Source organism: Kurthia sp. FSL E2-0154, assembly GCF_038003625.1.
Lineage (GTDB): Bacteria > Bacillota > Bacilli > Bacillales_A > Planococcaceae > Kurthia > Kurthia gibsonii.
The window spans coordinates 980412-1038082 of the sequence record NZ_JBBOPO010000001.1; the positions used below are offsets into that span (position 1 = coordinate 980412).

57 protein-coding genes, 2 riboswitches and 1 other annotated feature (2 of these 60 cut by a window edge) are annotated in these 57671 nt (G+C 38.3%); of the genes, 48 read left to right on the top strand and 9 right to left on the bottom strand.

Features of this window, described 5'->3' with window-relative positions; genetic code table 11:
* Both MHB75_RS04705 and MHB75_RS04710 read left to right on the top strand, forming a co-directional pair.
* Positions 1-1046, top strand: partial view of a DHA2 family efflux MFS transporter permease subunit gene (locus tag MHB75_RS04705; protein WP_340996165.1) — the 3' portion only. Its footprint begins 394 nt before the window's first position; 1046 of the gene's 1440 nt are visible here — the last part of the coding sequence; its start codon lies off the left edge, out of view; the stop codon is at positions 1044-1046.
* Between the two features lie 70 nt (positions 1047-1116).
* The gene (locus MHB75_RS04710; protein ID WP_141273571.1) at positions 1117-1521 is read left to right on the top strand and encodes a hypothetical protein; all 405 of its coding nucleotides are present in this window, start codon (positions 1117-1119) and stop codon (positions 1519-1521) included.
* A 486-nt stretch (positions 1522-2007) separates the two neighbouring features.
* Here MHB75_RS04710 and MHB75_RS04715 read toward each other — a convergent pair whose 3' ends face one another.
* On the bottom strand, positions 2008-2562 hold the full coding sequence (locus tag MHB75_RS04715; RefSeq protein ID WP_141273569.1) for a cysteine hydrolase family protein: 555 nt from the start codon (positions 2560-2562) through the stop codon (positions 2008-2010).
* A gap of 402 nt (positions 2563-2964) precedes the next feature.
* Here MHB75_RS04715 and MHB75_RS04720 point away from each other — a divergent pair, with 402 nt between their 5' ends.
* The 24 genes from MHB75_RS04720 to MHB75_RS04830 all read left to right on the top strand — a co-directional run bounded on the left by MHB75_RS04720 (position 2965) and on the right by MHB75_RS04830 (position 25284).
* On the top strand, positions 2965-4134 hold the full coding sequence (locus MHB75_RS04720; protein ID WP_340996167.1) for an alanine racemase: 1170 nt from the start codon (positions 2965-2967) through the stop codon (positions 4132-4134).
* Positions 4135-4244: 110 nt separating this feature from the next.
* On the top strand, positions 4245-4922 hold the full coding sequence (locus tag MHB75_RS04725) for an FAD-binding protein (protein WP_340996168.1): 678 nt from the start codon (positions 4245-4247) through the stop codon (positions 4920-4922).
* Complete coding sequence (locus MHB75_RS04730; RefSeq protein ID WP_170214723.1) at positions 4870-5439, top strand: D-arabinono-1,4-lactone oxidase; 570 nt, start codon at positions 4870-4872, stop codon at positions 5437-5439. Before MHB75_RS04725 ends, MHB75_RS04730 begins: the two co-directional genes overlap by 53 nt.
* Before the next feature lie 256 nt (positions 5440-5695).
* Entirely contained in the window at positions 5696-6571 is an 876-nt protein-coding gene (gene ilvE, locus MHB75_RS04735; RefSeq protein ID WP_141273595.1) for a branched-chain-amino-acid transaminase, read from the top strand.
* Between the two features lie 33 nt (positions 6572-6604).
* Positions 6605-8272 carry a dihydroxy-acid dehydratase gene (gene ilvD / locus MHB75_RS04740; protein ID WP_340996169.1) on the top strand — a complete coding sequence of 556 codons (1668 nt, stop codon included), beginning with the start codon at positions 6605-6607 and terminating at the stop codon, positions 8270-8272.
* 21 nt (positions 8273-8293) lie between these two features.
* Positions 8294-8542, top strand: a binding site (T-box leader).
* A 152-nt stretch (positions 8543-8694) separates the two neighbouring features.
* Positions 8695-10383 carry a biosynthetic-type acetolactate synthase large subunit gene (gene ilvB, locus MHB75_RS04745; protein WP_340998559.1) on the top strand — a complete coding sequence of 563 codons (1689 nt, stop codon included), beginning with the start codon at positions 8695-8697 and terminating at the stop codon, positions 10381-10383.
* Positions 10380-10892, top strand: coding sequence for an acetolactate synthase small subunit (ilvN, locus tag MHB75_RS04750; RefSeq protein ID WP_141273556.1), 513 nt, complete (start codon positions 10380-10382; stop codon positions 10890-10892). The genes ilvB and ilvN overlap by 4 nt, the downstream gene beginning before the upstream one ends.
* Positions 10893-10922: 30 nt before the next feature.
* On the top strand, positions 10923-11939 hold the full coding sequence (gene ilvC / locus MHB75_RS04755) for a ketol-acid reductoisomerase (protein ID WP_141273553.1): 1017 nt from the start codon (positions 10923-10925) through the stop codon (positions 11937-11939).
* An 89-nt stretch (positions 11940-12028) separates the two neighbouring features.
* Complete coding sequence (leuB, locus tag MHB75_RS04760) at positions 12029-13117, top strand: 3-isopropylmalate dehydrogenase (protein WP_340996171.1); 1089 nt, start codon at positions 12029-12031, stop codon at positions 13115-13117.
* Positions 13118-13136: 19 nt separating this feature from the next.
* Complete coding sequence (gene leuC, locus MHB75_RS04765; RefSeq protein ID WP_340996175.1) at positions 13137-14546, top strand: 3-isopropylmalate dehydratase large subunit; 1410 nt, start codon at positions 13137-13139, stop codon at positions 14544-14546.
* A 12-nt stretch (positions 14547-14558) separates the two neighbouring features.
* Positions 14559-15149, top strand: a complete 591-nt coding sequence (leuD, locus tag MHB75_RS04770) for a 3-isopropylmalate dehydratase small subunit (RefSeq protein WP_340996177.1) — start codon at positions 14559-14561, stop codon at positions 15147-15149.
* Positions 15150-15290: 141 nt separating this feature from the next.
* The gene (locus MHB75_RS04775; RefSeq protein ID WP_340996178.1) at positions 15291-15797 is read left to right on the top strand and encodes an RNA polymerase sigma factor; all 507 of its coding nucleotides are present in this window, start codon (positions 15291-15293) and stop codon (positions 15795-15797) included.
* Positions 15784-17067 (top strand): TIGR04104 family putative zinc finger protein, encoded by a 1284-nt coding sequence (locus MHB75_RS04780; RefSeq protein ID WP_340996179.1) that lies wholly within the window; start codon positions 15784-15786, stop codon positions 17065-17067. Before MHB75_RS04775 ends, MHB75_RS04780 begins: the two co-directional genes overlap by 14 nt.
* Before the next feature lie 62 nt (positions 17068-17129).
* A riboswitch (TPP riboswitch) is annotated at positions 17130-17238 on the top strand.
* Positions 17239-17303: 65 nt separating this feature from the next.
* Positions 17304-17411: riboswitch (TPP riboswitch) on the top strand.
* Positions 17412-17432: 21 nt separating this feature from the next.
* Positions 17433-18209 (top strand): ABC transporter ATP-binding protein, encoded by a 777-nt coding sequence (locus MHB75_RS04785; RefSeq protein ID WP_419720644.1) that lies wholly within the window; start codon positions 17433-17435, stop codon positions 18207-18209.
* Entirely contained in the window at positions 18206-18946 is a 741-nt protein-coding gene (locus tag MHB75_RS04790; protein ID WP_068453590.1) for an ABC transporter permease, read from the top strand. Before MHB75_RS04785 ends, MHB75_RS04790 begins: the two co-directional genes overlap by 4 nt.
* Positions 18946-19941 carry an ABC transporter substrate-binding protein gene (locus MHB75_RS04795; protein ID WP_068453588.1) on the top strand — a complete coding sequence of 332 codons (996 nt, stop codon included), beginning with the start codon at positions 18946-18948 and terminating at the stop codon, positions 19939-19941. Before MHB75_RS04790 ends, MHB75_RS04795 begins: the two co-directional genes overlap by 1 nt.
* Complete coding sequence (locus MHB75_RS04800; RefSeq protein WP_141273537.1) at positions 19942-20520, top strand: thiamine phosphate synthase; 579 nt, start codon at positions 19942-19944, stop codon at positions 20518-20520. It abuts the gene before it with no gap.
* Positions 20507-21586 carry a glycine oxidase ThiO gene (gene thiO, locus MHB75_RS04805; protein ID WP_340996181.1) on the top strand — a complete coding sequence of 360 codons (1080 nt, stop codon included), beginning with the start codon at positions 20507-20509 and terminating at the stop codon, positions 21584-21586. The genes MHB75_RS04800 and thiO overlap by 14 nt, the downstream gene beginning before the upstream one ends.
* Entirely contained in the window at positions 21571-21771 is a 201-nt protein-coding gene (thiS, locus tag MHB75_RS04810; RefSeq protein ID WP_141273533.1) for a sulfur carrier protein ThiS, read from the top strand. Before thiO ends, thiS begins: the two co-directional genes overlap by 16 nt.
* 1 nt (position 21772) lies before the next feature.
* On the top strand, positions 21773-22543 hold the full coding sequence (locus MHB75_RS04815) for a thiazole synthase (RefSeq protein WP_068453581.1): 771 nt from the start codon (positions 21773-21775) through the stop codon (positions 22541-22543).
* A complete protein-coding gene (locus MHB75_RS04820) occupies positions 22536-23546 on the top strand; it encodes a ThiF family adenylyltransferase (protein WP_340996182.1) in 1011 nt (336 codons plus the stop codon). Before MHB75_RS04815 ends, MHB75_RS04820 begins: the two co-directional genes overlap by 8 nt.
* 44 nt (positions 23547-23590) lie before the next feature.
* Positions 23591-23962 (top strand): GNAT family N-acetyltransferase, encoded by a 372-nt coding sequence (locus MHB75_RS04825; RefSeq protein ID WP_340996184.1) that lies wholly within the window; start codon positions 23591-23593, stop codon positions 23960-23962.
* Positions 23953-24096, top strand: coding sequence for a GNAT family N-acetyltransferase (locus MHB75_RS15080; RefSeq protein ID WP_445667018.1), 144 nt, complete (start codon positions 23953-23955; stop codon positions 24094-24096). The genes MHB75_RS04825 and MHB75_RS15080 overlap by 10 nt, the downstream gene beginning before the upstream one ends.
* Before the next feature lie 270 nt (positions 24097-24366).
* The gene (locus MHB75_RS04830; protein ID WP_231726939.1) at positions 24367-25284 is read left to right on the top strand and encodes a cation diffusion facilitator family transporter; all 918 of its coding nucleotides are present in this window, start codon (positions 24367-24369) and stop codon (positions 25282-25284) included.
* Between the two features lie 48 nt (positions 25285-25332).
* On the opposite strand, the gene MHB75_RS04835 is transcribed toward MHB75_RS04830, so the two are convergent.
* Positions 25333-26253 carry an EamA family transporter gene (locus MHB75_RS04835; protein ID WP_340996187.1) on the bottom strand — a complete coding sequence of 307 codons (921 nt, stop codon included), beginning with the start codon at positions 26251-26253 and terminating at the stop codon, positions 25333-25335.
* Between the two features lie 110 nt (positions 26254-26363).
* Between MHB75_RS04835 and MHB75_RS04840 the strand changes: the two genes are divergently transcribed.
* The 14 genes from MHB75_RS04840 to MHB75_RS04905 all read left to right on the top strand — a co-directional run bounded on the left by MHB75_RS04840 (position 26364) and on the right by MHB75_RS04905 (position 39817).
* On the top strand, positions 26364-27245 hold the full coding sequence (locus tag MHB75_RS04840; RefSeq protein ID WP_340998563.1) for a helix-turn-helix transcriptional regulator: 882 nt from the start codon (positions 26364-26366) through the stop codon (positions 27243-27245).
* A gap of 64 nt (positions 27246-27309) precedes the next feature.
* A complete protein-coding gene (locus MHB75_RS04845) occupies positions 27310-28239 on the top strand; it encodes a cation diffusion facilitator family transporter (RefSeq protein ID WP_340996188.1) in 930 nt (309 codons plus the stop codon).
* Positions 28240-28250: 11 nt separating this feature from the next.
* Positions 28251-28559: an ArsR/SmtB family transcription factor gene (locus tag MHB75_RS04850; RefSeq protein ID WP_141273518.1), complete on the top strand. Its 309-nt coding sequence runs from the start codon at positions 28251-28253 to the stop codon at positions 28557-28559.
* 92 nt (positions 28560-28651) lie between these two features.
* Positions 28652-29488, top strand: a complete 837-nt coding sequence (locus tag MHB75_RS04855; protein WP_340996189.1) for a MerR family transcriptional regulator — start codon at positions 28652-28654, stop codon at positions 29486-29488.
* 72 nt (positions 29489-29560) lie between these two features.
* Positions 29561-30733, top strand: a complete 1173-nt coding sequence (norA, locus tag MHB75_RS04860; protein ID WP_141273514.1) for a multidrug efflux MFS transporter NorA — start codon at positions 29561-29563, stop codon at positions 30731-30733.
* Positions 30734-31193: 460 nt separating this feature from the next.
* A complete protein-coding gene (locus MHB75_RS04865) occupies positions 31194-31913 on the top strand; it encodes a (Fe-S)-binding protein (RefSeq protein WP_087680668.1) in 720 nt (239 codons plus the stop codon).
* Between the two features lie 12 nt (positions 31914-31925).
* The gene (locus MHB75_RS04870) at positions 31926-33359 is read left to right on the top strand and encodes a LutB/LldF family L-lactate oxidation iron-sulfur protein (RefSeq protein ID WP_340996191.1); all 1434 of its coding nucleotides are present in this window, start codon (positions 31926-31928) and stop codon (positions 33357-33359) included.
* Complete coding sequence (locus tag MHB75_RS04875) at positions 33360-34079, top strand: LutC/YkgG family protein (RefSeq protein ID WP_340996192.1); 720 nt, start codon at positions 33360-33362, stop codon at positions 34077-34079.
* A gap of 235 nt (positions 34080-34314) precedes the next feature.
* Positions 34315-34593 (top strand): CD3324 family protein, encoded by a 279-nt coding sequence (locus tag MHB75_RS04880; protein ID WP_141273508.1) that lies wholly within the window; start codon positions 34315-34317, stop codon positions 34591-34593.
* Positions 34594-34658: 65 nt separating this feature from the next.
* Entirely contained in the window at positions 34659-35294 is a 636-nt protein-coding gene (locus MHB75_RS04885; protein ID WP_340996194.1) for an elongation factor G-binding protein, read from the top strand.
* Positions 35295-35363: 69 nt separating this feature from the next.
* A complete protein-coding gene (locus MHB75_RS04890; RefSeq protein ID WP_340996196.1) occupies positions 35364-35903 on the top strand; it encodes a hypothetical protein in 540 nt (179 codons plus the stop codon).
* Positions 35904-36044: 141 nt separating this feature from the next.
* Positions 36045-36437 (top strand): thiol-disulfide oxidoreductase DCC family protein, encoded by a 393-nt coding sequence (locus tag MHB75_RS04895; RefSeq protein ID WP_068453553.1) that lies wholly within the window; start codon positions 36045-36047, stop codon positions 36435-36437.
* Positions 36438-36580: 143 nt separating this feature from the next.
* Positions 36581-39286, top strand: a complete 2706-nt coding sequence (acnA, locus tag MHB75_RS04900; protein ID WP_141273502.1) for an aconitate hydratase AcnA — start codon at positions 36581-36583, stop codon at positions 39284-39286.
* Positions 39287-39388: 102 nt separating this feature from the next.
* Positions 39389-39817: an acyl-CoA thioesterase gene (locus tag MHB75_RS04905; RefSeq protein WP_340996197.1), complete on the top strand. Its 429-nt coding sequence runs from the start codon at positions 39389-39391 to the stop codon at positions 39815-39817.
* A 416-nt stretch (positions 39818-40233) separates the two neighbouring features.
* On the opposite strand, the gene MHB75_RS04910 is transcribed toward MHB75_RS04905, so the two are convergent.
* Both MHB75_RS04910 and plsY read right to left on the bottom strand, forming a co-directional pair.
* Positions 40234-40524, bottom strand: a complete 291-nt coding sequence (locus MHB75_RS04910) for a HesB/YadR/YfhF family protein (protein WP_068453547.1) — start codon at positions 40522-40524, stop codon at positions 40234-40236.
* Positions 40525-40547: 23 nt separating this feature from the next.
* Positions 40548-41150, bottom strand: coding sequence for a glycerol-3-phosphate 1-O-acyltransferase PlsY (gene plsY, locus MHB75_RS04915; RefSeq protein ID WP_141273498.1), 603 nt, complete (start codon positions 41148-41150; stop codon positions 40548-40550).
* Positions 41151-41502: 352 nt separating this feature from the next.
* Here plsY and parE point away from each other — a divergent pair, with 352 nt between their 5' ends.
* From parE to MHB75_RS04950, 7 genes are all read left to right on the top strand, one after another.
* Positions 41503-43482, top strand: coding sequence for a DNA topoisomerase IV subunit B (gene parE, locus MHB75_RS04920; protein ID WP_068453543.1), 1980 nt, complete (start codon positions 41503-41505; stop codon positions 43480-43482).
* Entirely contained in the window at positions 43483-45918 is a 2436-nt protein-coding gene (parC, locus tag MHB75_RS04925; RefSeq protein ID WP_340996201.1) for a DNA topoisomerase IV subunit A, read from the top strand.
* Positions 45919-46279: 361 nt separating this feature from the next.
* Positions 46280-47590, top strand: coding sequence for a CAP domain-containing protein (locus MHB75_RS04930; RefSeq protein WP_340996203.1), 1311 nt, complete (start codon positions 46280-46282; stop codon positions 47588-47590).
* Positions 47591-47728: 138 nt separating this feature from the next.
* The gene (locus tag MHB75_RS04935) at positions 47729-48319 is read left to right on the top strand and encodes a hypothetical protein (RefSeq protein WP_340996204.1); all 591 of its coding nucleotides are present in this window, start codon (positions 47729-47731) and stop codon (positions 48317-48319) included.
* A gap of 120 nt (positions 48320-48439) precedes the next feature.
* Positions 48440-48727: an aldo/keto reductase gene (locus MHB75_RS04940; protein ID WP_340996207.1), complete on the top strand. Its 288-nt coding sequence runs from the start codon at positions 48440-48442 to the stop codon at positions 48725-48727.
* 207 nt (positions 48728-48934) lie between these two features.
* Entirely contained in the window at positions 48935-49321 is a 387-nt protein-coding gene (locus MHB75_RS04945) for a VOC family protein (protein WP_340998566.1), read from the top strand.
* Positions 49322-49324: 3 nt separating this feature from the next.
* Positions 49325-49804 carry a GNAT family N-acetyltransferase gene (locus MHB75_RS04950; protein ID WP_340996210.1) on the top strand — a complete coding sequence of 160 codons (480 nt, stop codon included), beginning with the start codon at positions 49325-49327 and terminating at the stop codon, positions 49802-49804.
* Positions 49805-50032: 228 nt separating this feature from the next.
* Here MHB75_RS04950 and MHB75_RS04955 read toward each other — a convergent pair whose 3' ends face one another.
* The 4 genes from MHB75_RS04955 to MHB75_RS04970 all read right to left on the bottom strand — a co-directional run bounded on the left by MHB75_RS04955 (position 50033) and on the right by MHB75_RS04970 (position 53432).
* Positions 50033-51205: an MFS transporter gene (locus MHB75_RS04955; protein WP_340996213.1), complete on the bottom strand. Its 1173-nt coding sequence runs from the start codon at positions 51203-51205 to the stop codon at positions 50033-50035.
* A 194-nt stretch (positions 51206-51399) separates the two neighbouring features.
* Positions 51400-51600, bottom strand: coding sequence for a hypothetical protein (locus tag MHB75_RS04960; RefSeq protein ID WP_141273486.1), 201 nt, complete (start codon positions 51598-51600; stop codon positions 51400-51402).
* A 186-nt stretch (positions 51601-51786) separates the two neighbouring features.
* Positions 51787-52698, bottom strand: a complete 912-nt coding sequence (locus MHB75_RS04965; RefSeq protein ID WP_285216345.1) for a DNA/RNA non-specific endonuclease — start codon at positions 52696-52698, stop codon at positions 51787-51789.
* A gap of 23 nt (positions 52699-52721) precedes the next feature.
* The gene (locus tag MHB75_RS04970) at positions 52722-53432 is read right to left on the bottom strand and encodes a thermonuclease family protein (RefSeq protein WP_340996215.1); all 711 of its coding nucleotides are present in this window, start codon (positions 53430-53432) and stop codon (positions 52722-52724) included.
* Between the two features lie 205 nt (positions 53433-53637).
* On the opposite strand from MHB75_RS04970, the gene MHB75_RS04975 reads away from it, so the two are divergent.
* Complete coding sequence (locus MHB75_RS04975; protein WP_340996217.1) at positions 53638-54714, top strand: iron-containing alcohol dehydrogenase family protein; 1077 nt, start codon at positions 53638-53640, stop codon at positions 54712-54714.
* A gap of 383 nt (positions 54715-55097) precedes the next feature.
* Here MHB75_RS04975 and MHB75_RS04980 read toward each other — a convergent pair whose 3' ends face one another.
* A protein-coding gene (locus tag MHB75_RS04980; protein ID WP_340996218.1) for a S8 family peptidase crosses the window boundary here: on the bottom strand, positions 55098-57671 show its 3' portion. 717 nt of this gene lie beyond the right edge of the window; the window shows 2574 of its 3291 coding nt (coding positions 718-3291); its start codon lies beyond the right edge, outside the window — the gene reads right to left on this strand; its stop codon occupies positions 55098-55100.

Below are 57671 nucleotides of genomic sequence, written 5' to 3' on the forward strand. Positions count from 1 at the left end.
TTTCGATGATTTGGGGTGTCGCAGGTGTTATAGGTCCATTATTAGGTGGCTATTTAGTCGATCAACTATCTTGGCACTATATCTTCCTATTAAATGTACCATTCGGTTTAAGTGCATTATTCTTAATTGCACGTTACTACGATGAAAAAGTGCATAAAAAGAAACACCATATTGACTACTTAGGAGCAGTTATCTTTTCAATTACTGTTGTCACTTTCTTACTATCCATTATTAAAGGAAGTAACACAGGTATTTGGGGTTCAAACGAACAAATTGCGTATTATGCTATTTCACTGATTGGACTATTCCTATTCATTCGTGTCGAGTTACGCGCAAAAGAACCGATTATTCCATTAACACTTTTTAAAAACCGTCGTTTAATGACTGTAAATGGGCTAACATTTATGATGATGTCGATTACAATTAGTGTTTCTGTCTACATTCCAATCTATGGTCAATCCATTTTAGGCAATAGCGCTACACAAGCAGGTTTACTTATTGCGCCGCTTACCGTTATGTGGACAGTTAGCTCTGTATTAGTTGGTACATTAGTCGGACGTTTCTCAAACAAAGTGATTATTCAAGCCGGTACACTGTTACTTGTCATAGGTACAACAATGTTAGCCTTTTTAACAACGGATTCATCGTATGTATATGTGGGTATAAGTACAGCAGTACTCGGTGCAGGAATGGGGTTAATTGCGCCACTGATTATTTTAACGGTTCAAGCAGCAGCAAAACCAGATGAAGTAGGCATTTCAATTGGTTTAAATTCATTTACGAATACCTTTAGTCAATCACTTGGCGCAGCCTTTTTCGGTGTGTTATTTAACATCATGACAAGCCAGCCTTTACGCGATTTAGATAAAGGTGAGATTCAATTGAATGGCTCGTTCGATCATCAATTATTTACAAAAGCTGAAATGAATGACTTACTTCATATTATTACGAGCGGTGTACAAGTGGTTTATATCGGTGCAACTGTCTTTGCACTAATCGCTTTTCTACTAGCGACAATGTTACAAAAAAATAAAGTTCGCCATTAATGGTTTTTATTTAGTAGAACGGTGTTTTTTGGTATAATAAGATTAATCACAGGCGGAAGGGTGAAGGTTCTTGAGAATAGTAGAATTTCACGACTTTGATATATTCAATATTAAATTCGATTTATTAGAAGAAAAAGAATTACTTGAGTTATTAGAAGAAAAACAAGTGGATGTTGACGATGATGATGAGTATCATCTTGTAAAAGACGTTAAAGTGGGTTTCTCAGAAGACTTAGAAGGCGCACAAATTATTGGTCAAATTGATTTAATCGATTTACAATTCCGTCGTCATATTGAAGCAACGATTAGTGGTTATTTCACAATTGACATGGAAGGTCAAATTGATATGGAAGCTGCTTCACAAAAGATGTATGAAGACGGTTGGTATGTATTAAAACAACAATTACGCCCAATCGTAAACTTTTTAACAACGATGGATTCGCGTAAAGCGGTTCATCTACCGTTAGACTTCTAAGAATCAACAAGTATAGAATCAAAAAAAAGGAGCTATATTTCGTTGTTCCTTTTTTTGTTGCGACAAAGTAGATATGGAGAGATGGAAAGTATGAGCTTCAAACATGGTGTGCATCGAATTTCTTGGGTACCGATTATAGCCTGTATAGCTGCTGGTTTATTCATGATAGCACTCTTTTTTATTGTTGGATTTCATATGTCTTTTGAAAAAATGCCCCTTTTCTTAATTGAATGTGGACTAACAGGATTGTTTATTTATTTCGGTGTGTTTTTATAGTATCAGCGATTGAAAAAACAAATGAGACAACATAAACTTCAAAAGATATATGCATTTTATTGGGTTTATTTAGAGAGACCAAGACAACTGCACGACTAAATTATTCAACAGTGATACCATGCACACGACAATAATACAAATCATCAATTAAAATAAATACAGGAGACGACATAATTTTTCATGTCATCTTCTGTATTTTTTATTTTAAAATTAATCATGTTCAATCGTGAAACCAAGACTCGATTGAAAATGTTGCAATGCCCATTCATGTCCTGTCTTATTAAAACTTGCGACACCCTTTGTATAAATAGTGCAATCGTAGCCGAGATTATAAGCGTCGACTGCTGTATGCAAAATGCAAATATCCGTGCAAACTCCAACAAGCGTTAGTTCGCGAATACCTCTTTCATTTAATAAAAGAGCAAGTGGAGTACCTGCAAAAGCACTATAACGCGTTTTATCAATCGAAAAAACATTCGGTTGACTTTTTATTTTTTCGTAAATTGTTTGAATGGAGCCATACAAGAGTCGTCCATCTGTTCCTTCTATATTATGTGGTGGGAATAGAGAAGATTCTGGATGATGTGGATCCTGCTCTTGATGTAAATCATTCAAGAAAAAAATACATTCTCCTTGCGTATGAAAAGTTTGAATCAAGCTCGAAATACATTGTTCAATCAATTGACCAGGAATCCCACACGTTAAAGCGCCATCTGTCGCGACAAAGTCACGTGTGTAATCAATAACAAGTAATGCTTTTTTCATAAAATTAATCCACTCCTTTTCAATCATTATAAGGGAGTAGACAAACGAAGACAAAAGATTGAAAAAAAGTTGTCACAAAATAGACAAAATGTTTTACTTTTTATTTTTCAAGATTTATAATAAGAACAATTCAAAAACAAGGGAGGTTTTTACAATGGAATTTTTAGAAACAAAAAAATTAAATCGTCAGGCTTTACTTTTCTTAGCAATCAATACATTAGTGATTCTCAACTTTGCGATTGATTTCTATGAATTTCATTGATGTATAATATGAACATACACATACACATACACATAATTTACTCCTTTATTTGAAATCTGAACGAATTCGTTTGATTCTCAAATAAAGGAGTATTTTTTTTTCTTGAATGGGTATTTAATGAAATGGAGGTGTTTTTTACATTGAAGAAATATAAAAAAGTTTTTGAAACACTTGAGCGCCCATTTGCGTGGCTCGATTTAGATGCACTGGATGCAAATATTACAACTCTCTCTCTCCAAGCAAAAGAAAAGCACGTCCGTATTGCGACTAAAAGTGTACGGTCAGTGGAAGTACTTCGTTATTTAGAAGAACATGTACCGTATATGTGTGGTTATATGACATATTCAGCAGCAGAAACAGACTATTTAGCACAACAGGGACTCAATCATTTTTTAATTGGCTATCCTGTTTATGAAACAGAAGCTGTTCGAAATTTATGCAAATGGATTAAAAAAGGGAAGGATATCATCTTTATGATTGATGCACTTGCGCAAGCAGGCTGGCTCCACCAAATTGCAAAAGAACAAGAAGTCAAAGTGAATGTGTGTATTGATTTAAATCTATCGATTAAAACACCTATTGTTTATTTTGGCACGCGTCGTTCATCGATTACGACAGTTGATGATGCTTCGTTATTAATCGATCAACTTCAAGCGATGTCCTCACTTGAAATTGTTGGGGTTATGGGGTACGAAGCGCAATTAGCTGGTGTTCAAAATCAGCTGAAAAATAAAGCGAAAGGCTTAATGATCCAACAATTACAGCAACAAACAAAAGAGAAGGTAACGAAGTTAAGGCAACAAATGGTGGCACTCGTAAAGCAAAAAGTAGGAGATTTACAATTTGTAAATGGTGGTGGCACAGGTAGTTTGGCGTTCACAGCGAATAGTAAAGAAGTAACGGAAGTAACAATTGGTTCTGGATTCTATGCACCGTCTATTTTTGATTTTCATAAATCAGTAAAGTTGGAATTGGCTGCTGGCTTCGCATTACGTGTTACGCGAAAGCCGACATCAGATACGATTGTTTGTCATGGTGGGGGTTATATCGCTTCAGGTATTTCAGAACAAAGAGAGCCGACAATTTTAAGTGTAGGTCTCACTTATTATCCAACTGAAGGGGCTGGGGAAGTACAAACACCTTTAAAAGTGAGTACGAAAGAGCATTATGAAATTGGAGATACAGTTTATTTTCGACATGCAAAGGCTGGTGAATTATGCGAACATTTTAAAGCACTTCACCTCGTACGCAGTGAAAAATATAAAGGAGCGTTTAACACATACAGGGGGGATGGACAATGCTTTCTATAAAAAAGATGTGACAAGGACGTTTTGAAAACTGGGCAGGGAATGTAAAAAAAGAAGGCTGCACACCACATGAACCACAGACGATTGAAGAAATATGTACATTCGTTTCACAGGTGTATGAAAAAAAGGGGGTGGTTCGCTCGGTTGGCGCGGCACATTCTTTCAGTCCGGTAGCAAAACCAGAGCAACATCTAGTATCACTTCATCATATGCGTGGTTTATTAGATGTAGATGCGGTAACACAACAAGCGACTTTTTGGGGTGGCACTTACTTACATGAAGTAGGACCGATTTTAGCACGTTATAATTTGGCACTTGAGAATATGGGCGACATTGCAGAGCAAACGATTGCCGGAGCCATCTCAACAGGTACACATGGTACAGGTTTAAAGCTCACCTCGCTTTCTAATCAAGTAGTGAAATGGGGATTTATAGATGGACAGGGGAAGCTACAGGAAGTGACGCGCAGTTCAGATGCACTCTCACAATCCCTCCATCTTTCGCTCGGTCTACTTGGCGTGATTGTCTACGTGACATTCCAAGCTGTTCCACTCTATGCACTGCAATACGTTTCACGTCATGTCGATGTAGCAGATACTTTAAAAAACGCCCATTTAATTACGCAGGCACATCGTCATGCGGAATGGTTCTACTTTCTCGGACAAATGAAAATGCAGTTGAAGACGATGCGACAAGTCGAGCCATCCAATCAAAGCAAACCCTATATTCAGCACCAAATTGATCAAATTTATCGAAAATACATTATTTCAAGCGCTCTCTACGACTTGTAAGTGGTATCCGAAAGCGACGAAATGGGTTAGTGAACTGGCAGCGAATGCTTTTCCAAATGGTTGGAAAAGAGGACTTAGTTATGAAATTTTTCCGTCTAAACGTCAAGTACGATTCGTCGAGATGGAATATGCAGTTACCATTGAACAAATGACAGCTGTTTTAGAAGAAATACATTTTGTACTCAAATCGCATCCGTTTACTGTTCATTTTCCGATTGAGATTCGTGTTGCAAAAGGAGAACGTGGCTTTCTTAGTCCAACGCAAGAACAAGATACAGCCTATTTTGCATTTCATATGTATCAAGGTATGGACGAAGAACCTTACTTTAAGTGGGTGCATACACTCATGAAAAAATATAAAGGGCGCCCGCATTTTGGTAAGATGAATGAACTAGATTATGAGCAGTTACAACAAGCCTATCCACAACTTCTACTCTTTTTAGAAGAACGTCAAAAAGTAGAACCACAAGGTGTTTTTTTAACGCCATATTTCAAGGGATTATTCCAGCTTACGTAGTAGATGCGTCTTATTTGTCTTTTGATTTAGAATTATTAAAGTTTTCTAAAAAATATTGTTTTTTAAGGAATTATGACAATTTCGAGCAGATATAAGGATGAAAACGTATTCAATGAAGATTCATTTTTTAGAATTGTTTAATAATTTAAAATATAGCATTGACGTAACTGGAAAAACGCACTATGATAATAACAATTTAAAAAACGTATTTGAAACGACCAAATAAAATTTTCAAAGGGAAAGCGATGTGAACGAAATGACAGAACAAAAGATATTTTTAGATGGAGAGTTTGTTGCAAAAGAAGATGCAAAAATTTCAGTCTATGATCATGGTCTTCTATATGGAGATGGTATTTTTGAAGGCATTCGCGTTTACAACGGAAATATCTTTCGTTTAAAACAGCATTTAGTTCGTTTATATGAATCAGCAAAATCGATTCTACTCACAATCCCTTACACAATTGAAGAAATGACAGAGATTGTAGTTGAATCTGTTCGCGTAAATGAATTGAAAAGTGCGTATATCCGTTTAGTTGTTACGAGAGGCGTCGGCAACTTAGGGATTGATCCATCAAGTTGTAAAAAAGCGAGTGTCATTGTTATTGTAGAACCACTCGCTCTATTTAAAGAAGAATTATATGAGACGGGCATTAAGATTGTGTCAGCATCAAGTCGTCGTAATCGTTCAGATGTATTGAGTCCAAAAACAAAGTCACTCAACTACTTAAATAATGTACTCGTCAAGATTGAAGCGAATTTAGCAGGCGTTCCAGAAGCGCTCATGATGAATTCAGAAGGATATGTAGCAGAAGGCTCAGCAGATAATATTTTCATCGTGCGAGGCAAAGAGCTGATTACACCTCCTGGCTATGTCGGTGCCTTAGAGGGAATTACACGTAATGCGATTCTTGAAATTGCACGTGAGCAAGGTTATGAGGCGAAGGAAGAAATCTTTACTCGACATGATGTATACGTGGCTGACGAAGTGTTTTTAACAGGAACAGCAGCGGAAGTTATCGCTGTTATTGAAGTGGACGGACGTGTCATTGGTACAGGAAAGCCTGGAAAAGTCACAAACGACCTACTCAAGACGTTCCGAAAAATCGTCGAGCAAGACGGTACAAAAGTATAAACTAACAACTTAAGAAAAATAGGCGGTGTCAGCATGCGTAGTGATATGATCAAATTAGGTGTGGACAGAGCGCCACATCGTAGCTTACTTTATGCTACAGGGATTAAGACAAAAGATTTAGAAAAGCCATTTATCGGTGTATGTAACTCATATATCGACATCATTCCAGGACACAAGCACTTACAAGAGTTCGGTGCGATGGTGAAAAAGGCGATTATTGAAGCTGGTGGTGTACCATTCGAATTCAATACAATCGGTGTAGATGATGGAATTGCGATGGGACATATCGGTATGCGTTATTCATTACCAAGTCGTGAGTTAATTGCAGATTCAGCAGAAACCGTAATTAATGCACACTGGTTTGACGGTGTATTCTATATTCCAAACTGCGATAAAATCACGCCAGGTATGCTTATGGCAGCTGTTCGTACGAATGTACCGTCGATTTTTGTTACAGGCGGTCCAATGGAAGCGGGCGTATCAGCTGAGGGTGAAGCACTGTCACTTACATCTGTATTTGAGGGTGTTGGCGCATACAAATCAGGCAAAATGTCAGCAGAACAATTACTAGATATTGAGGAAAATGCTTGTCCAACATGTGGTTCGTGCTCGGGTATGTTTACTGCAAACTCGATGAACTCGTTGATGGAGATGCTAGGAATGACTGTTCCAGGAAATGCAACGATTGTCGCAACTTCTGAAGAACGTTATGAGCTAATTAAGCAAGCCGCGATTCATTTAGTCGAGATGGTTAAAAAAGACATTAAACCACGCGACATTGTGACAAAAGAAGCGATTGATGATGCGTTTGCATTAGATATGGCAATGGGCGGTTCAACGAATACCGTTTTACATACGCTTGCGATTGCGCATGAAGCAGGAATTGACTACAACATTGAAGATATTAATGAAGTAGCGAAGCGAATTCCTTATTTAGCTAAAATTATGCCAGCTTCAGACGTATCCATGCACGATGTCCATTTAGCAGGTGGTATTTCTGCTATTATTAACGAATTAGTATCCATTCCAGGAGCGATTACAGCCGACCGTATAACGGTTACAGGAAAAACATTGCGCGACAATGTAAAAGATGCTAACATTACAAACACTCAAGTGATTCGCACAAAAGACAATCCGTACAGTAAAGTTGGTGGCTTATCGATTTTATTCGGTAACATTGCACCGAATGGAGCTGTAATCAAAGTAGGAGCTGTTGATCCATCGATTACAACATTCCGTGGAGAAGCGATTGTGTTCAACTCACAAGAAGAAGCACAAGAAAAAATTGATGATGGTACAGTTCAAAAAGGACATGTTGTCGTCATTCGATATGAAGGTCCAAAAGGCGGTCCAGGTATGCCGGAAATGTTAGCTCCAACATCTGCGATTCAAGGTCGCGGACTTGGAAAAGACGTCGCACTTATTACAGACGGACGTTTTTCAGGCGCATCACGCGGTATTTCAATCGGACATATTTCGCCAGAAGCTGCTGAAGGTGGTCCACTAGCTCTTGTACAAAACGGTGATATCATCTCAATTGATTTACCAAACCGTACGATGAATGTGGAACTATCAGAAGAAGAAATGGAAGAGCGTCGTCAAAACTTACCTACATTTGAACCAAAGATTAAAAAAGGTTGGTTAGCACGTTATTCACATCTTGTCACATCTGCTTCTACAGGTGGCGTTATGAAATTCTAAAAATTCAAAATAATTAAATAATATAAAACGTTGATGAGGTTAAAGGTTTTGACCATCTATATTTTCAGAGAGCCGGGTTGCTGTGAGCCGGTAGTATAGCCAAAACTGACATCCCCTCGGAGTGGGTTATTAAACGCTACATTAGTTATTAGATAACCTCGGGCGCATACTTTTGTGCTCGTTAAGTAAAGAGATTGTTCATTCAATCTCAAGAGGCAGATTTTTCTGCAAATAAGGGTGGTACCATGAAAAGCTTTTTTCATCCCTACGTGAAGGTTTTCTTTTGCGTGGATGAAAAAGCTTTTTTCTTTATACATGTGATAATAACAAGGGAGGATCCATAAATGAATGCTCAAACTCAAGTTGAAACAACAAATCAAATCGATACGGGTGTTTCGAAAGAAGTCACACCTCGAACCAAAATGACAGGTGCAGATGTATTTATTGATGCGCTGCATAAGCAACAAGTTGAAATTATCTTCGGTTATCCAGGTGGTGCAGTATTACCGCTTTACGACGCATTATATCGTAACCCATTAAAACATATTTTAGCGCGACATGAGCAAGGTGCGATTCACTCTGCTGAAGGTTATGCACGAGTTACTGGTAAACCAGGAGTAGTTATTGCGACCTCTGGACCAGGTGCTACAAATCTCGTAACAGGTATTACAGATGCGATGATGGATTCACTACCTCTTGTCGTTTTTACCGGGCAAGTTGCTACGACAGTTGTCGGAACTGACGCTTTCCAAGAGGCAGATATTGTAGGGATTACGCAACCGATTACAAAGCATAATTATCAAGTGAAAGATGTTCAAGATTTACCGCGAATTATTAAAGAAGCATTCCATATCGCCAATACAGGTCGTAAAGGTCCAGTATTAGTAGATATTCCAAAAGATATCGCGAATACAGTATTCGATGCAGAACAATTTGATGACGATGCACCGATTCATTTACCAGGCTATCAGCCGACCACACAACCGAACTTCTTACAAATTAAAAAGGCGATTGCGCTATTAGAAGAAGCAGAACAGCCTTTAGTATTAGCAGGTGCAGGTGTTTTAGCTGCTGATGCTTCTTCTGAATTAACTGAATTTATAGAAAAATACAATCTTCCTGTAGTAAATACACTTTTAGGATTAGGTTCAATTGATGGAGAACATCCTCAATTTTTAGGAATGGCAGGAATGCATGGCACTTTTGCTGCAAATATGGCGATTACGGAAAGTGATTTACTCATCAATATCGGCGCAAGATTCGATGACCGCTTAACAGGGGAGTTAGATAAATTTGCTCAAAATGCCAAAATTGTTCATATCGACATCGATCCTGCTGAAATCGGCAAAAATGTTCCGACGGATGTACCGATCGTGGCCGATGCGAAACTAGCACTTCAGGCGTTACTATCAAAAGAAATTCATGTCCAAGATACTTCAAAATGGCAGGAATACTTAGCGCAATGTGTGGAACAATATCCACTTTGGTATGACAAGGAAGCTGCAAACGGAGAAATCCTGCCACAGCAACCACTAGAAATCATCAGTCGAGTAACAGAAGGTAAGGCGATTATTACGACTGATGTTGGTCAACATCAAATGTGGACAGCGCAATACTATAAATTCAAGCAAGATCAGCAATGGGTAACATCCGGTGGACTTGGTACGATGGGATTTGGTTTCCCAGCTGCCATCGGAGCACAATTTGCTTTCCCTGAAAAGAAAGTAGTTTCAGTTGTAGGAGATGCTGGTTTCCAAATGACTTTACAAGAACTTGCATTATTAAAAGAATTTGATTTACCAGTGAAAATTGTTATTTTGAACAATTCATGTTTAGGGATGGTTCGACAATGGCAAGAAACATTTTATGAAGAGCGTTATTCTTCTTCATTAATTCCAGTTCAACCTGATTTCGTGAAATTAGCGGAAGCATATGGTATTAAAGGTTGTCTAATTGATGACCCAGAACAATTAGAATCGCAATTATCAGCAGCAATTTTATCTGATGAAGCCATGTTAATTGATATCCGAGTGAAGCAGTTAGAGCTAGTAACACCAATGGTTGCTCCTGGAAAAGGAATTTCAGAAATGATTGGAGTGACAAAGGGATGAAAAGAGTAATTACCGTGACAGTAATCAATCAAAGTGGTGTACTCAATCGAGTGACAGGTCTCTTGATGAAACGTCAATTCAACATTGAGAGCATTACGGTGGGCCACACCGAACAAGAGGGCATTTCGAAAATGACATTCATCGTCAATGTAGATGATGAGCAGAAAATTGAACAGCTTGTCAAACAAGTTTCAAAACAAATTGATGTCCTAAAAGTGAATGATATTACGGATAAATCAATTGTTATGCGGGAACTAGCAGTCGTTAAAGTTGTTGCTCCACCGAATTTGCGCGCAGAAATTAATGCAATTGTCGAACCGTTTAGAGGAACGATTATCGATATAGGTAAAAGTGTTGTGACGTATCAAATTGTCGGTAATCCTGAAAAAATCGATGCATTTATTGAACTTATGAAAACATATGGTATTAAAGAGTTAACAAGAACGGGTGTTACAGCATTTGTTCGAGAGGCTCAAGTAAAACCTGCACCGCATCTTTCGATTTTATAATAAAACAAACAATATTAGGGGGAATTTACAATGGTAAAAATGTATTATAACCAAGATATCAACGAGGCAATCTTAAAGGACAAAAAAATCGCAGTAATCGGATACGGTTCACAAGGTCATGCACATGCATTAAACCTTAAAGAATCAGGTTTCGACGTACGCGTAGGTATTCGCCCAGGTGGATCAGCAGAGCGCGCTAAAAATGATGGTTTAGTTGTAAAAACAGTTGCAGAAGCAGCGAAAGAAGCAGACGTAATCATGATCTTACTTCCAGATGAGCGTCAAAAAGAAGTATATGAAGCAGAAATCAAAGACGGTTTAGAAGCAGGTAACGCACTTGTATTCGCACATGGTTTCAACGTTCATTATCAACAAATCGTACCACCAGCAGACGTAGATGTATTCTTAATCGCACCAAAAGGTCCAGGACACTTAGTTCGTCGTACGTACCAAAACGGTGCAGGTGTACCAGCATTAATCGGTATTTACCAAGATGCAACAGGTACAGCGAAAGATTTAGCTCTAGCTTGGGCTAAAGGAATTGGTTCAGCTCGCGCAGGCGTTCTTGAAACAACATTCAAAGAAGAAACAGAAACAGACTTATTCGGTGAGCAAGCTGTACTTTGCGGTGGCGCAGTTGAATTAGTAAAAGCTGGTTTCGAAACATTAGTTGAAGCAGGTTACCAACCAGAAATCGCTTACTTCGAATGTTTCCACGAATTAAAATTAATCGTTGATTTAATGTACGAAGGTGGAATCGACAACATGAACTACTCAATCTCTGATACAGCAGAGTGGGGCGAGTATGTTTCAGGTCCACGCGTTGTAACAGCAGCTTCTAAAGCAGCAATGAAAGACGTATTAACAGATATCCAAACAGGTAAATTTGCGAAAGAATGGATTGCTGAAAACGAAAATGATCGTCCACAGTACTCAGTGAAAAAACAAGCAGTACGCAATCACCAAATCGAAGAAGTAGGCGCTAAATTACGTGAAATGATGCCATTCGTTGGACAAAAAGTAAACAAAGAAGTTGTAACAAAATAATAAAATATGGGGTGTGGGAAGTATATGCTTCCCACATAGCACTCCATACTTGTTATTTTCGCACGATTTGATTTAAGGGGGAAATTATAATGGAAAAGAAAATTACAGTGTTACCAGGAGACGGTATTGGCCCAGAAGTAGTAACTGCGGCTGTTGAAGTATTAGGTGCAATCGCGCAAAAGTATGATCATCAATTTCATTTTGCATATGGTGCAATTGGCGGTGTAGCCATTGACCAATATCAAGATCCACTACCACAAAATACGATTTCACTATGTGAAGAAAGCGACGCTATTTTATTAGGCGCAGTTGGTGGACCGAAATGGGATCATAACCCAGCAGATTTACGCCCAGAAAAAGGACTACTCCGCATCCGTAAACACTTCGACTTATTTTCTAATTTACGACCTGTGCAAGCGATTCCGTCGATGCTCAAATCATCTCCTTTAAAAGAAGATATTGTGAAAGATGTTGATCTTCTAATCGTTCGAGAATTAACAGGCGGTTTATATTTTGGAGAACGTCATCGTACCGAGAACGAAGCACTTGATTCATTAACTTATACAAGAGAAGAAATCGAACGAATCGTCGATAATGCTTTTACATTAGCACGATTACGTCGTAAAAAACTAACATCGGTTGATAAAGCCAATGTACTTGATACATCACGTTTATGGCGTGATATCGTAGATGAGAAAAAAGCACAATATCCAGATGTAGAGGTAGAGCATAGTTTAGTTGATTCAACAGCGATGAAGCTAATTACAGCACCTGCAGAATATGATGTCATTGTGACAGAGAATATGTTTGGTGACATCTTAAGTGACGAAGCATCGGTTATTACAGGTTCATTAGGTGTATTACCTTCTGCAAGTATGCGTGCAGATAACTTCGGTTTATACGAGCCAGTACATGGTTCAGCACCTGAAATTGCTGGTAAAGGGATTGCAAACCCAGCAGCAACAATTCTTTCGGCAGCGATGATGTTACAATATTCATTTGGCTTATTAGAAGAAGCAAAAGCAATTGAAGACGCAGTAGCAGCTGTTTACGAAAAAGGATTCTTTACAGGTGATATGGCGCCAAAAGGTGTAGAAACACTCTCTACAAATGACTGGACAGAAAAAGTATTACATGAAATCGAACCAGCTTATGTAAAAGAACAAACATTTATTTAATGATGATGAGGTGAAGAACATGGGAAAAAATATTATTGAAAAAGTATGGGGTCAACATATTGTCTATCAAGAGGACGGAAAGCCGGATTTATTATATATTGATTTACATTTAGTACATGAAGTAACGTCACCACAAGCATTTGAAGGACTTCGTTTACATAATCGTGTATTACGTCGTCCCGATTTAACATTTGCGACAATGGATCACAACGTACCGACGAAGAATTTACCAACGATCAATGACCCAATTGCAAAAAAGCAAATTACAACACTTGCAGATAACTGTAAAGAATTCGGTGTGGAATTAGCTGATATGGGGCATCCAGATCAAGGGATTGTTCACGTTATTGGACCACAACTTGGTTTAACACAACCAGGTAAAACAATCGTATGTGGTGATTCACATACATCGACACATGGTGCATTCGGTGCGATTGCATTCGGGATTGGTACATCAGAAGTAGAACATGTCATGTCCACACAAACACTATGGCAAGCAAAGCCAAAAACATTAGAAATTCGTGTAACAGGCGAACTTGGTTTCGGTGTAACAGCAAAAGATGTCATTTTAGCAATCATCGCAAAATTCGGCATTGATGTTGGTACAGGATACATTGCAGAATTTACAGGTGATGCCATCCATCAATTATCAATGGAAGAACGTATGACGATTTGTAATATGTCGATTGAAGCAGGTGCAAAAGCAGGGTTAATTAGTCCAGATGAAACAACGGTTGAATATTTACGCGGACGTAAATATGCACCACAGGGCGAAGCATTTGAACAGGCTGCAAAAGAATGGTTAGCACTTGCAACAGACGCAGATGCAACGTATGATCGTACAGTCGTTATTGATGGTTCTGAAATTGAGCCATTCGTTACATGGGGAACAAACCCTTCAATGGGTACAGGGATTTCAAAAACAGTTCCATTTGCAAAAGATTTAGCAGATGAATCAGACCGTCAAGCGCTTGAAAAAGCACTAACATACATGGACTTAGAACAAGGAACACCAATCGAAGACATCGCAATTCAACATGTATTCATCGGTTCTTGTACAAACTCTCGTCTACACGATTTACGTGCCGCTGCAGAAGTTATTCAAGGTAAAAAAGTAGCAGATGGTGTACGTGCCATTGTCGTACCAGGTTCTTATTCTGTGAAGCAATTAGCAGAAGCAGAAGGTTTAGACAAAATCTTCTTAGATGCAGGATTTGAGTGGCGTGAATCAGGTTGTTCGATGTGCTTAGCAATGAATGAAGACGTTGTACCTGCAGGTGAGCGTTGTGCTTCTACATCGAATCGTAACTTTGAAGGTCGTCAAGGTGCAGGATCACGTACACACCTTGTAAGTCCACCAATGGCAGCCGCAGCCGCAATCGCAGGCCATTTTGTTGATGTACGAAAAGTAATGAACGTACCTGTATAGGAGGGGAATTGTATGGAACCAATTAATATCGTAAAAAGTATTGTGACACCGTTAAATCGTAAAAATGTCGATACAGATCAGATTATTTCAAAAGAGTTTTTAAAACGTATTGAACGTACAGGTTTTGGCCAATATGTATTCTATCATTGGCGTTTTGATGCAAATGATCAGCCAATCCAAGACTTCGTATTAAATCAGCCAAAATATGATGGCTCATCTATTTTAGTAGCACATGATAACTTCGGGTGTGGTTCATCGCGTGAACACGCACCATGGGCGATTTTAGACTACGGTTTCCGCGTTGTTATTGCACCAAGTTTTGCAGATATTTTCCATAATAACTGCTTCAAGAATGGAATTTTGCCGATTGAGTTACCTGTTGAACAAGTAGAGGTGATTTTAGCAAAAGCAGAGGCAGAACATTTACAAGCCATTGTAAATTTAGAGGAGCAAACTGTAACAGCGGGCGAAGATGTTTATCGTTTTGACATCGATCCTTACTATAAAAAAATGTTAATCAACGGTTGGGATGAAATTTCGTTGACGTTCCAATACGAAGAATACATTTCAAAATTCGAACAACGTAAAGCACAAACTGTATAAATTACGATAAGCTATCTATGGATGTTAGGGATTCCCAATCATTCAATAGATAGCTTTTTTATTTTTAAAAATATTTTCAAAAAAATGAAACCTTTTATAAAAAGTATGCGACGATAGAGGTGAAAGGGTGAAAATATGACGATGGAAGAACTGATTGAGGCATATGCAGATTATTGTTATCGTGTTGCTTTTATTTATGTAAAAGACTGCGGAGCAGCAGAAGAAATTGTACAAGATGTTCTACTCGCACATTATCGAAATGAACATGCTTTTGAACAACGTGCCTCTTTAAAGACCTATTTAGCCAAAATAACGGTACATAAAAGTCAAGATTATTTACGAAAAAAGAAAGGGAAGTGGCGCTTCTTTTTTACAAAAGAGAAGGAAGTCGACATAGGCGATTCGACGATTAACCCAGCGAATCTTTATGGAAGAAAAGAAAGAAATGGAGAAGTAGTAGATGCTGTTTTACAACTAGATGAAAAGTATCGTGCCATTATTTTATTTCATTATTTTGAGGAATATACGCTTGCAGAAATTAGTGAGATTTTATCGATTCCACTGAACACTGTAAAAACGCGTCACCAGCGTGCGAAACAGCAACTCAAACAATCGTTAAAGGAGGTTTATTTTGATGAAGAATTTTAAACAATCATTTCAACGAGAGATGAATCAATATAAAATGTCAGAACAGGTAAAAGAGCGAATGATTCAAAAAGGAAAAAAAGAGAGAAGAAAAGTCATCTATAAACCACTCCTATTAACTGCTTGTATGATGGTCGTATTCGCTGGCATTCTTCTTATGATTTTCCAACAACAAACGACACGTGTTGGACAAGCAGAAGATGGGATTCAGTCGATTCGAATTGATACAGAAGCACGTTATGAAGAAGACGGAACAACATTAACGAATCGATGGTTTTCAAGCGAGCGAGAACTATCTTCTTCTAAATTTGAAACATTTCAAAAAAAATTAAAGGCGAGTCCTGTTATAAAAAAAGAAATAGAACCACCTTCTTTATACTATGTTGTCGAAGTAACGAAAGAGAACAACGAAGTCGAAACCTTTTTACTATTTTCGAATGACGAGGATACACAGTATTATGTAAAAGAACTTGATACAGATAAGATTTATAAATGGTCTGACAGTGTAGAGGAAACGGAACTCTTTTTCAAATTAAAACCAAGTGTTATGGAGATAGCACTCATCGCATTTATTTTATGTATACCCACTTTATTTTCAACATTATTCATTGAAAAAGAGAAGAAAGAATCCTATGAATATCAAAATAAAGTGAAAAATATCTTCGGGAAAATAATCCTCTTTTTGAACTTGTTATTAGCAGGGTATATCTATTTGAAAACCCAAAATATTTTTTATTGTGTATTAATCGGTATATTTGTATCAATTATTGGTACATTCAATAAAAACCATATTCGAATGAGCCGTCCAAATGCCATGAAGTTATTAGAAGGAACGAAAGATATACTGGGGTACACATATGCCTTTACAATATTTATTTTTATACTGTACCGTAATCAAAACGCTCTATACGTAGGAATTGCTTTTATTGTTTTAAGCTTTATTTTATGGCTTGTCATGAAAAATCGTGAGGAGGTAACTTGTCCACATTGCGACGAAGTGCTCGACTATCGGACGGCGTGGAAACTTCAGTGGGGTATGAAGAAATATCAAACATGTGAACATTGTGCACAACCGATTTATTTAAATAAAAGGCGCATTGATCTACAAGGCTTCCTGCTAAGTCTTGTGTTAGGCGCATTGTCAATCGGAGCGAATCTATACGGAATTCACATAGCGTATATTATTGGTGTCATCATCGTGTATGTTCTTTACTTTATATTATTTTCACCGCTCTTTATTCGTGTCGACAAAGAGGATAAACCACTTTGGTAATGAAAATAAAACCAACTATTGCATAAATTACTAGGGAGTGCTATACTCACCTTAACAAAATCATAGTGTGCTAGGAGTGCTGGTGTTGCCAGCTGAGATGGAGCCGTAAGCTCTGGATTCTTTCAACCTGATCTAGTTCATACTAGCGTAGGGAAGCCGTTTCGACCGAAAAAACAATTTCAGGTCCCTGTTTCGATACGTGTATGGAGACAGGGGCTTTTTCTAATTTCATAATGCTTCACCACTAGGGGTGCCGTTTTTACGTGCTGAGAGAGGTTTCAATATCTTAACCCTTATTACCTGATCTAGTTCGGACTAGCGTAGGGAAGTGGCATGCGATGATTCTGTCATTTGCAGCCATTTCGATTCTTTGTCGAGATGGCTTTTTTTATAGAGGAGGAAGATCATTGGAGAGTTTAGCTTTACAAGATGTCTGTTTTCGTTACGAAGAACAACCCATTTTAGACCATGTTCATTTTTCCATTCAAGAAGGTGAATTCGTTTCGTTAATTGGTCCGAGTGGTTGCGGAAAAAGTACGATTTTTCGTCTCATTACAGGTCTATCTCAGGCACAGTCGGGACAAGTGACCGTAGCGAAACAACCTGTAGGCTATATGCCACAGCAAGATTTACTGCTCCCTTGGCGAACCGTATTACAAAATACATTGTTGCCATTAGAATGTCAGCGAATACCGAAAAAGAGAGCAGAAGAACAGAGTAAGGCGTTACTCGAGGAATTTGGTCTAGGAGCTTACATGCATAAAAAACCAAAAGACTTATCGGGTGGCATGCGTCAACGTGTTGCATTCATTCGTGCATTGAATGCTTCACAAGATGTACTGTTACTCGATGAACCATTTAGTGCGCTCGATGCACTGACGAAGATGGAGTTACAAGATTGGTTATACATACAAGCGAAGAAATGGCGTAAAACCATTTTATTTATTACGCATGATGTGGATGAAGCGCTCTATTTATCAGATCGTATTCTAACTGTACAGCAGACACCAATTCATACGCTACACGAAACGATTGTCCCAATGGAACATAAAAGACAGCGTTCAGATTTAGCAAGTAAGGAGGTGCAAGACGTGAAGCAACAACTGATTCACATGTTGCAACAAGGACGTCAGCAATTATGAGAAAAAATGCACCTGCGATTTATGTGAGTGTGGGACTGCTACTCATTTGGGAAGTATTTGCGCGCTGGCTAAATGAGATGTACATCTTACCGTCTCCAACGGCCATCTTACAAAAGATGTGGGATTTTAGAGAAGCTCTATTTACCGTCCATTTACCTGCAACACTACAAGTACTTTGGATTGGTTTACTAATTTCAATTATTTTAGGCATTGGTCTCGCGATTATGATGCACCTCAGTCATTGGTCGGAGCGCGCATTCTATCCGCTACTCGTCGCGTCACAGACGATTCCCATTACAGCACTCGCGCCCATTTTTGTTTTATGGTTCGGTTACACGATTTGGAGTAAGGTGCTTGTGACCGTCCTCATTGCGTTTTTCCCGATTGCGATGAGTATGTTTGATGGACTGCGTAGCACAAAGCGTGAACTAGAAGAACTCATGCGAACGTACGGGGCGACAAAATGGCAAATTTTTTGGAAGCTACAACTTCCGTCAGCGCTACCACAGCTATTCTCTGCTTTTAAAATCGCTGTACCGCTCAGTATTATCGGCGCAGCTGTTGGGGAGTGGCTCGGAGCACAGGCAGGTCTCGGTTACTTCAGTAAACGAATGATGACACAGTTAGACGGAGCAGGTGTATTTGCGCCCATCGTTCTATTATCTACGATGGCGATCATCGCTGTCTTCATCATTCGAATCATTGAAAAAAAATATATCGTTTGGAGGAAAGATTAATGCGTTTGATGAAATTTTTTGTACTATGTAGTTTGTTAGTTGTCGTATTAGCAGGTTGTTCAAGTAAAGCAAAAGATGGTAAAGAATTAAAAGAAGTGACAGTTATGCTCGATTGGTATCCGAATGCGATTCATAGCTTTCTCTATGTAGCGATGGAAAAAGGTTATTTTAAAGAAAAAGGACTTGATGTCAAACTACAATATCCATCGAATCCAACAGACCCACTGACTTTAACAGCTGCTGGAAAATCAACCATTGGTATTTACTATCAGCAAGATGTCATTATGGCACGTGCGAATGAAGGAGTTCCAATTCAGTCGATTGGTACGATTGTCCAATCACCACTTAGTCAATTGATGTCACTAAAAGAATCGAATATTCAGCGCCCACGCGATTTAGAAGGAAAAACAGTTGGTTATGGCGGTACACCATTAAGTGAAGCGACAATTAAAGCGATGGTAAAAGAAGATGGGGGCGACCCGAATCAAGTGAAGTTAGTCGACGTCGGCTTTGAATTAGTATCCGCACTCATTACGAAAAAAGTGGATGTTTTAGCAGGTGGTCTAATTAACCATGAGCTACCTGTCATGGAGGAAAAGGGCTATCCGATTTCAACAATGGACCCATCGGAATTCGGTGTACCAAAGAGTCATGAAATCGTCTTCGTAGCAAGTGACCGTACGATTGCGAAAGACGAAGCAACATTAAAAGCATTTTTAGAAGCAGCGAAACAAGGATTTGATTATACGAAGAAGAATCCAGATGAATCGCTTGCTATTCTATTAGATCATCAAGAGAAAGACCAATTCCCACTGACGAAAAGTATCGAGGAAAAAAGCTTGAAGATTGTAACAGATAAGATGGAGACGAAGGAAGAGCCGTTCTTATCGGATAATCCAGCCAGCTGGGAAAAGCAAAATGAGTGGCTCGTTCAACAAAAAATTGCCGACAAAATGGTGCCAACAGACGAGCTATATAAAGAACTGGTGAAGTAGATGAAGATTCATGTTCTTTCAGATGGCAAGCAGACGAATGAACAGTTTGTAAAACGTGTCATGCAGGCAGAAACCGAAATAGACGCGCTACATTTTCGTGAATATGAGCGCACAGCAAAGGAGTTATACCAGCTTATAGATCAGTGTCTACAAGCTGGTTTTCCCCTTCATAAAATGGTCGTCCATGATCGGTTAGATGTTGCCCATGCACATCAAATTCAAACCGTTCAAGTTGGTTACAGAAGTCTACCTATTCCCGTAATTCGCGTGCGCTTTTCAGAATTTTCAATTATCGAATCAGTTCATTCTATTGAAGAATTACATAAGAGTGAGGCGGATCAATGTATGTTATCACCGATTTTTCATACAAGTTGTAAAAAAGATGCGATTCCTTTAGCAGCAGATATTCTCCAAACAGCGAAGCGTCCGTATATTGCATTAGGAGGGATTACGCCCCACAACGTACATCTTGTGAAAAGTGAAAGAATAGCGATTCGCTCGGGTTTTTGGGAGGCAGAAAATGGTTGTGACATATTAAAAATTTATCGTGAAATGAGGGAGAACTATGAAGAATTATGATGTCATCATCATTGGCGGCGGTGCAATCGGCAGTTCAATCGCCTATTCGCTTTCTAAACGAAACAAGCGAGTAGCCATCATCGAAAAACAGATGATTGGCAGTGGTGCTTCATCTGCGGCTGCTGGTTTACTCGGTGTACAAGCAGAGTGGGATGCGGAAGATCCTCTCTTTCATCTCGCGCAAAAAAGCCGCCGCTTATTTCCGAAACTTCAAGAAGAAATTCGTACACTCTCAGGCATTGATATTGGTTATGAGCAAAAAGGGATCTTGCGCATCGCTCATACAGAACAAGAACTCGCGCGCATTCATGACATTATGAACTGGCAAAGTGCGTGTGGTGAAGTGTGTGAAGCGATGACGATGACACAAGTACAGCAGATAGAGCCAGCAGTGTCATCTAAATTATATGGTGGTGTTTTTTGCCGAGATGATGGGCATGTACTTGCAAAGGACTTAACAAAAGGCTATGCCGCGAGCGCTGCAGCATTAGGTTGTGACATTTACGAATATACGGAAGTGACCCAGATTATAGAACAGCAAGGAGAAGTATGTGGCGTGCAAACAACAGCAGGCATGTTGGAAGCGAAACAAATCATACTAGCAACGGGCGTATCGAATCAGCCGCTGCAACAACATTTTGAAATTGAAGCGATTCCTGTGAAGGGGGAAGTCGTTTGCTTGCATAGTTATGAACCGATTTTACAAGTGCCACTATTTCGAGAACGATTTTATATTGCACCAAAACGAGGCGGTCATTACGTCATTGGGGCAACGATGAAGCGAGGTGACGTAACAAAGCACGTGGAAGCAGCGAGTGTGCAACATCTATTAAATCAAGCTTTTGAACTTGTACCAGCACTTCAACAGGCGACCTTTAAAACGAGCTGGGCAGGTTTGCGTCCAGACTGTTCTTTAGAACGACCACTTATGGCACAACACGCGACAACAAAAGGATTATGGTGTGCGGTTGGACATTACAGGAATGGTATTTTACTCAGTGCCATTACAGGTGAATATATGGCAAATCAATTAGAGGAGGTGACAAATACGTGCAATTACGTGTAAATGGTCATTTTATTGATGTACCAGAGGAAGTACAGACAGTCGCAGCACTTGTCGATTTTTTAGCACTTCAATCGAAAGTCATCATTGTGGAACAAAACGGTGTCATTTTGCAGGCAGATGAGCATGAACGAGCAATTCAACCAAGCGATTCATTCGAAATCGTAACATTCGTAGGAGGCGGTTAATATGTTAACTATTGGAGAAAAACAATTCACATCACGTTTATTATTAGGAACAGGGAAATTTACAGATTTTGATGTACAACAACAGGCGATTGCAGCGTCGGAAACAGAAATCCTTACATTCGCAGTTCGTCGTATGAATATTTTTGAACCGACACAACCGAATTTATTAGAAAAAATTGATGTATCAAAATATACACTATTACCGAATACAGCAGGTGCAAAAACGGCAGAAGAAGCAGTTCGCATTGCACAACTCGCAAAAGCATCTGGGTTATGTGACATGATTAAAGTCGAAGTGATTGGTTGTGACCGTAGTTTATTACCAGATCCAATTGAAACATTGAAAGCAACCGAAAAATTATTAGAACTTGGCTTTATCGTATTACCTTATACGTCAGATGACGTAGTACTCGCACGCCATTTACAAGAGCTTGGTGCACATGCCATCATGCCAGGTGCTTCACCAATCGGTTCAGGACAAGGTGTTATTAATCCGCTGAACTTACAATTCATTATGGAACAATCAACAGTGCCTGTCATTGTCGATGCAGGGATTGGCACACCAGCAGATGCAGCTTATGCAATGCAGTTAGGTGCAGACGGTGTCTTATTAAATACAGCAGTAAGTGGCGCACAAAATCCAATTCAAATGGCACGCGCAATGAAGTATGCGATTGAAGCAGGGCGCATGGGGTATGAAGCAGGAGCCATTCCGAAAAAAGAATATGGTATTGCGAGTAGTCCGCAAAAAGGAATGAGTCCGATTGGATAGTGTACGTTATTCACGTCAAATTCTGTTTGAACCGATTGGCACAACAGGGCAGCAAGCATTACAAGATGCACATATCCTTGTGATTGGTCTTGGTGCATTAGGCAGCCAAATAACAGAACAATGTGTGCGAGCAGGTGTTGGACATCTGTCGATTGTTGACCGAGATTATGTCGACTACTCCAATTTACAACGTCAAACACTCTATCATGAACAAGATGCTGAACAAGGTTTGCCAAAGGCGGTTGCCGCACATCAACATCTACGCGCCATCAATCAATCCGTTCAAATTGATGCGTACATAGAAGATGTCAGTCCTACTTTTTTAACACAATTTAAACAAGTCGACGTCATCATCGATGCGACAGATAATTTTGATATTCGTTTTATAGTCAACGACTTCGCCTATCAGCAACAGATTCCATGGATTTACGGTGCATGTGTCGGTTCATACGGTCTTTCCTATACTTTTTTACCGAATGAGACACCCTGCTTACATTGTTTAATGCAAAAGATTCCACTTGGCAGTGCGACGTGTGACACAGCGGGAATTATCGCACCTGCTGTATCACAAGTTGTCGTCTGGCAAATGACGGAACTATTAAAAATTCTAGCAAAACAATATGATGCACTACGCGGTACACTTATTTCAACAGATTTATGGAAGAATGAAATAGCCGAAGTGCGTGTACAAAGCTTAAAAGATCCAGCTTGTCCTTGTTGCTCATCTCATGCGACACATCCGTATTTACAAGCAGACAATCAACTGAAAACAGCGATATTGTGTGGACGTGATACGGTTCAATTGCGTATGAATCAACGAGAAAATTGGTCTTTAGCTCAGTTTGCAGAAACATTACAAGGGCAAAATTATACACAAAATAACTACCTCATTCGCATTGAGGCAAAGCCCTATACACTCGTCGTATTTCAAGACGGACGTGTATTTGTTCATGGTACAAAAGATATTCTCACTGCAAAAAAGTTATATTACAAATATTTTTAACCAGAATACTTTAGCTTGGGTATAATAAGTATGAGGTGAAGAACATGGTTGAATATATAAAACCAACAGTAGAAGATGCGGCAGAGATTGTTGCATTTTATAATCGTGTCGGCGGTGAAACATCGTATTTAAGTTTTGAACAAGAAGAGTATCCATTAACAGTGGAAGAACAGCGTGAAGCGATTGAGCGTGACGCACAAGATAATAGTCAGTATATGCTACTTGTGAAAGATGAAGGACGTATTATTGCGATTGGTACGATGACTACATCCCACAAAATAAAAGCACGTCATGTAACGGAGCTTGGTATTGTCGTTGAAAAAGCGCAGCATAGCAAGGGAATTGGTACAATTCTCATGAAGAAGCGCTCGTTCAATGGGCGAGAGAGCAGCTATTCATTACGAAGATTCGTTTAGATACGCGTGCAGATAACTTAAAGGCTGTAGCACTATATATTAAACTCGGATTTGTTATTGAAGGTACATTGAAGAATGAAACGTACTGGAATGACCAATACTTTGACCTGTATATGATGGGAAAAGACGTCTAGTCCAAAAGAATTATTTTTTCTGCAATAGGAAAAGATGAAAAAGAAAATAATTTTTCCAAAAGGAAAGAATGAGTGGGCTAAACACTTTTATACGAAGTGTTTAGCTTGCTTTTTTTATAAAAGCTTCTTTTTTGCCGATAAGAAACTTTTTTTCTTTATTTAAAAAACACGTAATAACGGAAAAAATCTTTGTATAGACTAAGAGCGATTTTGTTTGATATGATACGAAAGCACTTTCGACATCAGATGTCATTATTTGGAGGGGTTCTTTTGGACAAACAACAATCATTATTCGCCGCTTGGGTGAGTGTCATTAGCAATATTTGTTTAACGATTTTAAAAATCATTTCAGGCGTCGTATTCAAGAGCCAAGTTCTCCTCGCTGATGGAATACATAACGCAGCAGACGTTGTTGCTTCTGCGGTATCATTAGGCTCCATGAAAATCTCGAATCAACCAGCAGATGAAGACCATCCTTATGGACATGGGAAAGCAGAAGTTGTATCTTCCGCCTTTGTGTCCATTATTTTAATGTTGGCAGCAGTTTATATTGGGTATGAATCCATTCTTGCTTTATTTGAACCAGCGACAGAAGCACATATTTTAGCATTTGTTGCAGCCGTTATTTCGCTTTTATGGAAAGCATGGCTCTATGTCTATACGATTCGCATTGGACGAAAAGAACGTAGCAAGGGATTAATTGCGACAGCATATGACCATTTAGCCGATGTCTATGCCTCATTAGCAGCTGTTGTCGGTATCGGCATCGCGCTTATTAATCAATACATTATCGCAATTCCCTACGCTGCATATGGTGATCCTGTTGCAGGTATCATTGTCGCACTACTGATTTTAAAATTAGCGATTGGTATGATGAAAGAATCGATTGATATTTTAATGGAAGCAAGTATTCCGTTAGAGAGAAGTCATCAATATTTTGAAACAATAAAGCAAATTACGTATGTCAAACGAATTGATAGTATTCGTGCGCGTAATCATGGACATTATGTACTAGTCGATGTACGTGTGGGCATTCAAGCAGACTTAACGATTCAACAAGGACATGATGTCTGTCGTGAAATTAAAAAACAAATTATGGAGCGCGATGAAGAAGTAACAGAAGTGTTAGTCCACCTTAATCCGTGGTACGCTGAAACAGAAGTAGCACGCACACCAGCGGAATTATAATGAAAAAGGAACTTCTACACAGTATAGATTGTGTGGAAGTTCCTTTTTTTAATCATCCGAAAGTTCAGGTGTTTTTGTACCGAGTGCTAGCAGTAAAATCATGAATAGAATACAAGCTGTTCCAATCCATTGCCAAAAACCGAAATGTTCTTGTAGCCAGAACACGGTGGTTAAAACAGCAGCAAGCGGTTCTAGACTACTTAATAAACTCGTCTCTTTCGGTGATAAACTGTGTAAGCTCTCGATATAAAACCAAAATGCTAACATCGTACCGAAAATGATGACGAAAATAAGATAGATATAACCATCTACATCGAATTGGGATAGATCGACTGCCCATGGTGGATGGATGAAACTAAGCATGAAGCCACCGATGACCATTGCCCAACCAACAACGACGAGTGAATCGAAATGAGCGAGTAGACGAACGGCATACAATGTATAAAAAGCGAGTGCGACGCCCGATAAAATCCCCCAAATAATAGCAGGTGTTGGGACGGATAGATTCGAAATGGAACCGTTCGTTAAGAGGAAAAAGCAACCGAGCAGAGCAAGCGTTACGGTAATCACGTCTTTTTTTGTTAAGACGGATTGTCGACGTAAGACAAGATAGAGAATAATCATGACAGGCGCTAAATATTGTAATAATGTCGCAACTGCCGCATTCCCATAATTGATGGACATCATATACGTGTACTGTACAGCAAGCATACCAATGATGCCGAAAATAATGAGTTGTAATGCTGTATGTTTATGTTGCCATATTTGAAAGATTTGTTTTCGATCTTTTAAGAAAAATTGTACAGTTAACAATAAAATACCAGCGATGAGCAATCTTGTTGTAACAAGCCAGTTGACGTCAACTGCGTAGTTTTGAAATAGTTTTTGTGCAACTGTTCCTCCGACACCCCAAAAGAGAGCGCCCACTGTTACGAGGATGAGGCCGATTTTTCGAGCAGTTCGTTTCATCTCGATTCTCCTTTTTTATACGTTCTTCATGTTATAATAATGGATAATCTACTTAGAAAATACTGAATTTAATGAAAAAAGTATAACAAGATTGAGGTGAGACAGTGCAAATTACCGATTTTCAACTCAATGCACAACTACAAGAACTAACCAAGCATCATACGGTAACATTACCTGTTGCTTGTTATGAAACAACGATTCAAGCGAATGTACATGGTTATATTCCACTTCACTGGCATGAAGAATTGCAATGGATTGTCGTGTTGCAAGGAGAAGCTCAATTTCAAGTGAATGAAGAATATATGACGGTTTCAAAAGGAGAAGGGCTTTTTATTAATCAAGCACAACTACATGGTGCAAAAGATGATGCAAAAAATCCATGTATTTACCGCTGTTTGAATGTTTCGCCGCTATTTATAATGTCGAATGAATTGTACGCAGCATATGTTCAACCTTATTTGCAAGCCAATAGTTACATGCGATTAACGAAGTCAACAAGTTGGTCGAATCAAGTGTTGGCGCATTTACAAGCAATCTATACATTACTTGAAACGAAACATCCGTTATTTGAATTTGATTTAACCATTCATCTAACACAGCTTTGGAAAGAGATGATTATAGGATTTCAACAAGGTATTGTACTTAGACAGCCTATTCAAAATGAGCGTATGAAGCAGATGCTCCAATGGATTCACACACATTATGCTGAAACGATTATTTTAGAAAATATTGCACAAGCAGGGCAGCTAAGCCGCTCGGAATGTTGTCGTTATTTCAAACGAATTTTACATACAACACCATTACAGTATGTGACGGACTATAGAATTCGAAAAAGCCTTACTTATCTGCAACAATATAATGTTACAGAAGTAGCTTATGAAGTGGGATTTAATAGTACAAGCTATTATATTGAGAAGTTTAAAGAACGTATGGGACAAACCCCACTTGCTTATAAAAAGAGTATAGCGAGTAAAGATGAGATGGAAGCTTGACTTTGCTTCCATTTACTTATAATATGTATATATGATTATATGCTCATATAAAGGGGTGTTGAAAATGGAAGAACAAAATAATAATCGGAAAATACTTTGGTATTCACTCATTATTATTACAATGTACATGATTATTGAGATGGTTGGTGGTTTTTTAACCAATAGTTTAGCATTACTATCCGACGCAGGGCATATGTTAAGTGATTCGATATCATTAGCCATAGCGCTTATCGCTTTTACACTTGCACAAAAAGCTTCGAATAACGGTAAAACATATGGCTATAAACGTTTTGAAATTTTAGCGGCTGTTGTGAATGGTGTTACACTTATGTTAGTGGCTTTATACATTTTTTATGAAGCATTCGATCGCTTTAAAAATCCGCCTGAAGTTTCAACAACAGGTATGTTAATTATCAGTACGATTGGATTACTTGTAAACATCTTAGTTGCATATATTATGATGCGCGGCGCCGATACGAAAGAGAACTTAAATATGCGTGGTGCGTATTTACATGTTATTTCAGATATGCTTGGTTCAATCGGTGCAATTGTTGCAGGTCTTTGTATTTTATTCTTTGACTGGCGAATAGCTGATCCAATCGCAAGTATTATTGTCGCAATATTAATTTTACGAAGTGGCTTTAAAGTGACGATGGATTCAGTTCATGTGTTAATGGAAGGAACACCAAAAGATATCGAGATTGACCACTTAGTAGATATTCTAAAGTCTAAAAAAGAAGTACAAGGTGTTCACGATTTACATGTATGGACAATTACATCTCGTTTAAATGCGTTAACATGTCACTTAGTAGTTCCAGATAATTTAACCGTAATTGAAAGTTCACAATTACTCGCAGATTTAGAACATCAACTAGCCCATGAGAATATTCAACATGTAACAATTCAATTAGAAGCAGCCTCACTTGCACATCAACCTGATTTATTCTGTACGATGAAAGTAGAGCTAGATCCACATGCAGGGCATAATCATTAGGAGTGATATGTATGAAACATATATGTGAACGACAATTAGATGAAGAAACATTATTCGTTGTATCGCAAACATTTAAAGCATTGAGTGATCCAACTCGTATTCGTATTTTAAATTATTTATGTGGTACAGAACGTTCAGTGAATGATATCGCAGAAGCACTCAATCTTGGACAATCTACGGTATCACACCAACTTCGTTTTTTAAAAAATTTACGTCTCGTGAAATTTCGAAGAGAAGGCACGACGATGTACTATTCACATGACGACGAACATGTCATTGATTTACTACACCAAGCGATTGATCATGCGATGCATGAGTAAGAGGAGAAATGACGTGAAATATCCGTCGTTCCTCCTTTTCTTTCTTGCTTTGAAAAAAGTAGGGTTAGACTGCATGGAAATGAGGAAAAAACATGGATAATAGGCATTATACGATTGGACAAATGGCGAAACTAACGAATTTACCAAGCCAAACATTACGATATTACGATCAAATTGATTTATTTAAGCCGATTTATACAGATCCAGTCACAAATTACCGCTACTATGCGGAATCACAACTATATTTAATCGATTTGATTAAAAGCTTGCGTTTCGTCGGTACACCTCTTGAGAAAATTAAAGAAATTCAGCATTTCTCAATAGAAGAGATGATTGATTACTTAAATAAACAAGAAGAAACATTAGCTAATAAATTAGCGCAGCTACAAGAAACACAATACACACTTCGAAAAACGCGTAAACAAATGGAAGAACAACTTGCGATTCCCGTTTTAAATGAAGTGTTTACAAAGCACGAAGAATCCGCTCGCCTTCTTTGTTTGACAGCACCAAATGCAACGCCTGAACATGTCTCAAATGATGAAATGCGTAAGTTAACAGAGACAATTGAAAATGAAGGAAGTGTACAAACGATTCGTTATGGTAGTTATTATCCACTCAAACGATACAAACAAATAGAAGACATTCAATACACCCAAATTTTCATTCCGATTTTGACATCAAAATTATTCCATGTGCAAAATGAGGCGATGAATATTGTGACGATGCCAGAAGGCAAATATATTGAAATTGCCTTTATTTATACGTCGGCACAATATATTCAAATGTATGAAAAACTATGGCAATATATTCAAACAAAAGAATTGTACGTAGAAGAGGTCGTTTGGGAATCTATTATGCCGATGAGTTTTTCAACAAATGTAGAAGAAAAAATTTTAATAGAGTTAAAAGTGCGACTGCTAGATTAATCGCTTGACATTATAGTTACTGTAAGGTTTAAGTTTAGTAATAGAAATTGAACAGAATCGAGGTTATTTAACATGAAAAATAAGTTAACATTATTTATTTTACTTGGAAATCTGTTCATTGCTTTCTTAGGCATCGGTTTGGTTATTCCGATTTTGCCAACGATTATGAATGAGTTTGGTATTAGTGGAACAACGGTCGGTTATTTAACCGCCGCGTTTGCTTTATCGCAGTTAATCGTGTCACCTTTTGCGGGGAAAGCAACGGACCGATTTGGTAGAAAAATTATGATTGTCCTTGGACTTTTCATTTTTGCCTTTTCTGAATTATTATTTGGATTAGGAAAAAGTGTGGAAGTTCTATTTATTTCGCGTATTTTAGGCGGCGTCAGTGGTGCATTCATCATGCCTGCTGTAACAGCTTTTATTGCTGATATTACATCAAATGAAGAACGACCTAAAGCACTTGGTTTTATGTCGGCAGCTATTAATTTAGGATTTATTATTGGACCTGGGATAGGAGGGTTCTTAGCGGAAATCGGTACACGCGTGCCTTTCTTTGCGGCAGCCATACTCGGCACAGTCGCGGCGATTTTATCACAAATTTTATTAAAAGAGCCTGAAAAGAAAGCAGCCATCGCAGATGCTGGAGAGCATACGACACCGAAGAAGAAGGCAGGACTTGGTCGTCTATTGACACCGCTCTACTTGTTACCATTTGTCTTGATTTTTACATCGTCATTTGGTTTAGCGGCCGTTGAATCATTCTTCAGCCTGTTCGTTGACCATAAATTTAATTTCACACCAAAAGATGTCGCGATTGCGATTATGGGTGGTGGAATTTTAGGGGCAATCTTCCAGTTATTGATTTTTGATCGTATGGTGAAGCAACTAGGGGAAATTAATGTCATTCGTCTTAGTTTAATCTATTCGGTCGTGTTCGTTTTAGCGATTGCACTAGCACCGAATTATTGGACAGTTATGATCGTCTGCTTCCTTGTATTTGTTGGTTTTGATTTAATTCGTCCAGCATTAACGACGTATTTATCAAAGATTGCAGGAGATGAACAAGGTTTTGTTGGTGGCATGAACTCGATGTTCACATCATTAGCGAATGTGATGGGTCCGATTATTGGTGGTATGCTATTCGATCAAAATATGAACTATCCATATTATTTTGCAACGATTCTACTATTAATTAGTTTTATCCTGGCACTATTTTGGAAACAGAAAAAAGCATTGTCATAAGCAGGGAGCGTGGGACAGAACAAAATAATATATTTCAAATACGAATAATTAAATCAATTGAACGCGTAGAAAACGACTACTGCGGGAATAGCATGAGCTGAAAACTCCACAGGAACGCAGTGACGAGGAGTTTGAAGCCATGCCCGAACGCTACGTGATGTAGTGGGGCAAGATTTGCAACAGGACGTAGCGTTCTTTTCTTTCCTACCTCTATTCATTTTTCGAAGCGGAAATTGATCTGAACGAACAAATCCCGTATGATTTTGAAAAAACATACGGGATTTGCTGTGTTGAAAATACTTTTGTCTCAGGCTCTTTTCTTTATTCTTTAAAAGGTTGAAACATATAATCTTTATTCCATTTAGTTATAGTGATTATTCCGTCTAGAAGGGTAGTATAATAAATAAAATAAGTTTTTAAATTTTCTAATTTCTTTGGATTCAATTGAGGGGGATGACCAATGAAAGTATCATTGTTCGCGACATGTCTTGTCGATACATTTCAAACCAATGTAGGGAAGGCAACTGTCGAATTATTAGAAAGACTCGGGTGTGAGATTGAGTTTCCGCGTTCGCAAGTGTGTTGCGGTCAACCGGCTTATAACTCAGGTTATGTTGAAAAAGCAAAAGAACCGATGCGTAAAATGATTGATACATTTTTAGATGCAGAAGTGATTGTTACACCATCTGGTTCATGTGCCACGATGTTTAAAGAATATCCACATGTTTTTAAAGATGATCCCGCCTACGCTGAAAAAGCACAAATTGTAGCAGATAAAACATATGAATTAACCGATTTTATTGTGAATGTTTTAAAAGTAGAAGACGTTGGCGCAACATTCAACCATAAAATCACATACCATCCATCATGTCATATGACACGTTTACTTGGTGTGAAAGATGCACCGTTTACATTATTAAATAATGTGAAGGGGTTAGAATTCATTCCACTACCATATAGCTATAATTGCTGTGGATTTGGCGGAACATTCTCGGTGAAAATGGGCAATATTTCAGAGCAAATGGTAGATGAAAAAGTCGACTCAGCGATTGAAACGGAAGCAGAATATTTAGTTGGCGCAGATGGCGGTTGTTTAATGAATATTGGCGGACGTATGCATCGTCGCGGTGAAAAAATTAAGACGATTCACATTGCTGAAATCTTAAATCAACAAGCATAAGGGGGGATTTTCATGGCAATTAAATATAATGATAACGCATTCAAAGATAATGTGAATACAAATTTAGAACGTGACTTCATGCGCGGTGCGGTTACATCGGCACAAAACCGTCTACATGGTGGACGTTTAAAAGCAGTAGACGAGTTAGGCGACTGGGAAGAGTGGCGTAAACATGGCGAAGAAATACGTCAACACGTTCTCGACAATCTCGACTACTACTTATATGAACTCTCTGAAAATGTTGAAAAAGCAGGAGGTCATGTCTTCTTTGCGCAAACACCAGAAGAAGCGAATAGTTATATTCAATCAGTTGTTCAAAAACAACAAGCAACACGCGTTTTAAAATCAAAGTCGATGGTAACAGAAGAGATTAGCTTAAATGAAGCATTAGAAGAAATCGGATGTACCGTACTTGAAACAGATTTAGGGGAATATATCTTACAATTAGATGACCACGACAAGCCATCTCATATTGTCGCGCCATCTGTTCATAAAAATCGTTTCCAAATCAAAGAAGTATTCGTTAAAAAGCTCGGTTATCCAGAAGACGGTTCAGCAGATGCCAAAGATTTAGCACGATTCGTACGTACAATTTTACGTGATGATTATATGCAAGCAGAAGTCGGTATTACAGGTTGTAACTTTGCGATTGCTGACTCTGGTTCCATCTCACTCGTTACAAATGAGGGCAACGCGGGACTTGTCACAACGATTCCCAAAACGCAAATTGCTGTTATGGGTATGGAGCGTATTGTACCGAGTTTAGAAGAGATGGAAGTACTCGTTAATATGCTGACACGTAGCGCAGTAGGACAAAAATTAACATCCTATGTGAATGTTATTACAGGTCCAAAACGTGCAGAGGATGTTGATGGTCCAGAAGAATTCCATTTAGTCATTTTAGATAATGGGCGTTCTGACATTTTAGCTGGTGAATTCAAATCGGTTTTACAATGTATTCGCTGCGCAGCATGTGTCAATGTTTGTCCTGTGTATCGTCATATTGGAGGTCACTCGTATAACTCGATTTATTCAGGTCCTATCGGAGCTGTGTTAACGCCACTTCTTGCGGGATATGATGACTTCAAAGAGCTACCATATGCCTCATCTCTATGCGGTGCATGTACAGATGCTTGTCCTGTTAAAATTCCACTACATGAATTATTACTTAAACATCGTCAAGTCATCGTCGAAAAAGAAGGACGCGCACCTGTTTCAGAAGGTCTTATGATGAAAGGCTTTAGTGTCGGTGCTTCAAATAGCACATTATTTAATGTAGGTACGAAAATCGCAGCAGCAGTGATGAAACCATTATCAAAAGATCAAATGATTTCAAAAGGTGTCGGTCCACTGAAAGATTGGACGGATATTCGGGATTTCCCTATTGTGGAACGTGAAAAGTTACGTGATTGGTTTGATAAGCGTGAAAAGAAAGGCGGAAAATAAATGATTCAAAATCGTGAGAAATTTTTAGAAAAGATTGCTACATCCTTAAACCGACCTTTTTCGCCTACACAAAAGCCTGTGCGTAACTGGCAACATAAACCTGAGGAGAAAAAGCTGTCGCATTTATCAATTGATGAGCTGATGCCGGCATTTGTGGAACAATGTGGTCGTTTAAATAATACAAATGTTGTAGAAGTATCATCAAGTGATGTGAAGAAAGCAGTGGATGAAGCGGTTAAACAACATGGTGGCGAATCCGTTGCTCTATGGAATGATGAACGCTTCCGAGCACTTGGTTTAGATGAGTTATACGAAAATGAGTGGAAGGACGAAGGATTGCGTGTTCACGTTTGGGATTCAAATCTTAGCCGTACAGAAAACTTCGAACGCACAAACGATTCGAATATTGGGATTGTGTTCGCTGAATATGCACTTGCCGAATCAGGAACGGTTGTTTTATATTCAGCAGAAGGACAAGGAAAGGCAGTTGGGTTATTACCGAACGCTTTTATTGCGATTGTTAAAAAGAGTACACTTCGCCCTCGTATTACACAAGCTGTAAAGGAAATGGAACGTGACTTTGTGGAAGCAGGCAAAACATTACCAGCAGCAGTTGATTTTGTATCAGGACCAAGTAATTCAGCCGATATTGAAATGGACTTAGTCGTAGGTGTACATGGTCCGATTTATGCAACGTACATTGTTGTATCAGATCAGTAAAAATTAAAAAATCTCTCTATTTATAATGGAGGGATTTTTCTTTTTGCGTTACGATAATAAAGACGAAAAGGAGGTGCTTATTAGATGATCTCTTCATCGATTATTTCAAAAACTCATGCAAAGCCTTTCTTAAAAGTGCGATTCTTTGCATGGGGTGAATAATTCCACATCGCAAGCTTTGTGTTTTTAATGAATGGTTTTGCCCTTAGAGATGACAATATAAGGAGCCAAAAGCATGAGTTATCAAAACGCAAAAGAAATTTTACCAGAGAAATTAATAAAAGAAATTCAACAATATGTACAAGGGCAAACACTCTATATTCCGAGAAAAGATGAGCCGAAGCGATGGGGAGAAAAGAGTGGTAGCCGAAAAGCATTATATGAGCGAAATGAAGCCATTTGTAAAGCGTATGCACAAGGTGCTACAAAGGAACAATTGGCGCAACAGTACTATCTATCTGTTGAAACGATTCGCAAGATTATTTATCAAAAAGGGAAAAAATCATTCAAATGATTTTACCCACTCGTCATTACGTTGGTTACGTTTTATACTTTGACTATAGAAATGAGGGAGTCAAGATGGAACCATTTATTCGACATAACCAAGTAATCTTCATTGAAAAACAGATGAAACAGATTATAGACGGTCAGCAAAAACATTTACCGAAAAGTGTAATGCGTGCATTGACGGAAGAAGCTCACTTTAAAATTGAAGCACAATTTATACAATTAACAGAAGAACAGCGTCAACTAATTGATTTTACACGTTATGAAAATAAAGAGATGTACCTCGAACAAATCAAAGCGTGTGAACTTGATTTTCCGGTTGTGACACTTACTGAACTAAAAAAATTACTACCAAAGTATAAGAAGTTAAAAGTGCCAGAAGAACTAGCTGCGAATACAAAGCGTAGTTATTTAGGTTTTGATGATGTACGTTCACATCAAAAAGTTATTGTGGCAGAAATAGCGGGTGAATTATGTGCGATTGCAGGACATTTTATCGATAAGCATCAAAAGAATATTTGTGCGTTTTGTGGATGTACGAATGAGGTGGTCTATTTCACAGCGAAGACGCACGCACGCGATCCGAAAAACCCTGACTATTATAAAACGATTAGTCACTTAATCTGTAAAGACAGTGAAGTATGTAATGCACATCTAACAGATTTGACGAAATTGCATGATTATATGGAAGAAGTTTTAAAAAAATAAGCCACTTTTAATTTCCAAACGGTGTATAATATAGTGTGATTCGTAAGTTAATGGAGGATGTAATAGAAGATGTTGAAAATTACTTTTGGCAAAACACGCTATAATGCGGATAAGTTATTATTAAATGAAGCAGATAACATACTTGAGCTTGGAAATGGTTATCGCATGAAAAATTTAGCTCCGAACGTTAAATTAGCTGACTTTTTAGATTATATTAACCGCCAATACATGCTAGGTGATAATATTATCAATGCAGAAATTTGGTTTTTACGTAATGGTGGTAGTGAAACAGAACCGAATTATATGGTGGAAAAAATCGTAGCAGATGACCAAGAAGAGAAAGAAGATTTTCGTCGTAACATTTTAGTTGATGGCGATGGCATGCATCACTATGGATTTAAAATCATTCATGTTCATGGAGATACGATTTTATTTGAAACACCGCGCGCCTTAATTCAAGTCTATGTACAAGGACAACTGATTCCATTTACAGCGACAGCATTAGAAGAGAGTTTAACAGCTTTTGAAAAGATTACATTGCATACGATTGCTACATGCGTAAATCATTCAACAGCAAACATATCGAGCGAGACGTTCTTGCGCTCATAATACTTAAAATAGAAGGAAAAGAAATCTCAGCGATGAGGTTTCTTTTTTATATGGATAAAAATTGACAACAGCATATAAAGAATTCCATAATAAGAATAGTGAGGCAAATCTGTCTCCAACCAGAAAAGAGGCTTTGATATAATGAATCAACCCATTCTTTTTTACGACGGAACCTGTGGTTTTTGTCAGTGGTCGGTACAGCTCGTTTTAGAACATGAAAAACTACCTACCTTTTATTTTGCTTCCTTGCAAAGCGATTTCGCTAAAAAACATTTGCCAGAAGCGCTGACAAAAGATTTAAATTCAGTGGTTGTTTTAGACAATCAACGCATTTTTACACAATCAGATGCTGTGATTAAAGTAGCGTCAACACTTTCTTTTCCTTATTCTTTGGCGAAAATAGGGCAATTTATACCGAAAAGTGTCCGCAATACACTTTATCAACTTGTTGCACAGAATAGACAAAAATTATCACCAGTAAGCAAAAAATGTCGAATCCTAACAAAAGAGGAACGAATGCGCTTTATTGAATAACAAGGTCATAACTTTTGCTTATCATAAAGTATAATTTTAATGTTATTTACTTATGTGCAGGCATCTTATATCATTGGTGTTGGAGAAAAGTGGCTCATGAAAAGCCTTTTTATATTAGTTAAATTAGAGGGGGAACCGAACAAATGGCAAACACTAACTTGCATAACAGTCGCTCTTCATTCGAGGTAAACGGCAAGACTTACAACTTCTACCGTTTAGGTGCAATTGAAGAAGCTGGCGTAGCAAACATCAAACGCCTTCCTTATTCAATCAGAATTTTATTAGAATCAGTTTTACGTCAATATGACGGATACGTAATCAAAGAAGATCACGTAGATAACTTAGCAAAATGGGGTAAAGGATCAGATGCAAACGCTGAAGTACCTTTCAAACCATCTCGCGTAGTATTACAAGATTTCACTGGTGTACCAGTAGTAGTTGACTTAACTTCTTTACGTACAGCAATGAACGACATGGGTGGCGACGGTAACGAAATCAACCCAGAAATCCCAGTTGACCTTGTAATTGACCACTCAGTACAAGTAGACAAATACGGTAATGCGCAAGCATTACAAGCGAACATGGAACTAGAATTCGAACGTAACGCAGAACGTTACAACTTCCTAAAATGGGCTCAAACTGCATACGATAACTTCCGTGCTGTACCACCAGCAACAGGTATCGTACACCAAGTTAACTTAGAGTACTTAGCACCAATTGTACACGTGAACAAGAACGAAGACGGTACATTCGAAGCATTCCCAGATTCAGTAGTAGGTACTGACTCTCATACTACAATGATCAACGGTATCGGCGTACTTGGGTGGGGCGTTGGTGGTATCGAAGCAGAAGCAGGTATGCTTGGACAACCTTCTTACTTCCCAATTCCTGAAGTTATCGGTGTAAAACTTACTGGTACACTTCCATCGGGTACAACAGCTACAGACTTAGCGCTTAAAGTAACGCAAGAGTTACGTAAAAAAGGCGTTGTTGGTAAATTCGTTGAGTTCTTCGGACCTGGCGTACCAGCACTTCCATTAGCTGACCGTGCTACAATTTCAAACATGGCTCCTGAATACGGTGCTACTTGTGGTTTCTTCGCAATTGATGAAGAATCTCTTAACTACATGCGCTTAACAGGCCGTGAAGAAGAGCACATTTCAGTAGTTGAAGCTTACTTAAAAGCGAACGATATGTTCTTCGATGCAAACTTAGAGCCAGATTACACTGACGTAGTGGAAATCGATCTTGCACAAATTGAACCAAACCTTGCTGGTCCAAAACGTCCACAAGATTTAATTCCATTAACTGAAATGAAATCTCGTTACCGTGAAGCAGTAGTTGCTCCATCTGGCGTACAAGGCTTCGGTTTAACTGAAGATGAGTTCTCTAAAACAGCAACAGCTAAATTTGCTGAAGGCGATGTAGAAATTCCAGCAGGCGCTGTAGGAATCGCTGCAATCACTTCATGTACAAATACATCTAACCCATACGTTTTAATCGCTGCAGGTCTTGTTGCGAAAAAAGCGGTTGAAAAAGGCTTAACTGTTCCTAAATGGGTTAAAACTTCTTTAGCACCAGGTTCAAAAGTTGTAACTGGTTACTTAGAAGATTCAGGTTTACAATCATATCTTGACCAAATCGGTTTCAACACTGTAGGTTACGGTTGTACAACATGTATCGGTAACTCAGGTCCTTTACTTCCAGAAATCGAAGAAGCAATCCAATCAAACGATTTATTCGTAACTTCTGTACTTTCTGGTAACCGTAACTTCGAAGGCCGTGTTCACCCGCTTGTAAAAGCGAACTACTTAGCATCACCACCACTTGTTGTTGCTTACGCATTAGCAGGTACTGTAGATGTTGACCTTCGTAAAGATTCATTCGGTAAAGATAAAGATGGCAACGACGTATTCTTCGATGACATCTGGCCATCAACTGATGAAATCAACGATGTATTATCTAAAGTTGTTACACGTGAATTATTCCAAAAAGAATATGAAACTGTATTCAATGCAAATGAAACTTGGAATGCAATTGAAACTTCTACATCAACTCTTTACACATTTGATGAGAAATCAACTTACATCCAAAACCCACCATTCTTCCAAAACTTATCAGCTTCTCCAGAGGATATCTCTGCTCTTGAAGGTTTACGCGTTTTAGCTAAGTTTGGTGACTCAATCACAACTGACCACATTTCACCAGCAGGTGCAATTGGTAAAGAAACACCAGCAGGTCAATACTTACGTGCAAACGGTGTAGAACCTCGTAACTTCAACTCTTACGGTTCTCGTCGTGGTAACCACGAAGTAATGATGCGTGGTACATTCGCTAACATCCGTATCCGTAACCAAATCGCTCCAGGTACAGAAGGTGGTTTCACTACTTACTGGCCAACAGGTGAAGTTGAGTACATTTACGATGCAGCAATGAAATATGCTGAAAACAACACTGGCTTAGTAGTATTAGCTGGTAAAGATTACGGTATGGGTTCTTCACGTGACTGGGCAGCTAAAGGTACAAACCTTTTAGGTGTTAAAACAGTTATCGCTGAATCATACGAACGTATTCACCGTTCTAACCTAGTTATGATGGGTGTTCTTCCGCTTCAATTCGCTCCAGGCGAATCAGCTGAAACACTTGGCTTAACTGGTGAAGAAATCTTCTCAGTAAACATCGCTGAAGGTGTAAAACCAAAAGATATGTTAACTGTAACTGCTACTGCAGCTGACGGTACTGTGAAAGAATTCCAAGCTCTAGCTCGCTTCGATTCAGAAGTTGAAGTAGATTACTACCGTAACGGTGGTATCCTACAAATGGTATTACGTAACAAACTTGCAAAATAATGTTGCGTAACCGCGAAAAGACCTACCTTAACAGGTAGGTCTTTTTTTATGCCGACAACGTAACCATTTTTTTGATATACTATTACAAGAGGTGAAGAAAGCATGTATATAAGTGAAAAAGAGATTGAAATTCGTTACGCAGAAACGGATCAAATGGGTGTTGTCTACCACGCAAACTATGTCATTTGGCTAGAGATAGGTAGAACACAGCTGATTAAAGACCTAGGCTTCTCTGTAACAGAGTTAGAGGATGCGGGCTATGTTTCACCTGTTATGAACGTAAACATTTCCTACAAGGCTGCACTGCGCTATGGTAAGCCTGCTAAAATTCGCACATGGGTAAAAACACAGGACCGTTTACGTACAGTCTACGGTTACGAGATACTCCATGAAGACGGAACAGTTGCTGCAACAGCAACAACTGAACATATCGTTGTTAGAAAAGACTCTTTCCGCCCAGTTTCTATGATGAAAATTGACCCAGCATGGTACGAACGCTATTTAGAAATTGCAGAAGAAAAACCAGAATGAGCGCATTCTGGTTTTTTTTATGAAGTACGTGTAGTAGGCGAGTGACCCGATTTCGCCCTCGAATGTCCCGTTTTGCCGGTCGAATGCCCGAATCGATGGGCGAGTGCCCCAAACACTTCGACGAATGTCCCAAAACGCGGGTCGAATGTTCGAATTCACACCATTCTAGTCAACTGAAGTCTTTTTGAATTACTCAAAAGCCTTGAAGAAAGTACAAAAAGGGGGCAATTTAGGTTGTTTGGGCGAGTGACCCATTTTCGCTCTCGAATGTCTCATTTTCAGGAGCGAGTGACCCGAATCAAGCTGCGAGTGCCCCATTTTCGCCCTCGAATGTCTCGTTTGGACGGTCGAATGCCCCACCCCACCTTCCACACATCCCACTCCAAATAAAAAAGAATGGGTATGCACCCATTCTTCTAGTCAACATATTCGTATAAAAGTTCGTCTAAGTCATTGTCGACTTTTACTTTAAAATCATGTCCGTCAAAGAACCAGAGATCGTCTGTTTCGATGAAGAAGCGGTAACCGCCTTGTTCAGTGACAACAGCAGCGTCAATCGGTGTATCTGTATTCATGCCGATGGAATAACCTTCGTGGAAGGGATTTGAGCCACCATAGCGAGCAAAGAAGCGAATATGTGCGCCAGGCTCTAAGTCCATCTCTTTTTGAAACCACTTGATTGCTTCATCTGTAATCAAAATTTCCATATACATGCACACTCCTTTTGATTTTAAATCCACGTTACTTTAGGTTCTGTACCCTCTTTGATTCGTTTTATGTTTGCGCGGTGGCGATAAATAACGAATGTTGCAAGAGCTGTGACAACAGCGAATAGTAAATATTCTTGGTCAAGTACAGCATACGTTAATCCATAAATGAATGCAACGACTGCGGCGAACATCGAAGCAAGACTCACCATTTTAAATGCTTTTAAACAAAGTAGGAAAGCAATTAATAAAATGACGAAGATGGGCCAGTGATAACCAAATAGCACACCCGCAGATGTTGCGACAGCTTTACCTCCGCGGAATTTCGCGAAGATTGGGAACATATGCCCGACAACAGCGATGACACCAGCTACAAGCGGATGAACATGACTGTTTGAAAGAATCGCAAACGTGGGTAATAACGTAGCGAGCGTTCCTTTTAAGATATCCATGACTGTGACAACCGCACCGGCTTTTTTACCAAGTACGCGAAATGTGTTTGTAGCACCTAGATTCCCACTACCATGCTTTCGAATGTCTGTTTTATAGAACAGTTGACCAATCCATAGACCAGATGGGATGGAGCCAATTAAATAGGCTAGAATAATGACGATTGCGGTATTCATATATGAATGCTCCTTCTTTTTCTCTTAGTTACAGGTACTAATATATTGTCATAATATTTTATCATGCTTACGCTTTTGGAACAATAAGACAATGTAGGTGTTTTCAGTTTATGCTGAAATCGTTTATTTCGCAATAAAAATACAGTAACTGTTTGCCACAAAGCAAAATTTACTCTTATAATAAGAAGGCTATGTAAAAAACGTTGAACAGTAGCTAGCTATATTTGTAAATTCAATGATTTAGTGTATAATCAAGCCTTATATATAGCCTGTATGCTGTTGACAGAAACGCTAAGTTCATACTAGACTTAAATAAAGCGAAACAGATGTTCGTGTTAGGAGAGGATTTTTTTTGACGAAAAATAATACACTATCGTCTTATAATGAAGATGATATTCAAGTACTTGAAGGTCTTGAAGCAGTAAGAAAAAGACCAGGGATGTACATAGGGTCGACGGATAGTAGAGGTTTACATCATCTCGTTTACGAAATCGTCGATAACGCAGTTGATGAAGCGCTAGCAGGCTTCGGTAACCACATTATCGTCACATTACATGAAGATCAATCCATCAGCGTACGCGACTTCGGTCGAGGTATGCCTACAGGTATGCACAAAACAGGGAAGCCTACACCAGAGGTTATCTTTACTGTACTTCATGCAGGTGGTAAATTCGGTCAAGGTGGCTACAAAACTTCAGGAGGACTACATGGTGTAGGTTCATCCGTTGTAAACGCGCTGTCGTCGTTTTTAGAAGTAACAATTTACCGAGAAGGTACTAAGTATCAAATGCGTTTTGAAAACGGTGGAACGCCTGTAACGACGCTAGAACAGCTAGGTAAAACGAAAGAGACAGGGACACTGGTTCATTTTAAGCCAGATCCAACGATTTTCTCCGTTACAAAATATAATTTCGATACATTAGCAGAACGATTACGTGAATCGGCTTTCTTATTAAAAGGGTTAAAAATCGAGTTAATTGATGAAAATACAGAAAAACATGAGGTGTATCATTATGAGAACGGGATTGAAGCATTCGTAGCTTATTTAAATGATGAAAAAGATGTGCTACACCCAGTCAAATATGTAGAAGGTACACAGGACCAAATTGAAGTGGAGTTTGCGTTCCAATACAATGACGGTTATTCAGAAACCATTCTATCTTTCGTAAATAATGTGCGTACACGTGATGGCGGTACACATGAAACAGGTGCGAAAGCTGCTTTAACGCGCGCTTTTAACGAATATGCACGTAAAGTAGGCTTATTAAAAGAAAAAGATAAAAACCTAGAGGGCTCAGATATTCGTGAAGGATTGGCTGCAATTGTTTCCGTTCGAATCCCAGAAGGCTTACTACAGTTTGAAGGACAAACAAAAGGAAAACTAGGTACAAGCGAAGCGCGTAGTGCAGTTGATCAAGTCGTCTCGACACAATTAATGTACATGCTAGAAGAAAATGCAGAGCTTAGTACATCACTTGTGCGTAAAGCGATTCGCGCACAACAAGTACGTGAAGCAGCACGTAAGGCGAGAGAAGATGCACGTAATGGCAAAAAGAATAAAAAGCAATCGACGCTATTATCAGGTAAGTTAACGCCAGCACAATCAAAAAATGCGGCGAAAAATGAACTGTATTTAGTCGAAGGAGATTCAGCAGGTGGCTCAGCAAAACAAGGGCGTGACCGTTCATTCCAAGCGATTTTGCCACTTCGCGGTAAAGTCATTAATACTGAAAAAGCAAAATTACAAGACATTATGAAAAACGAAGAGATCGCGACAATCATTCATGCTGTTGGTGCGGGTGTCGGTGCAGACTTTAATGTAGAAGATGCAGCGTATGATAAAGTGATCATTATGACCGATGCCGATACAGATGGTGCGCACATTCAAGTATTATTATTAACATTCTTCTTCCGTTACATGCGACCACTTGTGGAAGCAGGGAAGGTCTATATCGCTCTACCACCGCTTTATAAAGTATCTAAAGGTACAGGACGTAAAGAAGTCATTGAATATGCATGGACAGAACGTGAATTAAATCAGGCAATTCAAAAAGTCGGAAAAGGCTATGTTTTACAACGCTATAAAGGTCTTGGTGAGATGAATGCTGACCAGTTATGGGATACGACGATGAATCCTGAAACACGTACATTAATTCGTGTGAAAATTAACGATTTAGAACGTGCAGAGCGCGGTGTTGCGACATTAATGGGCGATAAAGTAGAGCCACGTCGTAATTGGATTGAAACACATGTTGACTTCGGATTAGAAGAAGATGACAACATTTTAGAAAGTGAATTTATCGAGAAAAATGAAGAGCAGGGGGATCTGTAAATGACAGAGAAAGAGCAATTTCAAGATCTGCCTTTAGAAGAGGTTATTGGTGACCGATTTGGTCGTTATAGTAAATATATTATTCAAGATCGTGCATTACCAGATGCTCGTGACGGATTGAAGCCTGTACAACGTCGTATTTTATATGCGATGTTTATGGATCATAATACGCATGATAAGCCATTCCGTAAATCTGCTAAAACAGTAGGGAATGTAATTGCGAATTATCACCCACATGGCGATAGTTCAGTGTATGAAGCGATGGTTCGTCTATCACAAGATTGGAAATCACGTCATCCACTCGTTGAGATGCACGGGAATAACGGTTCGTTAGACGGTGACTCACCTGCTGCGATGCGTTATACAGAAGCACGTTTATCAAGTATTGCAGGTGAAATGTTACGCGATCTTCAAAAAGAGACGGTTGATTTCATTCCAAACTTTGATGACCAGGATATGGAGCCAACTGTATTACCTGCACGCTTCCCAAACTTATTAGTAAACGGTTCGACAGGAATTTCTGCAGGTTATGCGACAGATATTCCACCGCACGCACTGCATGAAGTCATCGATGCAGTACTCATGCGATTGAAAAATCAAAATGCCACAGTGGATGAACTGATGAAAGTCATTTCAGGTCCTGACTTCCCAACAGGTGGGATTATTCAAGGTGTGGCAGGAATTAAAAAAGCGTATGAAACGGGTCGCGGTAAAATTGTTGTACGTGCCAAAACACGCATTGAAACATTAAAAGGTTCAAAAGAGCAAATTGTCGTTGATGAAATTCCATACGACGTAAATAAAGCCAATCTTGTGAAAAAAATAGATGAGTTACGTGTCGATAAGCGCTTAGAAGGTATTGCAGAAGTACGTGATGAATCGGATCGTCAAGGTTTGCGAATCGTTATCGAGATGCGTCGTGACATTCCAGCAGAACCGATTTTACAATATCTCTTTAAAAATACGGATTTACAAGTAGCCTATAACTTTAACATGATTGCGATTCACGACCGTCGTCCAACGATGATGACATTACCGATGATGTTAGATGCGTATATCAAGCACCAAAAAGAGATTATTACGAAACGTAGCCAATTTGATTTACGAAAAGCACATGCACGTCTACATATTGTAGAAGGTCTGATGAAGGCACTATCGATTTTAGACGAAGTTATTCAAGCGATTCGTGCATCAAAAGATAAAAAAGATGCAAAAAACAATTTAGAGACGAAATTCGACTTTACAGAAGTACAAGCAGAAGCGATTGTATCGCTGCAACTGTACCGTTTAACGAATACCGATATTACGGAATTACGTGAAGAAGAAGCGACATTGAATGCGACCATTGCGGAATTAGAAGGCATTTTACAAGATGAAAAAACACTTGTGGCTGTCTTGAAAAAAGAATTACTTGATATTCGTAAACGTTTTAAAGAAGATCGTCGTTCACTTATTCAAGAAGAAATTGCAGAGATTAAGTTGAACATGGATGTATTAATTCCATCAGAAGATGTGATGGTATCTGTCACAAAAGATGGTTATGTGAAGCGTACGAGTCTACGTTCATATAAATCTTCAAATGGCGAAGGTTTTGCGATGAAGGAATCGGATGAAATTGTCTTTAAACAACAATTGAATACGCAACAACATGTGCTTCTTTTCACAAACAAAGGACATTATATTTTCCAACCGATTCACGAGTTACCAGATATTCGTTGGAAAGACTTAGGGCAACATATTTCAAGCTTGGTCAATGTGACAGATGCAGAAGAACGTATTATTCGAGTAGTGGGTGTCGAAGATTTCGAAGCACCATTATATGTTGTGACGGTTTCAAAATATGGTCAAATTAAGCGAACACTTTTAAAAGAGTACTTTGTCACACGTTATAATAAGCCATTCAAAGCAGTAAATCTGAAAAAAGATGATGAATTACAATTTGCAGATGTCGTAGCAGAGGACCAAGATGTCATCTTAACAACGTATATGAGTTTTGCCGTACGCTTCCCACTGGAGGAAGTACCACCAACAAGTGTACGAACAGCAGGTATTAAAGCAATTAATCTAAAAGACGATGATTATATTGCCGCAACAACGATTGTATCGCCAGAAGATGCAGGCGATGTTCTCATCATTACAACACGCGGTTCAGTGAAGAAGATGTCGATTAAGGAATACGAACCGACAGGACGTGCAAAACGCGGTCTTCAAACATTACGCGAACTAAAAACAAATCCACATCGCATTGAAGCCGTGCTACGTGTCGCACGTGGTACAACGGTAGAAATTGCGACGGAAAAAGAGATTGTCGAAGTCATCTCAACCGACCAATATCGCCATGCAGATCGTCTATCAAACGGTTCACCCGCAGTGAATACCGCAACAGACGGTGCGATTGTACGCATTACAGTACAACCACCTGAAGAAGCAGAATAGAAGTGAGGAGGATGGGACAGAACATCTCATTTTCCTTTTTTAGAGTTCACAACGAAAAACTGGAACCGCACAATAGCGCGATTCCAGTTTTTCTTATGCTCATGTAGGATGGTGTTTTTACACTTATGTCCCATCCTCTTTTTTGGCTCTACAATAAATAATGCTAGTAATATTAAAAATCTAATAGATATATAAGCTAAACAGCCCTTCGAATCCGTTCATTATGAAGTTTGAGGCGTGAAAAAACTTAAAAATCCAATCATATTCATTGTAATATGAATGCTCATGTCAGTTGACAAGAAACTAGAATAAGATAAAATAATAAAAGTGGAAATTTATACAAAAAAATGGGTTCATATGAATGGTGAAATTCAAACACACCATGCTATTGGCATTAACAGGTATTATAGCATTAGGTGTTTTAAGTGATGATTTAACAAAGAACAAGGATAACAATGTAGCTAAAGCAACAGCATCCACAAAATATATAAAGATTGATGGTTATAACTACACACAAGACCAAGTAGACGCATTAAATTATTTGAATAAATTAAGAAAAGAATATGGCTTAGGCACTGTAAAATTAAATCCAGAACTTACAAAAGCAGCACAGAATCATTCAACTTATCTCAACTATTGGGGTTATTATGCGGGACATTACCAAAGAAAAGGAAATAAATACTACACAGAGATTTCGGTAAATGGTAGAACAAAATATTATAAGTATAAACCGAAGTATGAGCAATTCAGAGGTGTAGCTGAACTTATAACTCCCGAGAAAGACGGTGTATCTTCATTAAAAAATATTGATAGACATACAATTGACCATAAAACATCTCTACTAAGCTACACTGTCAAAGATGTGGGATTCTCTAAAAAAGGTGGTTATGGGGTAATTGTTTTAGGTAAAGCAATGAATTATGATGAGGAGGAAGCATATGAAAAGCATTTAGAAAAAACTTTTACTCTACCAAGAGATGGTGCTACTAATGTACCGATTGTACAATATTTAGGGATGGAAACACCAGACCCAATGGAAAGTTTTAAAGGTACACCTTATAAAACGGGAACATATCTGTTTTATGCACCTGCAGTAGATGTGGATACTGGGGATGTAGATACTTCAAATGTTAAAATACATTTATATGACAACAAGGGTAAAAAAGTAGATGTATATTACGATATAACAAAAAACTCTTACGGGACATTAAATGCACCAAAACAACCTTTAAAATACAACACTAAATACACTGCAAAAGTAGACTTTATAGATAAAAATTCAAAGAAAAGAATTAAATATCAATGGTCTTTCACAACACAGAAAGACCCAAAGTCTAAAGTAATTGCACATGTTTCTGTTTCAAAAGGTAAAACTGTAAATTTGTACAAAAGTGATGGAGATTTCTACAAGAAAATAAAACCTACTACTCCATTACCAATTTATAAAGTAGTCGGCAGTAAATATTATCTAACGAATGGTAAAATCTTATACAAATCAAGTGCTACAACATTATATTATGGAAAGTTAAAGTTTAATCAGTCGTATAAAACATTTCGAGCAGGAACGTCTGTTAAAGTGATTGCGCCGCCTACTTCAAAAGGATATAAAATTAGTAAGCAACAAACGATTCCAATGAATGCACCTGTTACGTACAATAAAGCGAAAAAATAAAATGAAAGCAATGAGGTTGTCGAGACCTGATTGCTCTTTATTAGTAGTCCTATGTCTTTGTTCAGAAACCTGTCATTTCTAATCTATTACATTTGTTTTTTTTACGTAGTATACTGAACAAATAGAGGAGTGGAGTTTATGAATAGAATAGAGCAAGCGATGCAAGCGAAAAAGAAAAAGCAATTTGATGAGGCATTACAGTATTATCAACTCCATCAGCGAGAACAGGGCATTAGTGCAGGGCTATTACATTCGATTGCGAAAATTTATTATTTAAAAGGTGACGGAGAGATTGCACTTCGTTTTCATCTTGCAGCGACACACTTAACGCTACATATGGATCAAATCTTATTACAAAATGAAGATGAACAAGTGCTACAAGCATTAAAACGTTTACCAAGTGAAGTTCGTAAAACATTGCCACATGATGTTGCAGGTATGCTTTATGTACATCTAAATGCAATCAATCATATCGCACATAGTTTACTAGATCGTCCTGCTACATGGCAGGAGAAACCAGAGCTACAGCCGATTGCCAAGTTATATGCTGCGCGTGTATTAGGCGATGGTTCAAAGCATGCACTATATGAACAATACAATCAAACACCTGAAAGTATGCAACAAGTCGAACAGAAGTATTACTTACCTGCTGGCTTCCAATATGCCTTCCAACAAATTAAGTGGCAGTCACTTGGAAATACAGATGTGAGAGCGTTATATTTCACATAAATAAAGATTTTTTGTAAAAGTCATTACATTTTCAGAAAATAAAGACTTATCGTATAATAAGCTATGGGTATTACCTTCAAATTCGAATTAATCGAGTTTTGTCAAAAACACGCTATTCTCGTGGAAGCATATTCGCCAATTGGACATGGTGAAGTGTTACAACACCCTTGTCTTCAAGTAATGGCAGAACATTACGGTGTATCTGTAGCACAGCTTTGTTTACGCTATGATTTACAACTAGGTTTATCGGTTATTCCAAAATCAACTGATCGTACACATATAGAAGAAAATACAGCACTTGATTTTGAAATTAATGAAGCAGATATGGAAGCTTTAAAACAAATCGAAAAAATCGAAAGCTACGGAAAAGATAGCATCTATCCTGTTTTCGGTGGCAAAATTAAATAAAGTAAAAGTGAGGATGGGACAGAACATCTCATTTTCCTTTTTTAGAGTTCACAACGAAAAACTGGAACCGCACAATAGCGCGATTCCAGTTTTTCTTATGCTCATGTAGGATGGTGTTTTTACACTTATGTCCCATCCTCTTTTCTCTTTACATCCTACTTGAACATCCGTATAATTCCATAAAATGAATAGAAAGGAATGATGATGTTGAATTGTACATTACGCTATATTATTTTATACGTCTCTGATTTTGACCAAGCCTATACGTTTTACAAAGATGTGCTGCAATTATCTGTTAAGATGCAGCAGGGTACATATGTGGAGTTTGATACAGGACAGACGACATTCGCGATCAATACACGAGATTCTGTAAGAGAAGAAATTGGCTTGACTGTTCCACAAGAGCAGGAAAAAACAGCAACATTTGAAGTTGCATTTACAGTGGAAGATGTTGCACAGACAATCGATATCTTGCGTGCAAAAGGCGCACAGATTATAAAAGAACCTGTAACGAAACCATGGGGACAAACAGTTGCCTATATAGCAGACCCAGACGGACATTATATTGAAATTTGTAGTGAAGTAGGGGCGTAAACAATGTATAGTATTCGAAATATGACAAAACAAGATGCTTTAGCTGTGCAACAAGTGGCGACGGAGACATGGCACACAACATATGAGGGCATCATTCCACGTTCTATTCAAGATGCTTTTTTACAACAAGCCTATGAAGAATCTCGCTTATTCCAACGTTTACAGCATGGCTTTTTCTATGTAGTTGAAACAGAGGAAGCAGTAAGAGGTTTTGCCCATTTCTCACCTGTAGTAAATGGTATGGTTACGCTATACGCAATTTACATTCATCCGGCGCTACAAGGAAAAGGAGTAGGGACAGCTTTTTTACAAAAGCTTCATGAAGATGTAGCTGGTGTAGAAATGATTGAGGTAGAAGTAGAACAAGACAATCAAATTGGCATGCGTTTTTACGAAGCGAAGGGTTTTCAAGTACGTGAAATATATGAAGAAGACTTTGATGGTCACTTACTGAAAACAGTGAAAATGTATAAGGTTGTGTAAGATGATCCGATATAGACTTATTTTGATGATTGGTTTTTCGTTGACTTTTTTATTGCAAGATTCATTTTTTAAGCAATTTCATATATTTTCAATTTTCTTTTGAGAATGTTATTTGCTTGCTTTTTCTTATGTATGATTTGGTTAGTACAAAATAGAGGCTTTTCAAATAAACAATCTAAATAATTTAAAAAGAGCTTCAGCGGAAATACGCTGAAGCTCTCTTACATATTATGCGCTTTTTCGCATGATTCGTAAAAAATAAATGGTAGGTAAGATGAGTAGTGCAGATGCGAACAGTCCACCTTCAATAGACGTATAAAGTGCGATAAGTCCAACAAGTGGTCCACCTGCTACTTGACCAAAAGCATCAACTTGTCCATAGAAGGAGAGTGTTGTCGCGCGCCCTTTTGATTCTAGTTGTTTATTCATGAGAGGGTGGTTCACATTTCGTAGTGAAGCAACACATAAATAAAGTACAACAGCTACTATAAAATGTGTTGTAAAAGCGAAATAAATCATGAATAGTATGAGCACAGTATTCAACCACATGAGTAGACGCGCAAAATGCGAAGTAGCTATTTGTTCCATCCACTTGAGTAAACCAATATTGAGCAAGAATGTGAGCGCATAGAATAAGCCGAACCAATAGACGGTGTAATGCTCATTCAATTGGAAGTTTTCAATAAAGTGAGCGCCCCATAAACGATCAAATCCTTCACTAGCGAGACCCATAAATAATGTAATGCTTGCTAAAGAGAGGAGCGTTCGGTCAGATTGAATCACATTCCAACTCGATTGTAGTGCTCTTTTCATGTGATGTAGGTGTGATGGCTTTCCTTGTGTGATAGGGACAAACTTTGTTTCAGGAATCCAAAAAATAGAGAGCAAAGCGATGAGTAATAATGCAGCACCAGCGAATAGGATGGCGATTTGTACTGTAAATAGACTGCCAATCGCTACACTTGTTAGAATACCGATAAAACTACCAATCGAACTAAATTTTGCACCATTTAAAAGTGTGTGATCCAGCTGTTCTGGTGTGATTTCATCTGCAATCCATGCAGTTTCAGCACCGCTAATAAATGTCCAACCAATTCCCCATAATGCAGCCGCAATCGCAATCGCTGTAAAAGAGGGGATGCTGCCTTCTAAAAGATGCGCACCTCCAATAATGATTGTCCCGATAATAATGGATTTTTTACGACCAAACAAATCAGCGACTAACCCCGTAGGAATCTCACATAGTAAAACGGCTAATTCCATAATTGTCCCGATTAAAACAAGCTGTAATGGATTCAGTTGTGCATCTGAAACGTAGTAAATGATATTTAAAGTGAAAACAATTTGTAAACAAAATGCGCGTGAACTTGTAAAAGCATAATAAATAGATGGTGTTGTCATGTGTAACCTCCGAATGAAATTCATTTCAATACGGAGAATACGTCATTCCTTAAATGTGCCTACCCTCCGTTTTAGGTGATGCAATGCAAGTAATGACTGTCATATTCATTCGCTCCTTTTTCATAGATTGCTTCGATTGTAACATAATTTGTAAAATAAAAAACTTCCACATCATTTGTAGAAGTTTTTTATAGTTAGAAAGAAATGTTCATGCGGTTCAGTAGTTGTTGCATGATTTCAGCGCTACCATCTTGAAACATAAAAATGGAAAAAGCAATCATACAGACACCTGTTAAAGAAGCGAACCACTTCTTTGAAGGCATCCATTGTTTTCGAAAAGCCGTAATCAGTAATACAATACCCATCAATAAAATCAGAAAATACCAAAACCCCATATGTTCTCACTCCTTTCTATTTTGATTAAGAACGAAAATAGAAGGAAGAAGTTCCAAATAATGTTTTAGGATTTGCTTAATAGAAGATAACTAAAATAAATGATTGGTTATACAAATGTGAACCAAGCATAAAAAATACGCTGGATAATCGATTGATTACCTAGCGTATTTTATTTATTGTGAAGTTTATTCGCCTACAAGTCCGTCACCGTCGCGATCATCCATATAAGGATATAACCAGTGATCTTTTGTAATTGGCATTTTGAATCCAGCTGCTTTTGCTTCTTTAATGGTGACTTGTCCGTTACCATCTGTATCTACAGCTGATACGTCACCTTTTGTTTGTGGTTTTGAAGAAGTTGTCGGTTGCTTTTTAGTTAAACCGAGTTCTTCATTTCGCTGATCTGGATTACCGTTTGCATATTCATCTACAACGCGATTACCTTTAATTGTGTATGTGTATTTATAACGGGAAGGAATTTGTGTTTTCGTATTTGGATACGTGATAATCGCTTCAAAATCTGTTGCGCCACCTGCTTTACGAATCGCGTCTTCCATATAGGCTTGGTCACCATGACGGTTTAGCGTACTATCTTGTGGTGTAATGTTATAAGCATTTGATACACCACCAAGTGAATCGGCAATGACATGTCCTTCGTCTAAATCTTTACGTTCGACACCTGGAACTTTCGCTTCGTCTCTACAGTATCTTCCTGATGATGTAACTTGTTCAGTACGATCATTTTGTAAGGTGATCTTTTTAGCAGTGACGCGAATTAATTGGCCATATTCGTTTGTAAATGCCCAATACTCACGATTTCCAAAGCCGATGTCTACTACAACATTTGCTTCACGACTCCCAGATAAATTACAAGCATTCGCTTTGATTAATTTGTAGCCTTTGAATTCATCTTTTGAAGATGTTGTGTTTTCTTCTTTTTGAGTAGATTGTTTTTCTTGTGTGTTACTTTGATTGTCATTTGCTTGTTGTGTTGACTCGGTTGTTTGTTGTTCAACCGGTGCAGTTTTTTCTTCCGAGCATCCAACAAGTGCAAAACTAATGGATGCTAGTAAACCTAATTTAATCAGTGTTTTCATAGATGTCTTACTTCCTTTATTCATTAGCGTTCATACGCCCAGTTATCGTGGTCGCGGTCCATCTTTGCTTGGTAAGCAGGGTGACTTTTCGGTACACCATTTGGATAGACTTTGCGTAATTCAGTGCAGTTTTTAAATGTTTTTGATGTGTTGACCGTCACAGTAGAAGAAGGTTTTTTAGAAGCGAAACCGCTGTTCGTTACATAACCTTTCTTAGACCAAATACGTAACTTTTCTTTTTTTGCTTTAGACTGTGCAACGAAATATTTCGTTTTATATTTCGTGTTCGGTGCGTAAACATATGCAACGCGAGCATAGCCTTTACGTACAAGCTCTAAATTCAAGTCTTTACCGTCAACATACACATACGCTAATTTACGTCCGTATTTATCACCTTTATAGCCTGTACGGTCAAAATCCAGTTGAATTTTTTTTGCTTTTTTTAAGCGATTCTTCGTATAGTTACTAGCTTCTTTACCATAAGGTTGAACTCCCTTAGAAGGGTGGACCGTTTCAGGTGTATCAACAAGTAGGAAGCGCACTTTCATATTCTTTCCCTTATACTTAAATGTTGCTGTATCACCATCTGTCGCACGCACAAGTGATACGGTTTTAAGAGAAGCCGCTGTAACGGTTTTCGGTGTTGCGTCGATTGGGTTTAACATCGATCCGCCAACTAACGAGATGCCAAGTACACTCGCCAAAACTGTCTTTTTTAATAAAGCCCAATTCATGTTCAATTCACTCCAAGTCATTTACTTTGTTGGAATCGTTTAGATATTCCAACATGAATACACTAACGATAGAAGAAAAGCATGTACTTGTCAATTAAAGTGAAAAAAGCATCTTTTTTGTGAATTCATGTTATTTTTAAAGTATAAAATATTCTGAAAATCGTTTATCATAGTAAATAGCATATAAAGAAAGAAGGCAATCATCATGAAGACAATTGAAGTACATGCAGCGCCAAGTGAATATATTTTAAAAGAAGGTGCTTTTGAATTATTAGAAGAAAAATTACAACAACGTGGCATCCAAAGTATCCTTGTTGTGACAGGCACGAAGTCATATGAAGCTGCAAAAGCGTATTGGCCAGAGATGCCGAGTATGACAGAAACTTTTTATACATATCAAGGTGAATGTTCTTTCGCTGAGATTGATAAAGTGGTAACAAAAGCGAAAGAAGTCGATGCGATTGTTGCTTTAGGCGGGGGAAAGGTAATTGATTTAGCGAAAGCAGCAGCGAATGAATTACATAAGCAAGTAATTGTTTTACCGACACTAGCATCTAACTGCGCACCGTGGACACCGCTAAGTGTTATTTATGATAATGAAGGGGCATTCCATCATTACGACATCTATCCAATTGCGACGAGTTTATTATTGATTGAGCCGAAGTTACTACTTCATGCGCCGCGTGATTTATTCGTTGCGGGTATTGGTGATACGTTAGCGAAGTGGTATGAAGCCGATGTACAATTACGTACAATCGAGCATTTACCTGTACCGCTCATGATTTCGTATGAAGCAGCGAAACAGTGTAAAGAGTTATTATTACGCGATTCAAAAGAGGCTTTACGTGCGATGGATGATAGAGTACTAAATGATGCCTTTATTCAAGTGGTAGAAGTGATGTTCATGTATGCAGGTATGGTTGGAGGTTATGGTGATCATTATGGGCGTACAGCAGGTGCACATGCAGTTCATAATGGATTAACGGCTTTAGAGGAGAGTCATGCGTTGTTACATGGTGTAAAAGTGGCTTATGGCATCTGTGTTCAACTCATGCTTGAAAATCGTCCAGAAGAAGTACAAGCGTTGCGCACATTTTATGAGGAATTACATCTTCCTCAAACATTAAAAGAGCTAGGTTTAACCGAAGTAACAGCTCAACGATTGCAAGAAGTAGCTGAAAAAACAACGAGTCCAACAGAGTCAATTCATTTAATGCCAATTGGTGAAATAACGAGTGAACGCGTACTAGAAGCGATGCAAGCACTTGAACAACTCGTATAATTAAAAATAACTTGTAGGTCGTAAAAGACCTGCAAGTTATTTTTTAAAATAAACCTCTCTAGTCTATATAAAAAATAAAAAAACAAAAAACAGCTTCATAAAAAAGAGAGGCTTTAAAATAGTACTAGCCTCACTTTAGTGTATAGTTTTTATTATAGGCAGAGAGAACATCGTCTTTATCCTTTGGTTTATCGCAATATAAAAGGTAGCACCAATGATAATGAATGCAAACATCCCAATTAATAAAAATAGTTTTGAACGATTTTCCATATACTTCGCCTCCTAGTCACTTCATTCATATAAACGTTCCCGTATTTTTAAATAGTAGACCATCCCATTAAAAAAAACAGGGGAAACGGTATTCGTTTCCCCTGTTTTAATAGTTATTTTTGTAATGTTAGACGCAATTTATAAGGATCTACAAATGCATTTCCTTGACGGTCTTTTACTTTAATCGCATAGGTCGTATTTTTCTTGAACGTGTAAGAGCCGATTTCTTCATCACCTACACCATATGCATCGAATGTTTTAAGTTTTTTACCATTTGCATATAACGTAATGACAGGGTCAAAATCTGCCGCGCCGCTTAACACTAAACGCACTTTTTTCGTTGTTTTATTTTTGAATGCATACCAGTCTTCATCACCTTGTAGATGGCCAGGATTTAGATAACCTGTTTTTTCATAAACCGAGGCACTTTTCTTCGTTAATGAAATAGGGTGAGAAGGGCGATTATTTTTCACTTTATTTTTTGCATCTTCATCTTTTGTTACAACTTGTTGAATTTTTAACTCATAAGGATAAATCGAGAATAAATCCGTTGTTAAAAAAGCAGTGGGTTGAGCTAATACGAAGAATGTATCGCCTTTTTTCGCTTCAATTGAACCGCTAATTGGCTCATCATTTAAGTCATTTCTAACAGGCTTAAATGTAGATAGATCATGTCCATCCATTTTACGATTATGGTTGATATCTTCATAAACTGTAATCGACTTCGTGTACAGGTTATGCCATTCTTGTGAATATTTCGTATCATCAAATGGACTTAAATCCATCTTCATTTGATAGATACCATCTTTTGGTGCTTTAAAGTAATAGAAGTCTACATCGTTTGGACGTGCAAAATTTGCTGTAATTTTTTGATTTACACGAATCGTTTTTGCTTGTTCAGGTACATTGTTTTGCTCGTATTTGTCTACTATATTCGATTGTAATTTTTTCGCTGTGACACGATAACCATTTTTCGGAATCGAGCCAACTGAGCCAACACCAACTTCTACTAGATACGTCGTATTTGCTTGTAAACTCGCAATGGCTTTTTTCTTCATAATGCCGTCTTCTGTACTATTGGAAGCTAAAAATTCTTCTGAACGCATACCTGTTTGTGGATCATTTTGTACTTCATAAATTGTGACAGAAGGTTGTTCAGCAGCGTGTGCGACAGCAGTATTAAATTCATAAAAACCAGAAGTAGTGGTTTTGAAGTAATAACCATCTAAGTCAGTTGAACCTTGTAAAAAGCCTTCTACACCATTCACTACATCAAATGGTCGGCCTTTTTTCTTAAATAATTGTTCGAGTGTATACACTTTAGTCGGGTTTGTACGATCTATTTTTTGACTTGTTTCTGGATTGAATATGATTGAATCTTCATCGGCTGGCATCGTACGACTTGATAATGTCAGTTGATAAGGCAGTAAAGATGCTTTTGGTGAGACAACACCTTCTTTTAATTGATTAAGGACATCTTCTTCAGGCATTGCTTCACTATTGCTACTGTTCGATACGATAACTTCATATTCTTCACCTGTTGTGGCAGGGAACGAAGCATATTCAGCTTTTCCAATACCATTTTTATTAATCGAAACAAGTGGTGCACTGCTTTCTTTATTTAATAAATCTTGTTTTTTGTAGACTTCAATCGAAAGGTCAACACCAGGGAGAGCAGATGTTTGAACTTGAACTAATTCATCTTTTGTTGCTTTTATATGAAAGGCGTCTTGGTCCACCCCATCAGCTGTTTCGTTCATATATAGTCCATATACTTTTGTATTTGTACTTTTTAATACCATCGGTTTTTTAATCGAAGCTTCATCTTTTGGTTTACTAGACTGTTTTAAAATATCTAGTGTATAAGGTGTATTAGCGTGTCCATAGACATTTTTAATACCAATTGCGACTTTGCCATCTTCTTTTGCCTGTACAAACCCGGCTTCTTTTTCACTAACGCCCGTATCTTGAATCGTTTTTGTTTGAACTTTTGTACCGAATGTTTTTAAAGTAAGTTTTAAATCCGTTACGTTGTTAGATGAGGCAGTAGCTTGGATTAGTTCACCTTTTTTTACAGGTATTTGATACCATTTTGTTTCATTCGGTTGTTTAAGTGTCCCTTTTTTCGTTTGTGTTCCCTTTATAACCGTAGCATCTTTTAAAATGGTTGCGTTTGTCCATTTTTTTGATGTAAATGTCGGGATGTTCCCTTTAAAATTTTGAGCTGCCAGTGGTTGAATGAAACCATAACCATATTTTAAGTCATAACCTTTTGTTCCAAGGTCTTTTGCTGTTTTTTCAAGTACATAGGCAAGTTGCTCTGGTGAATAAGCGTGATTGATAAGTAGGGAAGAAGCGATACCTGCAGCAGCAGGTGAAGCCATCGATGTGCCACTCATCATTTCAAAAGTTGAGCCACGTGTTGCGTCATAAGAAGTGGAATAAATATCCTCACCAGGAGCCATTAAATCGAGTGAAGCTCCATAATTTGAAAAATCACTGCGTTTTTTCTCCGCATTCACTGAGCCAATACTGATGACATTCTCTAAAGAAGCAGGATAATCCGGGCGGTCTGTATCGTCATTACCAGAAGCTGCAAATACTGCGACTCCTTTTGCATGTGCTTTTTGCACAGCTTGGTCGACAAGAGGTGAATATAATTCATTACCTAAACTCAAATTAATCAC

Bases quoted from the DNA above. Each gene is read 5' to 3' on its own strand.
- MHB75_RS04715 (WP_141273569.1), bottom strand. From the start codon at position 2,562: ATGAAAAAAGCATTACTTGTTATTGATTACACACGTGACTTTGTCGCG.
- ilvE (WP_141273595.1), top strand. From the start codon at position 5,696: ATGACAGAACAAAAGATATTTTTAGATGGAGAGTTTGTTGCAAAAGAA.
- ilvD (WP_340996169.1), top strand. From the start codon at position 6,605: ATGCGTAGTGATATGATCAAATTAGGTGTGGACAGAGCGCCACATCGT.
- ilvB (WP_340998559.1), top strand. From the start codon at position 8,695: ATGACAGGTGCAGATGTATTTATTGATGCGCTGCATAAGCAACAAGTT.
- ilvN (WP_141273556.1), top strand. From the start codon at position 10,380: ATGAAAAGAGTAATTACCGTGACAGTAATCAATCAAAGTGGTGTACTC.
- ilvC (WP_141273553.1), top strand. From the start codon at position 10,923: ATGGTAAAAATGTATTATAACCAAGATATCAACGAGGCAATCTTAAAG.
- leuB (WP_340996171.1), top strand. From the start codon at position 12,029: ATGGAAAAGAAAATTACAGTGTTACCAGGAGACGGTATTGGCCCAGAA.
- leuC (WP_340996175.1), top strand. From the start codon at position 13,137: ATGGGAAAAAATATTATTGAAAAAGTATGGGGTCAACATATTGTCTAT.
- leuD (WP_340996177.1), top strand. From the start codon at position 14,559: ATGGAACCAATTAATATCGTAAAAAGTATTGTGACACCGTTAAATCGT.
- MHB75_RS04775 (WP_340996178.1), top strand. From the start codon at position 15,291: ATGGAAGAACTGATTGAGGCATATGCAGATTATTGTTATCGTGTTGCT.
- MHB75_RS04780 (WP_340996179.1), top strand. From the start codon at position 15,784: ATGAAGAATTTTAAACAATCATTTCAACGAGAGATGAATCAATATAAA.
- MHB75_RS04790 (WP_068453590.1), top strand. From the start codon at position 18,206: ATGAGAAAAAATGCACCTGCGATTTATGTGAGTGTGGGACTGCTACTC.
- MHB75_RS04795 (WP_068453588.1), top strand. From the start codon at position 18,946: ATGCGTTTGATGAAATTTTTTGTACTATGTAGTTTGTTAGTTGTCGTA.
- MHB75_RS04800 (WP_141273537.1), top strand. From the start codon at position 19,942: ATGAAGATTCATGTTCTTTCAGATGGCAAGCAGACGAATGAACAGTTT.
- thiO (WP_340996181.1), top strand. From the start codon at position 20,507: ATGAAGAATTATGATGTCATCATCATTGGCGGCGGTGCAATCGGCAGT.
- MHB75_RS04815 (WP_068453581.1), top strand. From the start codon at position 21,773: ATGTTAACTATTGGAGAAAAACAATTCACATCACGTTTATTATTAGGA.
- MHB75_RS04825 (WP_340996184.1), top strand. From the start codon at position 23,591: ATGGTTGAATATATAAAACCAACAGTAGAAGATGCGGCAGAGATTGTT.
- MHB75_RS04835 (WP_340996187.1), bottom strand. From the start codon at position 26,253: ATGAAACGAACTGCTCGAAAAATCGGCCTCATCCTCGTAACAGTGGGC.
- MHB75_RS04845 (WP_340996188.1), top strand. From the start codon at position 27,310: ATGGAAGAACAAAATAATAATCGGAAAATACTTTGGTATTCACTCATT.
- MHB75_RS04850 (WP_141273518.1), top strand. From the start codon at position 28,251: ATGAAACATATATGTGAACGACAATTAGATGAAGAAACATTATTCGTT.
- MHB75_RS04855 (WP_340996189.1), top strand. From the start codon at position 28,652: ATGGATAATAGGCATTATACGATTGGACAAATGGCGAAACTAACGAAT.
- norA (WP_141273514.1), top strand. From the start codon at position 29,561: ATGAAAAATAAGTTAACATTATTTATTTTACTTGGAAATCTGTTCATT.
- MHB75_RS04865 (WP_087680668.1), top strand. From the start codon at position 31,194: ATGAAAGTATCATTGTTCGCGACATGTCTTGTCGATACATTTCAAACC.
- MHB75_RS04870 (WP_340996191.1), top strand. From the start codon at position 31,926: ATGGCAATTAAATATAATGATAACGCATTCAAAGATAATGTGAATACA.
- MHB75_RS04875 (WP_340996192.1), top strand. From the start codon at position 33,360: ATGATTCAAAATCGTGAGAAATTTTTAGAAAAGATTGCTACATCCTTA.
- MHB75_RS04880 (WP_141273508.1), top strand. From the start codon at position 34,315: ATGAGTTATCAAAACGCAAAAGAAATTTTACCAGAGAAATTAATAAAA.
- MHB75_RS04885 (WP_340996194.1), top strand. From the start codon at position 34,659: ATGGAACCATTTATTCGACATAACCAAGTAATCTTCATTGAAAAACAG.
- MHB75_RS04890 (WP_340996196.1), top strand. From the start codon at position 35,364: ATGTTGAAAATTACTTTTGGCAAAACACGCTATAATGCGGATAAGTTA.
- MHB75_RS04895 (WP_068453553.1), top strand. From the start codon at position 36,045: ATGAATCAACCCATTCTTTTTTACGACGGAACCTGTGGTTTTTGTCAG.
- acnA (WP_141273502.1), top strand. From the start codon at position 36,581: ATGGCAAACACTAACTTGCATAACAGTCGCTCTTCATTCGAGGTAAAC.
- MHB75_RS04905 (WP_340996197.1), top strand. From the start codon at position 39,389: ATGTATATAAGTGAAAAAGAGATTGAAATTCGTTACGCAGAAACGGAT.
- MHB75_RS04910 (WP_068453547.1), bottom strand. From the start codon at position 40,524: ATGGAAATTTTGATTACAGATGAAGCAATCAAGTGGTTTCAAAAAGAG.
- plsY (WP_141273498.1), bottom strand. From the start codon at position 41,150: ATGAATACCGCAATCGTCATTATTCTAGCCTATTTAATTGGCTCCATC.
- parC (WP_340996201.1), top strand. From the start codon at position 43,483: ATGACAGAGAAAGAGCAATTTCAAGATCTGCCTTTAGAAGAGGTTATT.
- MHB75_RS04930 (WP_340996203.1), top strand. From the start codon at position 46,280: ATGGTGAAATTCAAACACACCATGCTATTGGCATTAACAGGTATTATA.
- MHB75_RS04935 (WP_340996204.1), top strand. From the start codon at position 47,729: ATGAATAGAATAGAGCAAGCGATGCAAGCGAAAAAGAAAAAGCAATTT.
- MHB75_RS04950 (WP_340996210.1), top strand. From the start codon at position 49,325: ATGTATAGTATTCGAAATATGACAAAACAAGATGCTTTAGCTGTGCAA.
- MHB75_RS04955 (WP_340996213.1), bottom strand. From the start codon at position 51,205: ATGACAACACCATCTATTTATTATGCTTTTACAAGTTCACGCGCATTT.
- MHB75_RS04960 (WP_141273486.1), bottom strand. From the start codon at position 51,600: ATGGGGTTTTGGTATTTTCTGATTTTATTGATGGGTATTGTATTACTG.
- MHB75_RS04965 (WP_285216345.1), bottom strand. From the start codon at position 52,698: ATGAAAACACTGATTAAATTAGGTTTACTAGCATCCATTAGTTTTGCA.
- MHB75_RS04970 (WP_340996215.1), bottom strand. From the start codon at position 53,432: ATGAATTGGGCTTTATTAAAAAAGACAGTTTTGGCGAGTGTACTTGGC.
- MHB75_RS04975 (WP_340996217.1), top strand. From the start codon at position 53,638: ATGAAGACAATTGAAGTACATGCAGCGCCAAGTGAATATATTTTAAAA.